The sequence below is a fragment of the Methanobrevibacter sp. genome (assembly GCF_017468685.1).
Lineage (GTDB): Archaea > Methanobacteriota > Methanobacteria > Methanobacteriales > Methanobacteriaceae > Methanocatella.
In genome coordinates this window covers 1-53648 of sequence record NZ_JAFUHT010000071.1, presented here as the reverse complement: position 1 = coordinate 53648, position 53648 = coordinate 1, and the positions used below count along the sequence as shown (strand labels likewise).

58 protein-coding genes, 3 tRNA genes and 2 pseudogenes are annotated in these 53648 nt (G+C 33.4%); 45 read left to right on the top strand and 18 right to left on the bottom strand.

Annotated elements, in window-relative coordinates:
- A pseudogene (locus IJ258_RS09095) lies at positions 1 to 682 on the top strand (hypothetical protein); the annotation flags it as partial.
- Between the two features lie 1027 nt (positions 683 to 1709).
- On the opposite strand, the gene IJ258_RS09090 reads toward IJ258_RS09095, so the two are convergent.
- Positions 1710 to 2105, bottom strand: a complete 396-nt coding sequence (locus IJ258_RS09090; protein ID WP_292806106.1) for a hypothetical protein — start codon at positions 2103 to 2105, stop codon at positions 1710 to 1712.
- The gene (locus IJ258_RS09085; RefSeq protein ID WP_292806102.1) at positions 2095 to 2598 is read right to left on the bottom strand and encodes a Panacea domain-containing protein; all 504 of its coding nucleotides are present in this window, start codon (positions 2596 to 2598) and stop codon (positions 2095 to 2097) included. The genes IJ258_RS09090 and IJ258_RS09085 overlap by 11 nt, the downstream gene beginning before the upstream one ends.
- Positions 2599 to 3073: 475 nt before the next feature.
- Here IJ258_RS09085 and IJ258_RS09080 point away from each other — a divergent pair, with 475 nt between their 5' ends.
- The gene (locus IJ258_RS09080; protein WP_292806099.1) at positions 3074 to 4087 is read left to right on the top strand and encodes an ArsA family ATPase; all 1014 of its coding nucleotides are present in this window, start codon (positions 3074 to 3076) and stop codon (positions 4085 to 4087) included.
- Positions 4088 to 4113: 26 nt separating this feature from the next.
- On the opposite strand, the gene IJ258_RS09075 is transcribed toward IJ258_RS09080, so the two are convergent.
- From IJ258_RS09075 to IJ258_RS09060, 4 genes are all read right to left on the bottom strand, one after another.
- Positions 4114 to 4455, bottom strand: a complete 342-nt coding sequence (locus IJ258_RS09075) for a hypothetical protein (protein WP_292806096.1) — start codon at positions 4453 to 4455, stop codon at positions 4114 to 4116.
- A 17-nt stretch (positions 4456 to 4472) separates the two neighbouring features.
- Positions 4473 to 7433, bottom strand: a complete 2961-nt coding sequence (locus IJ258_RS09070; RefSeq protein ID WP_292806093.1) for a collagen binding domain-containing protein — start codon at positions 7431 to 7433, stop codon at positions 4473 to 4475.
- Between the two features lie 123 nt (positions 7434 to 7556).
- On the bottom strand, positions 7557 to 8198 hold the full coding sequence (locus tag IJ258_RS09065) for a cobalt-precorrin-7 (C(5))-methyltransferase (protein ID WP_292806090.1): 642 nt from the start codon (positions 8196 to 8198) through the stop codon (positions 7557 to 7559).
- Position 8199: 1 nt separating this feature from the next.
- Positions 8200 to 8577 (bottom strand): helix-turn-helix domain-containing protein, encoded by a 378-nt coding sequence (locus IJ258_RS09060; RefSeq protein ID WP_292806087.1) that lies wholly within the window; start codon positions 8575 to 8577, stop codon positions 8200 to 8202.
- Between the two features lie 108 nt (positions 8578 to 8685).
- Here IJ258_RS09060 and IJ258_RS09055 point away from each other — a divergent pair, with 108 nt between their 5' ends.
- Together IJ258_RS09055 and IJ258_RS09050 are read left to right on the top strand one after the other, a co-directional pair.
- Entirely contained in the window at positions 8686 to 9486 is an 801-nt protein-coding gene (locus IJ258_RS09055) for a protein-ADP-ribose hydrolase (protein WP_366514578.1), read from the top strand.
- Positions 9487 to 9488: 2 nt separating this feature from the next.
- A complete protein-coding gene (locus tag IJ258_RS09050; RefSeq protein ID WP_292806084.1) occupies positions 9489 to 10334 on the top strand; it encodes a hypothetical protein in 846 nt (281 codons plus the stop codon).
- Here IJ258_RS09050 and IJ258_RS09045 read toward each other — a convergent pair.
- Both IJ258_RS09045 and IJ258_RS09040 read right to left on the bottom strand, forming a co-directional pair.
- Positions 10323 to 12452, bottom strand: coding sequence for a phage holin family protein (locus IJ258_RS09045; protein WP_292806081.1), 2130 nt, complete (start codon positions 12450 to 12452; stop codon positions 10323 to 10325). The two genes, IJ258_RS09050 and IJ258_RS09045, sit on opposite strands and share 12 nt — an antisense overlap.
- On the bottom strand, positions 12449 to 13318 hold the full coding sequence (locus tag IJ258_RS09040; protein ID WP_292806078.1) for a metallophosphoesterase: 870 nt from the start codon (positions 13316 to 13318) through the stop codon (positions 12449 to 12451). Before IJ258_RS09040 ends, IJ258_RS09045 begins: the two co-directional genes overlap by 4 nt.
- 232 nt (positions 13319 to 13550) lie before the next feature.
- Here IJ258_RS09040 and IJ258_RS09035 point away from each other — a divergent pair.
- The 7 genes and pseudogenes from IJ258_RS09035 to IJ258_RS09000 all read left to right on the top strand — a co-directional run.
- A pseudogene (locus IJ258_RS09035) lies at positions 13551 to 14638 on the top strand (RNA-guided endonuclease InsQ/TnpB family protein); the annotation flags it as partial.
- Between the two features lie 162 nt (positions 14639 to 14800).
- Positions 14801 to 15991: a redox-regulated ATPase YchF gene (locus IJ258_RS09025; protein ID WP_292806069.1), complete on the top strand. Its 1191-nt coding sequence runs from the start codon at positions 14801 to 14803 to the stop codon at positions 15989 to 15991.
- A 32-nt stretch (positions 15992 to 16023) separates the two neighbouring features.
- The gene (locus tag IJ258_RS09020; RefSeq protein WP_292806066.1) at positions 16024 to 16584 is read left to right on the top strand and encodes a DUF6434 domain-containing protein; all 561 of its coding nucleotides are present in this window, start codon (positions 16024 to 16026) and stop codon (positions 16582 to 16584) included.
- On the top strand, positions 16581 to 16895 hold the full coding sequence (locus tag IJ258_RS09015) for a TIGR04076 family protein (RefSeq protein ID WP_292806063.1): 315 nt from the start codon (positions 16581 to 16583) through the stop codon (positions 16893 to 16895). The genes IJ258_RS09020 and IJ258_RS09015 overlap by 4 nt, the downstream gene beginning before the upstream one ends.
- A gap of 2 nt (positions 16896 to 16897) precedes the next feature.
- Positions 16898 to 17893: an SLC13 family permease gene (locus tag IJ258_RS09010; RefSeq protein WP_292806060.1), complete on the top strand. Its 996-nt coding sequence runs from the start codon at positions 16898 to 16900 to the stop codon at positions 17891 to 17893.
- Between the two features lie 36 nt (positions 17894 to 17929).
- Positions 17930 to 18478 (top strand): DUF2115 domain-containing protein, encoded by a 549-nt coding sequence (locus IJ258_RS09005; protein ID WP_292806057.1) that lies wholly within the window; start codon positions 17930 to 17932, stop codon positions 18476 to 18478.
- Positions 18479 to 18658: 180 nt separating this feature from the next.
- Entirely contained in the window at positions 18659 to 20020 is a 1362-nt protein-coding gene (locus IJ258_RS09000) for an MATE family efflux transporter (RefSeq protein ID WP_292806054.1), read from the top strand.
- A 38-nt stretch (positions 20021 to 20058) separates the two neighbouring features.
- On the opposite strand, the gene IJ258_RS08995 is transcribed toward IJ258_RS09000, so the two are convergent.
- From IJ258_RS08995 to IJ258_RS08980, 4 genes are all read right to left on the bottom strand, one after another.
- Complete coding sequence (locus IJ258_RS08995; protein WP_292806051.1) at positions 20059 to 20334, bottom strand: hypothetical protein; 276 nt, start codon at positions 20332 to 20334, stop codon at positions 20059 to 20061.
- A gap of 94 nt (positions 20335 to 20428) precedes the next feature.
- Positions 20429 to 20758, bottom strand: coding sequence for a hypothetical protein (locus tag IJ258_RS08990; RefSeq protein WP_292806048.1), 330 nt, complete (start codon positions 20756 to 20758; stop codon positions 20429 to 20431).
- Between the two features lie 209 nt (positions 20759 to 20967).
- Entirely contained in the window at positions 20968 to 21438 is a 471-nt protein-coding gene (locus IJ258_RS08985) for a GNAT family N-acetyltransferase (RefSeq protein ID WP_292806045.1), read from the bottom strand.
- Positions 21439 to 21443: 5 nt separating this feature from the next.
- Positions 21444 to 21842, bottom strand: a complete 399-nt coding sequence (locus tag IJ258_RS08980; RefSeq protein ID WP_292806042.1) for a C-GCAxxG-C-C family protein — start codon at positions 21840 to 21842, stop codon at positions 21444 to 21446.
- Between the two features lie 79 nt (positions 21843 to 21921).
- On the opposite strand from IJ258_RS08980, the gene cfbD reads away from it, so the two are divergent.
- The 3 genes from cfbD to IJ258_RS08965 are packed head-to-tail and all read left to right on the top strand — an operon-like array spanning position 21922 to position 24956.
- Positions 21922 to 22995, top strand: coding sequence for a Ni-sirohydrochlorin a,c-diamide reductive cyclase catalytic subunit (gene cfbD / locus IJ258_RS08975; protein WP_292806112.1), 1074 nt, complete (start codon positions 21922 to 21924; stop codon positions 22993 to 22995).
- Positions 22992 to 23588: an imidazole glycerol phosphate synthase subunit HisH gene (gene hisH, locus IJ258_RS08970; RefSeq protein ID WP_292806039.1), complete on the top strand. Its 597-nt coding sequence runs from the start codon at positions 22992 to 22994 to the stop codon at positions 23586 to 23588. The genes cfbD and hisH overlap by 4 nt, the downstream gene beginning before the upstream one ends.
- A gap of 3 nt (positions 23589 to 23591) precedes the next feature.
- On the top strand, positions 23592 to 24956 hold the full coding sequence (locus IJ258_RS08965) for an AIR synthase-related protein (RefSeq protein WP_292806036.1): 1365 nt from the start codon (positions 23592 to 23594) through the stop codon (positions 24954 to 24956).
- Positions 24957 to 25024: 68 nt separating this feature from the next.
- On the opposite strand, the gene IJ258_RS08960 is transcribed toward IJ258_RS08965, so the two are convergent.
- Together IJ258_RS08960 and IJ258_RS08955 are read right to left on the bottom strand one after the other, a co-directional pair.
- Entirely contained in the window at positions 25025 to 25156 is a 132-nt protein-coding gene (locus tag IJ258_RS08960; RefSeq protein WP_292806034.1) for a hypothetical protein, read from the bottom strand.
- A 58-nt stretch (positions 25157 to 25214) separates the two neighbouring features.
- Positions 25215 to 26117 (bottom strand): S49 family peptidase, encoded by a 903-nt coding sequence (locus IJ258_RS08955; protein WP_292806031.1) that lies wholly within the window; start codon positions 26115 to 26117, stop codon positions 25215 to 25217.
- 158 nt (positions 26118 to 26275) lie between these two features.
- Here IJ258_RS08955 and IJ258_RS08950 point away from each other — a divergent pair, with 158 nt between their 5' ends.
- The 8 genes from IJ258_RS08950 to IJ258_RS08915 all read left to right on the top strand — a co-directional run bounded on the left by IJ258_RS08950 (position 26276) and on the right by IJ258_RS08915 (position 33628).
- Complete coding sequence (locus IJ258_RS08950) at positions 26276 to 26713, top strand: hypothetical protein (protein ID WP_292806029.1); 438 nt, start codon at positions 26276 to 26278, stop codon at positions 26711 to 26713.
- A gap of 51 nt (positions 26714 to 26764) precedes the next feature.
- A tRNA-Arg gene (locus tag IJ258_RS08945) sits at positions 26765 to 26838 on the top strand.
- Between the two features lie 20 nt (positions 26839 to 26858).
- A complete protein-coding gene (truD, locus tag IJ258_RS08940) occupies positions 26859 to 28115 on the top strand; it encodes a tRNA pseudouridine(13) synthase TruD (protein ID WP_292806026.1) in 1257 nt (418 codons plus the stop codon).
- A gap of 1 nt (position 28116) precedes the next feature.
- Positions 28117 to 28635 carry a zinc ribbon domain-containing protein gene (locus IJ258_RS08935; protein WP_292806023.1) on the top strand — a complete coding sequence of 173 codons (519 nt, stop codon included), beginning with the start codon at positions 28117 to 28119 and terminating at the stop codon, positions 28633 to 28635.
- Positions 28636 to 28644: 9 nt separating this feature from the next.
- Positions 28645 to 29034 carry a DUF126 domain-containing protein gene (locus IJ258_RS08930; RefSeq protein WP_292806020.1) on the top strand — a complete coding sequence of 130 codons (390 nt, stop codon included), beginning with the start codon at positions 28645 to 28647 and terminating at the stop codon, positions 29032 to 29034.
- An 8-nt stretch (positions 29035 to 29042) separates the two neighbouring features.
- A complete protein-coding gene (locus tag IJ258_RS08925; protein WP_292806017.1) occupies positions 29043 to 30248 on the top strand; it encodes an amidohydrolase family protein in 1206 nt (401 codons plus the stop codon).
- Positions 30245 to 31036, top strand: a complete 792-nt coding sequence (locus IJ258_RS08920) for a nitroreductase family protein (protein WP_292806014.1) — start codon at positions 30245 to 30247, stop codon at positions 31034 to 31036. The genes IJ258_RS08925 and IJ258_RS08920 overlap by 4 nt, the downstream gene beginning before the upstream one ends.
- A gap of 102 nt (positions 31037 to 31138) precedes the next feature.
- The gene (locus tag IJ258_RS08915) at positions 31139 to 33628 is read left to right on the top strand and encodes a heavy metal translocating P-type ATPase (RefSeq protein WP_292806011.1); all 2490 of its coding nucleotides are present in this window, start codon (positions 31139 to 31141) and stop codon (positions 33626 to 33628) included.
- 38 nt (positions 33629 to 33666) lie between these two features.
- Here the strand turns inward: IJ258_RS08915 and purB are convergent, their stop codons facing one another.
- Positions 33667 to 35019 carry an adenylosuccinate lyase gene (gene purB / locus IJ258_RS08910; protein ID WP_292806008.1) on the bottom strand — a complete coding sequence of 451 codons (1353 nt, stop codon included), beginning with the start codon at positions 35017 to 35019 and terminating at the stop codon, positions 33667 to 33669.
- A gap of 140 nt (positions 35020 to 35159) precedes the next feature.
- On the opposite strand from purB, the gene IJ258_RS08905 reads away from it, so the two are divergent.
- The 19 genes from IJ258_RS08905 to IJ258_RS08815 all read left to right on the top strand — a co-directional run bounded on the left by IJ258_RS08905 (position 35160) and on the right by IJ258_RS08815 (position 49052).
- Positions 35160 to 35363 (top strand): helix-turn-helix transcriptional regulator, encoded by a 204-nt coding sequence (locus IJ258_RS08905; protein ID WP_292806005.1) that lies wholly within the window; start codon positions 35160 to 35162, stop codon positions 35361 to 35363.
- Positions 35353 to 36204, top strand: a complete 852-nt coding sequence (locus IJ258_RS08900; RefSeq protein WP_292806109.1) for a CPBP family intramembrane glutamic endopeptidase — start codon at positions 35353 to 35355, stop codon at positions 36202 to 36204. The genes IJ258_RS08905 and IJ258_RS08900 overlap by 11 nt, the downstream gene beginning before the upstream one ends.
- A 1-nt stretch (position 36205) precedes the next feature.
- Positions 36206 to 36604: a hypothetical protein gene (locus tag IJ258_RS08895; RefSeq protein ID WP_292806002.1), complete on the top strand. Its 399-nt coding sequence runs from the start codon at positions 36206 to 36208 to the stop codon at positions 36602 to 36604.
- An 87-nt stretch (positions 36605 to 36691) separates the two neighbouring features.
- Positions 36692 to 38188 (top strand): anthranilate synthase component I, encoded by a 1497-nt coding sequence (gene trpE / locus IJ258_RS08890; protein ID WP_292805999.1) that lies wholly within the window; start codon positions 36692 to 36694, stop codon positions 38186 to 38188.
- Complete coding sequence (locus IJ258_RS08885) at positions 38185 to 38769, top strand: aminodeoxychorismate/anthranilate synthase component II (RefSeq protein WP_292805996.1); 585 nt, start codon at positions 38185 to 38187, stop codon at positions 38767 to 38769. Before trpE ends, IJ258_RS08885 begins: the two co-directional genes overlap by 4 nt.
- Positions 38766 to 39773, top strand: a complete 1008-nt coding sequence (trpD, locus tag IJ258_RS08880) for an anthranilate phosphoribosyltransferase (RefSeq protein WP_292805993.1) — start codon at positions 38766 to 38768, stop codon at positions 39771 to 39773. Before IJ258_RS08885 ends, trpD begins: the two co-directional genes overlap by 4 nt.
- A gap of 5 nt (positions 39774 to 39778) precedes the next feature.
- The gene (trpC, locus tag IJ258_RS08875) at positions 39779 to 40555 is read left to right on the top strand and encodes an indole-3-glycerol phosphate synthase TrpC (RefSeq protein WP_292805990.1); all 777 of its coding nucleotides are present in this window, start codon (positions 39779 to 39781) and stop codon (positions 40553 to 40555) included.
- On the top strand, positions 40548 to 41147 hold the full coding sequence (locus tag IJ258_RS08870) for a phosphoribosylanthranilate isomerase (RefSeq protein ID WP_292805987.1): 600 nt from the start codon (positions 40548 to 40550) through the stop codon (positions 41145 to 41147). Before trpC ends, IJ258_RS08870 begins: the two co-directional genes overlap by 8 nt.
- Positions 41144 to 42328, top strand: a complete 1185-nt coding sequence (gene trpB / locus IJ258_RS08865) for a tryptophan synthase subunit beta (RefSeq protein ID WP_292805984.1) — start codon at positions 41144 to 41146, stop codon at positions 42326 to 42328. The genes IJ258_RS08870 and trpB overlap by 4 nt, the downstream gene beginning before the upstream one ends.
- On the top strand, positions 42321 to 43094 hold the full coding sequence (trpA, locus tag IJ258_RS08860) for a tryptophan synthase subunit alpha (RefSeq protein WP_292805981.1): 774 nt from the start codon (positions 42321 to 42323) through the stop codon (positions 43092 to 43094). The genes trpB and trpA overlap by 8 nt, the downstream gene beginning before the upstream one ends.
- Positions 43095 to 43166: 72 nt before the next feature.
- On the top strand, positions 43167 to 43901 hold the full coding sequence (pcn, locus tag IJ258_RS08855; RefSeq protein ID WP_292805977.1) for a proliferating cell nuclear antigen (pcna): 735 nt from the start codon (positions 43167 to 43169) through the stop codon (positions 43899 to 43901).
- Between the two features lie 54 nt (positions 43902 to 43955).
- Positions 43956 to 44786 carry a hypothetical protein gene (locus IJ258_RS08850; RefSeq protein WP_292805974.1) on the top strand — a complete coding sequence of 277 codons (831 nt, stop codon included), beginning with the start codon at positions 43956 to 43958 and terminating at the stop codon, positions 44784 to 44786.
- A gap of 216 nt (positions 44787 to 45002) precedes the next feature.
- Entirely contained in the window at positions 45003 to 45281 is a 279-nt protein-coding gene (locus IJ258_RS08845) for a 50S ribosomal protein L44e (protein WP_116592620.1), read from the top strand.
- A gap of 10 nt (positions 45282 to 45291) precedes the next feature.
- A complete protein-coding gene (locus tag IJ258_RS08840; protein WP_067044971.1) occupies positions 45292 to 45471 on the top strand; it encodes a 30S ribosomal protein S27e in 180 nt (59 codons plus the stop codon).
- Between the two features lie 65 nt (positions 45472 to 45536).
- Positions 45537 to 46331 (top strand): translation initiation factor IF-2 subunit alpha, encoded by a 795-nt coding sequence (locus IJ258_RS08835; protein WP_292805969.1) that lies wholly within the window; start codon positions 45537 to 45539, stop codon positions 46329 to 46331.
- Positions 46332 to 46341: 10 nt separating this feature from the next.
- Positions 46342 to 46512: an RNA-protein complex protein Nop10 gene (locus IJ258_RS08830; protein WP_292805966.1), complete on the top strand. Its 171-nt coding sequence runs from the start codon at positions 46342 to 46344 to the stop codon at positions 46510 to 46512.
- A gap of 5 nt (positions 46513 to 46517) precedes the next feature.
- Positions 46518 to 47291, top strand: a complete 774-nt coding sequence (locus IJ258_RS08825; RefSeq protein ID WP_292805963.1) for a proteasome assembly chaperone family protein — start codon at positions 46518 to 46520, stop codon at positions 47289 to 47291.
- A 27-nt stretch (positions 47292 to 47318) separates the two neighbouring features.
- Complete coding sequence (locus IJ258_RS08820) at positions 47319 to 47864, top strand: DUF2112 family protein (RefSeq protein ID WP_292805960.1); 546 nt, start codon at positions 47319 to 47321, stop codon at positions 47862 to 47864.
- Positions 47865 to 47873: 9 nt separating this feature from the next.
- Complete coding sequence (locus IJ258_RS08815; RefSeq protein ID WP_292805957.1) at positions 47874 to 49052, top strand: TIGR00375 family protein; 1179 nt, start codon at positions 47874 to 47876, stop codon at positions 49050 to 49052.
- 3 nt (positions 49053 to 49055) lie between these two features.
- Here the strand turns inward: IJ258_RS08815 and IJ258_RS08810 are convergent.
- The 3 genes from IJ258_RS08810 to IJ258_RS08800 form a co-directional block, all read right to left on the bottom strand.
- Positions 49056 to 49129, bottom strand: a tRNA-Arg gene (locus IJ258_RS08810).
- Positions 49130 to 49177: 48 nt separating this feature from the next.
- Positions 49178 to 49251, bottom strand: a tRNA-Arg gene (locus IJ258_RS08805).
- Positions 49252 to 49338: 87 nt separating this feature from the next.
- A complete protein-coding gene (locus tag IJ258_RS08800; protein ID WP_292805954.1) occupies positions 49339 to 49896 on the bottom strand; it encodes an endoglucanase in 558 nt (185 codons plus the stop codon).
- A gap of 157 nt (positions 49897 to 50053) precedes the next feature.
- Here IJ258_RS08800 and frhA point away from each other — a divergent pair, with 157 nt between their 5' ends.
- Genes frhA through frhB form a run of 4 tightly spaced genes read left to right on the top strand, consistent with a single transcriptional unit; the run spans position 50054 to position 53580 of the window.
- Complete coding sequence (frhA, locus tag IJ258_RS08795) at positions 50054 to 51280, top strand: coenzyme F420 hydrogenase subunit alpha (RefSeq protein WP_292805951.1); 1227 nt, start codon at positions 50054 to 50056, stop codon at positions 51278 to 51280.
- A 19-nt stretch (positions 51281 to 51299) separates the two neighbouring features.
- Positions 51300 to 51869, top strand: a complete 570-nt coding sequence (frhD, locus tag IJ258_RS08790; RefSeq protein ID WP_292805948.1) for a coenzyme F420-reducing hydrogenase, FrhD protein — start codon at positions 51300 to 51302, stop codon at positions 51867 to 51869.
- Positions 51869 to 52717, top strand: a complete 849-nt coding sequence (gene frhG / locus IJ258_RS08785) for a coenzyme F420 hydrogenase subunit gamma (protein ID WP_292805945.1) — start codon at positions 51869 to 51871, stop codon at positions 52715 to 52717. Before frhD ends, frhG begins: the two co-directional genes overlap by 1 nt.
- A gap of 11 nt (positions 52718 to 52728) precedes the next feature.
- Positions 52729 to 53580, top strand: coding sequence for a coenzyme F420 hydrogenase subunit beta (gene frhB / locus IJ258_RS08780; RefSeq protein ID WP_292805942.1), 852 nt, complete (start codon positions 52729 to 52731; stop codon positions 53578 to 53580).
- The last annotated feature ends 68 nt before the right edge of the window (positions 53581 to 53648 follow it).

Below are 53648 nucleotides of genomic sequence, written 5' to 3'. Positions count from 1 at the left end.
TAACAATGACTTTTCAGGAAACCGTGTAATCACAATATTCGAGTATGGTCTGGAGCATCAAAGTGATGAGGTTGACGGCGGTGATCCGTTTGTATATGTTCCGCCTGAAAACGTAAACGGCAGAACCAATGTAATCAACGGAAGCGGCATTGCACCTCAAAGGCCGGGATTTCCTGGTGGTAATCCTTTGATTCCGGGAAACAATGGCGGTGGCTCAATAAACACCGGGGGCAATAGTCCTGGCGGATTCAATAGTCCGGATGCGGCTGATGGTGACAATGGATATAACGGTTTTCCGGACCTGAGCGGTGACAATGGTGAGAGCCTGTCACGCAAAACAAATCAGGGCAATAATGTTAAAACCGTGAATTCATTCAACAACGAAGGTAGTGCCGATAATTCTTATAATAATCTTGTGGCAACATCAAATTCAACTTCTAGTGATGCTCCAAGTGTTGATGGTGTGACTGTCAGTGGCAGGTCTTCCAGTGCTGGTTCATCTGCCGGTGCTGCCGGAAGCAGCGGTGCATCACAGGATGTAAGCAAGGCTTATGAGATTACCAAGAATATTGTGGAAAACGGTCCTGATGATATTTTGAAGTTCATCGCACTTGCAGTTGTTTGTGAGATATTGCTTGTTGTCGGATACAGGAGAAAGGAAAGTGAAGACATTACAGATTAACTGCCATTGCAGTTGATCTCTTTTTTTATATTTTTCAAAAGCATCGAATAATTGATTATACGATTAATCAAATACTTACTTTTATTATAAACTGTTATTTTTATCAACACTTTGTTTTATTATTTTGTTTGTCATTTTCAGGTTACATGTTTTCAGGGGTGTTGATGTAGATGTCTGTGTGTAAAATTAAAAAAATCATATGATTGGATTTTCATAATGTTTTTTTACTCAAAATATAGATATTTGAAATTATCATAATCTTGCCAAAAATTACCTTATGAAAATTCATAAGGTTACCTGAAATTACTAATTGGAAAATCATTTACTTACCACTTTTTTAAAACAAATCTTCCGAATCAATAAAATTATCGCATATCATTAAAGCTTGATTAATGAATATAATTAAATTTTAGGGCTTTAAAAAGTATTTTTAATAAAATTAATGACCCAGTTTATGATTCTTTGAAAATGGAGGGGTTTTCTTTAAATTTAGTGTTTGCAATAATGTGGTGATGAGTAAATTTATATACTATAAAACATTAAATTTTTAGTAAATAAAAGTAGATAATCGGATTTTCGATTACTTACCACTTTTTTGAGGACAAATTACAAAAATACTGTATGTTCATCACCGGTAATAAAATTTGCTTTTTTGTTTTCAAGACAAGCTCTGATTTTCATAAAACATAAAGATTATAAAAAATTTTCATGTTTCTTATGTTTTTAAAAATCATGGAGATTTTCATGACTAATTTCTTAACGGAAATTATTGTTAATGTAAACACCCGCAGAATCATTGATTTCATTAATGATAACTATTTTTGAAGTGGGACTTTTATTGCAAAACTAATCGCCAAAACCCCTCCTTTAGAAGTTGGAGATGCATTTTTGAAAAAAATGTAGGAACTGCCTACAGAAAAAGATAAGAAGTTTGTAAGATAAATAAGAAATCAAAGAGTTGCCTTATTCTGAATTGTCAATCCTAATTAATTAACTCTGATATAAAACATTGATGAAAAGCAATACTTCATCTGAAGTAAATTTCATAGTTTGAGCAAATCTGCTGTATTCTCTGTCTGTTTTCAACTTCATGTTTTGATTTGTAGTAAACTTCTGTGAAATAGATAATCTTGTGTTTTCTGCTTAATATGAAAATAAATCTGAATTTGGATCTGTTTCCTTCAGGAATTGATTTGCAACGGAATTTTTTAATTTTGAAAACTGGAAATTTGACTTGAGAACCCAATCCTGGGATTTGCAGGTATCTGTCTTGAGTTAATCTGTGGTCTCCTCTTTCTAAATCTAGGAGCAATACTTTTTTCAACCTTTCAAAGTCCTCTTCAAGCGTGGAGCATTTTTTGGCAAGTTTCTTCAATTCCTTATCGAATTTAGGATAAGTTTTAATGGTGTATTCAGTTGTCATATTCTCTAACGGTGTATTCCGGGTCTCTGTAGAAGACATATTCGTAGTCCAACTCTTCATTGTCTTCTGCAATCATCCATGGCATGTCCCCATGAGAGTATGCACTGACTTCTTTTGCAGACATGTCACTTATTTTATCAATGACTTCGTTAATGACGCCGAGCTCTTTAGTGTTTAGCAGGGACAAGTCTGGAACTTCCTGCAGGTAATGTTTGTGAATTGTTGTTCCAAAGTATGGTTTTTTTTCAATTTTAAGTAATCCTTCATCAAGCATTTCATCAATTACTTCATCAATATGGTGTGGATACGGACCTCTTTCATATTTGATGTAGGTTTCATTGGTTATTGCAGTTTCATATTTTTCATAGTAATTGAAATCTGAAAAATATAATAATTTGCAGATTAATGTTTTTCCTACATTGGCCTTATTTTCGCATCGGTTGATGACATATGAAAGAACTGTTTTGAATTTTTCTTTATCGAATTCCATCATGAATCATCTCTAAAATATTATTTGTAATGTAGTGTTTATCTAAATTTCTATTGACAGTTACTCTTTTGTCTGTTATGATTTAAATGTTTATGCTTTTACAAAGTTAAAACAATTTTTATGGGGTGTTGTAAATCAATTCAAGTTCGGCAGGGTTATGTGGAGGGTTTGTAGGTTTCACCAATTATTTTTTGATAGTACTTCACTGATTAAACTGGTTATCATCATCTTTTTGAAAAAATTAATAATTTTCCTCATAAAATCAAAATATTAAATAAATAACTTATCATACAAACTAAATTCTCATATTTTGAGATTTAATGAAAGTATTTCTAATTTTAACAGTAATGTGCAGGATTCATTTAAAATAACTTATTCATATTCAAAATTGGTGATTGGGGCAATAAGTAAATTTATATACTATAAAACATTAAATTTTAGTAACTAAAAGTAACTTTATTTTAAGGAGGTAATTTAGTTGGCATTTAGAGATTATTTCAGATTTAACAAAGACAAAACAACATTTATTTTTATAGGTGGAAAAGGAGGAGTTGGAAAAACTTCAGTATCTTCTGCAACTGCATTGTGGCTAGCAGAACAAGGTAAAAAAACATTGATTGTATCAACTGACCCTGCTCATTCTCTATCTGACTCTTTAGAAGTTCCAATCGGAAGTTATCCACGTGAAATAAAAACCAATTTATTTGCTGTAGAAATTGATCCTGATGTTGCAATGGCTCAAAAGCAAGCTCAATTGGAAGCTGAAAAAGCAGCAAACCCTGATGATAACGGAGGATTATTAGGAATGGATTTCTTATCTGATCAGCTAGACATGGCATCATCTTCTCCGGGAGCTGATGAGGCAGCAGCTTTTGAAATGTTCATGGCTGTAATGAATTCCGAAGAATATGATGTAGTAGTATTTGATACAGCACCAACAGGTCACACTTTAAGATTATTGTCCTTCCCGGAAGTAATGGATTCATGGGTTGGAAAAATGATGATGCTTAAGGCAAAACTGGGAACTGCAACTAATGCTCTTAAAAAAATCATGCCGTTTATGGATGCAGTGGATGATCCACAAACTTCAGAAGACTTGAAAAGAACCAAAGAACAAATCGACAAGGCAAAAGAAGTATTGTCTGATCCGGACAGAACAACTTTCAAGATGGTTGTCATTCCAGAAGAGATGTCAATTTATGAATCAGAAAGGGCTTTGGAAGCACTTGGTAAATATGACATCACTGTTGACAGCGTTATCGTAAACCAGGTAATGCCTGATATCTGTGACTGTGATTTCTGTCACTCAAGACATAAATTACAGCAAAAAAGATTGGCGTTAATCGACCAGAAATTTCCAAACCAACACATTGCTGAAGTGCCATTATTCAAGGATGAAGTCAAAGGTCAGGAAAAACTTTTAAACCTTGCTCATATATTGTATGATGGTGAAGACAACGATGAGGTTGTCCAAGAAGCTATACAATTATAAAAAATTAAAAGTTAAAAAATTAACTTTTAATCATTTTTTTTACCGAAAAACCATCTACAACCAAATAAAATAAAAATCAATATCAAAGTGAATGTTGAATCTATGATTAATATTTTGTCGTAGAAGACTTCACAGATTATGCTTGCAAAATAAAAGATTGAAAATACAATCAGCAATACATTCAGTATTTTGCATATCTTTTCATTTTCATATTTTTGCTGATATTTGAGTAGGATTCCACCTATTAAAACAATCAATATGCAAACTATGAATAATATGTGAATGAACAGCGGAATGTCCAATGTTAATGCACATAAGAAATATGCTAAAACAATTATAACAAAAAATATTATTTCATTTTTTTCCATAATCTTGCTCCTGTCTTTTATTTACTTTTCCAATACTTCGGAGGCATTGAATATAATGAATAGTAATCATCATCGAAATATTTGTAGGTTTCTTTTTTAGTTAATTTTTTAACATTGCCCTTACTTATATATAGCGCATTTTCCCTATCAAGTGAAAAATCTTTTTTGATAGGAACTTCAACATAATCATATCCTCCTTTACCGTTTGGAATATTGTATACCTTTTTTTGCTGGAATAATCCTGGACGAGTGAAAGTTATGGTGTCCATCAGACCATGCCAATCGCTTTTATCTTGTTGGGATCTATAACTGGTTCCAATGTCTTGCATTTTAAGTGCAAATCCTAAAAGGCCATAAGCCAAACCACCGGCTCCTTGTGCAGAAGCGCCTGCTGCACTTAATATATATGGGAGTGTTTTATGTGCCAATAATCCAAGTTCATATCCTGCATTTTTAAAATAAGGATATGTTAAAGGATTTGTTATGAAAAGTCTGAAAGCGGTATCACTCAATTTATTCACGATATTATTTCCAATCTGATTACATGAACAGCAGTCGTTTGTTGTTTTTACAGTTGCACCTTTATAGTAAAATCCATTCTCTTTCATTATAACATTTACAACGCCTGTTGTTTGATTTAGGATAATATTTGTTGTTGAATTTTCCATTTGTATTAAAGCTAAATCCTCATTAAAAATTAAGCTGTAACTGTTAAAATTCTGGAAAATATTTTCCAAAGAATTGGTACTATTTTCAATGAATAATTCTTCTACAGGGGATAATGCTATATTTTCTAGTTCAGGCAGTCCTAAAGAGTTAACTAATTTAAACAATTTAATTTTGTTGCTGTCCTTTCCATTAACTTTCATGCCCATGTCCGCATTTAATATGTGTATGTAGGTATTGTCAAGATTGATTCCTCCCAATATAGTGGTAGTTCTATCTCTGTCCCAAGTTACATCATATTCTTTTGAATAAGCATTAGCAATCTCATCAGCCATCCATGCTGTACCCAAACTTGCCAAATACATTCCATAAACATTCATTATACCAATTCTTGATAAATATCCGGAATTTACTTTTAACCATTTATCAACTGTTTCCTGTTTTACTTTTTTATTGATTATTGCAAATGATTGAAGTACTTCAAAGCCTCTTAAAGGTTGATATAGTTCACTATTTCCATAACTTATATATTCTCTTTTTTCAAGCTCTTCAACACCATTGACTATAAGTTTGGTGTTGATGTCCTCTTTTGATATGGAAGGCATAATCTGATTTTTGGAGGCACTGTATTCAACGGTCTTTCCTGTATTTGTGAATTTGATTTTATCTGCATTGTTCATTGTTAATTGATCGTAGTTGTTATAGTTAATTTCATAAGTGTTCTTATCATATAATTTTCCCAAATTTGTTCTAAGGCCCGTTTCATCAAAATAATTCGTATAAAACATTATTCTTGCTTTTATCATGTCATTTTGTATATATGTGAAGATTTCAATATCGTCCTGGTATTTATTCATCAGCAAGCCAAACATGTCCGAATCCAATTGTGTTGTACTTCTGAATTCAATTTGGGTGTAATCTGATATTTTTGAAATTAAAATCCCGTCTCCTTTCAGATTGTCTTTATTATAATCACTTTTGATAGCGCTTCCATCAAAAGGTACTAAATATGTTTTATAGCCAAGAACATTTGAATCAATATTTGGCAGCGGAGTTTTTGAGAACAAATAATGTTTTGTTTCACTGATGTGTATTGCAAAAACATCATTTTTAGGAAGTTTTATTATGCCGTCAGTTCCTTTTTTTACTGTATAAGCGGAATTGTGAAATGCATAGGGTACTGTAACATTGACATAATCCGGAATCATTGAGATATGACTGAAGGAGCCATGTTTTTCCCCTTCATTTACAGTAAGTCTATTGGTATTTTGAAGCCCTTCATATTCAGTAGTAATGGAGTATTTTCCTTGAGGTAAATCTATTATCTGTGTTGCAATACCGTTTGAATCACTTTTTGGTGTGTAAGTTTTACCATTCACTTTTAAAATGACAATTTTATTGGGTGAAGCTTTTCCATTGCTGTTTAATACCTTAACAGTAAATTTACTCCCATCTCCTTCTTTCATTGTCAAATCACTAGTTTGAAGAATTGAATAAATCAATATGGTATTTGACGCTGTTTCTGAAGTTTTTGAATTTATTGAACTAATACTGTACATTCCAGGTTTTAAATCTATGTCTAGCTTTGCAACACCTTTTTTATTTGTTTTTACGGTGTATTGTTTACCGTTCAATTTGAATTTAACTGCACTATTTTTTAATAGCTTCCCTTTTTTATCATAAAAAGTTGAGTAGTATGCAGCCTTATTTTTATAGTATTTAACTAAATTTCCACTTTTTATGGTACTTTTGACTGTAATCGTATTTTTAACAAATGTGGCATAATATTTGTTTGATCCAGAAAAGCTAGTCACTATGCTATACTTTCCATTATTTAAATTTAGGGTCAGTGAAGCTTTACCTTTTGAATCGGTTGTTTTTGTATAGGTTTTTCCATTAATTCCAAAAGTAACTTTAATTTTTTTAACTGCTTTTTTTGAAGAATCCTTTACTGTGACTGTAAACTTACTTCCATCTTTATAGTGTATCTTCATATCAGAAGCTTTGATGCTGATTTTGGATTTGGCTGATTTAATAGTACCTGCGACATTTTTACTTTTTCCAACTTTCGCATTATTTGTGAGACTTTTCTCAAGTATTTCTGTATTGTTGATATGCAGTTCTAATTTTTCATTATTCTTATCACTTGCCTTTAAAGTATTGTGATTATTAACACTTATCTGACAAATGTCATCATCTGGTTGTTCAATTGTTTTTTCTAATGTTTCATTATTGTTATCGGTCGCTGATACGACACCAATAAGTAAAAATAGTAATATAATGAAACATATGGTGTTTATTTTAATGTTCATGATATCTACCTATTCATCATTTTTTGTCTAAACGACGATTAAAGTATGATATCTAGAACATATAAACTTTAATTTTAAAATTAAATAGTAAATGACTTTTAAAATGAATTTTTGACATCAATTTTACGGATATATGACAATTATACACATATAAGTAAATTCACTATTGGCAATGTCATTTAATGTGGCTTCAACAATTTTCTCATCAGGGTAACTTAAGCGTTCACAAACCACAACTTTTCTGTTAGCTTCAACACCATTATCCAGTAAAAACTGTGCCATGTCCTTCACTTTTCTTGAAGGAAGTGCAATTGTTATTTTTCCATTGTTGATAACTGGTAAAATCTCTTCAATATTTTCTCTACCATGAAATGTCATTACATTTGCATTGTCCCATTGAATATGACATTTGGCGGCAGCAAGCTGCAGAGAACTTATTCCTGGTATCACTTCAATATTTTCTTTAGGGAAATTCTTCTCATCGGATAATCTTAAGACAGTATTTAAAACACCTGAAAAACCAGGATCTCCTGTTGATAGTACTGAAACAGTTTTTCCACCAACAGCTAATTCAACACCTTCTTCTAATTTGTCAAGCAAATCCTTAACATTGAATGCAATTTTATTTTGAACACTATCAAATAATTCAATGGCTCTTATGCTTCCAACAGTATAATCGCTCATCTCAACTGTATCGATGGCTTTTTTAGTCAGATACTCACTGGAACCAGGACCAATTCCCACAATATAAATTTTACCTGTCATTTCAATCATCAATTTCCAATGTTTTTCTGAAAGTCTCTTTTAACTCATTTCTTGTTTCTTCTGTGTAACTGTCCTCGGCGCTTAATGTGAACATTGCAAGCTCATAAACAATCCTGTTCATTGAACGCCCATATTCAGTTAAATAATACTCGGTTGTCACTGGAGTAGTGTTTAAGACTTTCTTTTCAATAAGACCATTTTCCTCAAGGTCTTTAAGACAGCTTGACAGTACTTTATTGCTTAGTTTAGGCTTGTCTTCTTTAAATTCCTTGAAGTGCTTTTTGCCGAAAAACATGTCTCGAATTATTTGAATGCTCCATTTCTTGTTGATTAAACTTAAGGTCCGGTCAACTGGACAAATTATCTTTTCAGTGTTCATACTGTTTAATATATCAAATTTATTTTAAATAGGTTACTTTTTTCTTACCTGGTTTCCTTAAAGTTACGAAAATCATTTAAATACTGTAATTTAAATTATTATTAACAAATTCAAGGAGGGATTGAAATTAACACTGCTGAACAATTAGATTACTTAATCAACTACCTGCTGGATGAAAGAAATGAGAAAATTAATGTCCCAACTGATTATCAATCAAAAAGAGCATTGCTCAGATCATTGATGAATGTAAGATTGCCTAATGAGATATCTAATGAATTTTTAAAAGTTCAGGATGAATTCTTAACTGCTGAAACATTAACTAAAAATTTGACTTCACCATCTGACATCGATGAAGTGAAAGGAAAAATCATGCTTTGGCAGGGAGATATTACGACTTTAAAAGTAGATGCAATTGTCAATGCGGCCAATTCCAAATTATTGGGCTGTTTTATACCACAACACAACTGCATTGATAATGTAATCCACTCAGCGGCTGGTTTGCAGTTAAGGGATGAATGCAATACCATAATGAAAATCCAGAATGTCGATGAGGAAGTTGGAAAGGCAAAAATCACTGGAGCATATAATCTGCCTTCAAAATATGTGATTCACACAGTAGGGCCTCAAATCCCTCAGGGATTCAAACCTTCAGATAGAGACATTGATGCACTTGCAAGCTGTTATAAATCATGTCTGGATATAGCAACTTATAATGAATTGGATTCCATTGCATTCTGCTGCATTTCAACAGGAGTATTTAACTTTCCACAGGATTTGGCGGCTGAAATTGCAATAAGAACAGTTGAAGAATATTTAAGTTCAACAGAAACCACATTGAAACATGTGATTTTTAATGTATTTACAGATAAGGATTATTTAATATATAAAAAATTATTGTTCGGAGAGTAAAAATGGAAAAATTTGTACAAAGATTAGATCAGGCAAAAAAAGCAATAGATGATGCTGACTATGTTATCATTGGAGCAGGAGCAGGATTGTCAACAGCTGCGGGCGTTGAATACACTGGTCAGCGTTTCAGGGACAATTTCCAGGATTTCATTGAAAAATATGGAGTTCAGGATATGTATTCGGCGACATTCTATCCATATGCTACTCAGGAAGAAAAATGGGCTCATTGGATACGTCATGTTAATCTAAACAGATATTCTGTAGGAAAAACAAAAATATATCAGCAATTGCTGGAACTTGTAAAGGACAAGGAATACTTTGTTCTTACAACAAATGTGGAGCATCAGTTCTGGATTAACGGTTTTGAGGATGAAAGAATATTTGCAACCCAAGGGGATTACGGACTGATGCAATGTGAAAAGGCATGCCACAAGAAACTGTATTCAAACGAAGAACTTGTCCATGAGGCATTGGATAAGATTGAAGACTGTAAAATCCCATCAGAACTTGTTCCAGTATGTCCTGTCTGCGGAGGCAATATGGAGATAAATGTGAGAAAGGATGCTTATTTTGTTGAAGATGGAAAATGGCATCAGATGAGTGAAAACTACTCCAAATTCTTACGAAAAGTCGATGGTAAGGTTGTATTTTTGGAAATTGGTGTTGGATTCAACACTCCTACAATTATAAGATATCCATTTGAACAGATGACTTACAATACTCCTGAAGCAACACTAATCAGATTAAATTTAGACTATCCTCAGGCAATATCAGAAAATAAGGATAAAACAATCAGCTTTGATGAGGATGTTGGTGAAATTTTAGATTATTGGCTTTCAAGAATCTAAACTTTCTATTTCTTTTTTTAAGAATTTATAAATCGATTCAGCACCAACCAATTCACCGGGATCGTCCCATTTGGAAGGATATAAAATAAATGGTTTTGTTTGATTTCCGCCAAGTCCACCATGGCTTCCAATCAACTCTTCAAATGCACAGACTTCATCATTCACGCTATCATAAAAACTGTTAACCATAATATCGGGCATGTTTTTGAAGCTATTTTGCCTTTTCAGGTGTCTGTGAGCATTCACACCAAAGTCCTTGAGGGGATTTTCACCAACTATCTTATCACTGTCAAGGTAATAAATTCCTCTCTTGCCGATAACCATTCCTCCATTAGCTATTGAATTGACAAGAATGAATCCAATTCCAGAATGGTTGACAAGTCCTGGAATTAATTCGGGGAACAACATTACTATTTCCTCATAATTTAGGCGTTGGCTCCATTGTGTCAAATAAATCAGACCAAGATTTCCAGAACCCAAGACAATCAGTTCGGAATCCTTTGCCTTTTCAGTACTTAATTGTCTGGTTTCATGAGAAGTAATGTATTCTAAGCTGTTGGAGTATTTTTCACGAAGATTTATGAACTGTTCGTTTTCAAAAATAATCTTAGGTTTGTGTTCTCCAATTTCTTTTCGGATGTTTTGAACGCGTCCTTCTTCTTTGTCAAATAAGTCGTCACGGATGTTTTCAACATGTTCCTTAATGTTTTGCAATTGTCTGTTTTCAGGAATTACTGCATCTCTAAAGTGATCAATATTGTACTCATTTTTAAAAAACTTCAAATCCTCAGGAAGAAGACGTCTGACATAATTTCCAAGTGTCAAACCATATCTCTGTTTAAAAGTGGCTCCCTTGCTTTGTCCATGGTCTGATAATACTATTAATTCATAATCTCTGTCGCCCATTTCAATTGCTGATGTTAATCTGGAAAACTGCAGGTCGATCTGTTTTAGAACACCCCAAACATCATCATCCTCAACACCAGAATGGTGTGCTATTTCATCATATCCCATGAATGTTGCATAGGCGGTATCGATTTCTCCTCTGAATATTTCACTGGTTAAAATTTCAGTGGTTGCTTCTCTTAAAACAACATTAGCGCCTGCTCTGATTGCAGCATAAACAATTGTTCTTCTAAGTCGTGGTTTAATATTTTTTATATCATGCATTAACTGTGATTTTAACTCCATTAGAATGTCCCATAGGAACAATACAAATATTCTTTGGAAATTATATGAGTCTAAAAACACAGAATGCAGTGTTTTATTATATATTCTTGTGATTGATTCTAGTTTTGATGAGGTTAAGGCAGATATTTTACTATCTCCTGAAAACATGTTTGCAATGCTCATTCCATTTACAAGTAGACCTTCGCCATTGCTAATTCTTTTTTCAATTTCCGGAGCATGGCTTAATTTTCCTGAAACCATGATTTTATTATCATTTTCCTTTTCAACCCATCTGTAAGCCACGATGTCTTCATTGTTTCCATGTAAGATTCCTGCTTGACTTGATCCAGTCTGTGATGATAAATCGGTTTCCCATTCTTTTAATGTGTGTGTTTTCTCATTTAACCATTTTTTAAGTGTTGGCATATAATCATTGTCAATTGCCTTTTTCAGGGTATTAATTGATAACCCATCTATTTCAAGCATTATGACTCCAGAGTATCTTTTATTATATGGTGATTTTTGTTTAAGGGCATATTTTAAAATGCTTTTAATGTATGAATCATAATAGTTTGTGTTTGTTATGTTGGTTATGAATGTTGTAGCTATTGCCATGACAATTGGCACCTGCCAAAAACCATAAAAGCCGACATGAACACCAGGAATAAAATATGTTGCAATATAAAAGATAACTGAGTTAATGACAAGTGCTCCAATCCCAAATGTCAAAATGATGAATTTCATCAAAAAACGCCTGAAAATCGGCCAAAGTACAGAATTTGCAACTGCAACTGCAATAACAATAACCAATGCATTATACAATGGACCAACAGTAAAATCATTGCTGATGTAATCCACTCCAACAACAGCTGCAATATTGGCTAATATCAGAAGAACTGTTGTTATCAGTGTTTTCAGTGAGGAAATTACAGCGTTTTTAAAACTCATTCTATCTCAATTTTCCGTTTATTCTTATTTTTCAAAGTAATAATTGTTATTTCAGGCTTGCAATTAATCCTAATTCTAAATGAATTGGTGCCCAATCCTTTGCTTGTGTATTGAATCATGTCTTTAACCTTGTATAGTCCAACCGGATATTTGGTTGAGTTAGGTCCTCTGAAGGGGGTTGTTTCAAATTTAGGAATGATGAACTGGCCTCCATGTGAATGGCCGGAAATCTGCAAATCAATTCTGCCGGTTTGTGAAGATTCCTGTGCAAAGTCCGGTTCATGGGCAAGCAATATTGTGGATATGCCATTCTTTAATTTAGCTAAAACTTTATCTAAATTATCTGCACAAACAGTGCAGGAATCAACACCTGCAAGATTCAATTCATCATCATTCTTTTTTAATACATAAACATCATTGCTCAAATCAACAATATTTGCTTCTTTAAATATTTCTCTGATTTTTTCAGAACCCATCCAATGGTCATGATTTCCTAAAACACCAAACTTACCATCAGGAGACTTTAATTTTTTCAAGGATTTTGATAATGCAGCATCATAACCGTCAATAACGTATGATACATAGTCTCCGGTCAGTGTGACAATATCATAATTCAAGGTGTTTACATAATCAATCAAATCATCCAGATACTCGGGATTTATCCATTGTCCCAAATGGATATCAGTTAGGTTTAAAATCCTATAATTATGAAAATTCCAACCTAAATTGTCCAGTTCAATATCTATTTCCACCAAATCAATGTTTTTAGGACTGAATTTCTTGTCCGGAAGGGAATATGTCATTGCATCCTGAATGCCCTGGCGGATTTTCATGGCCTGTGGACGGTCAATATCTTCATCTTTCATTGTATACTATTTAAATTATGAAACTATTTATCTTTAATGTGAAAGAATACTCCGACCTCTGCAGGTAGGAGATGAATTTCACAAAAAATGAATCATATTAAATACTGATATATATTTTTTAAAGTTTAGTTTTCAAATGCTCTCTCGCGGTTATTTGTTATATTAAATAGTATTATACTATGTATTATAAAAAAAGTTTTTAGTAATGAGGGAGTATTTTATGGTTTATCGGTCTTGTAGGCATCGTGTTTATCCTAATCAAAAACAAGAAAACTTGTTTAAACAATATTTGGGACATTCACGATTCATTAACAATAACATAATTGGTGAAATAGAGTACAACAGACGTATAGCCAATCTATTCAATTATCGTGCACCATATGTCAACACCAATTATGTGGAATCCATATTTAAGTATTTAAGAGAATGGTATCCTTTTATTAATGATTTGGATATTAATACTATGCAGGCATGCTATGAACCAGTACTTCAAGCTTATGATAACTTTTTTAAACGAGGATTCGGACATCCTAAGTTCAAAAAAAAGTACCAATCCTCACAATCAGTAAAAATCAACAACATAAACAATAGAATACGTGTCCGAAAAGGTAAATTATACTGGAAGCCATTGGGATGGATTAATCTCAAAGGATACAGATCAGAAATAACTGGAAAAATCAAACACATACGAATACAATTAAAAAACAGCCAATGGTTTATTATAGTCGTGTATGATACTGTGCTGCTGGAAGCTTTTCCTAAAACCGGTAAAGAAGTCGGAATAGATTTAGGTGTTAAAACATTAGCCACACTTTCAGATTGTAAAGCAAAAGCCAAGCTAAAACTAAATGAAATAGAAGCTAAAATCAAAAAAACACAAAAAGAACTCAAAAGAAAAGAACATGGCAGCGAAAACTACAAAAAAACACTAAAAACCCTACACAAACACACAAACAAAAAGAACAATATTAAAAGAGAATATTATCATAAAATAAGCAAAGACATAGTCAAAGAATATGATGTAATCAAAATGGAAAACTTAAACCTAAAGAAATGATACTTGACCACGATTACAGCAGAGGATTACACAGGGCAAGTCTAGGGATGCTAAAAAACATGATAAAATACAAATGCGAATTATACGGTAAAAAATTCGTTGAAGTGCCTAGATATTATGCATCCTCACAATATTGTCATGTCTGCGGCTTTAAAAACACAGAATTAACCATAGAAGAACGAGAATGGCAATGTCCAAACTGCGGAACAATACTGGACCGGGACTTGAACGCATCCATAAACATTTTAAACTACGGAAAATAAAATAATAATAAACAATATGAACTCTGAGACCCAGAGGGATAGCTCGGTAATCCTAAGACTCACAAGAGACTTACGGCCCGAGAATCCCCTCCCTATTAGGGAGAGGAGGTTCAAAATTTTATTGACAAATAATAAGATGTTATTAAAGATTAAGTGATTATTATGCTTCAAATTGCAGTTTGTGGAAAACCAAATGTTGGAAAATCATCTTTTTTCAATTCAGCAACTGCATCCGGTGTGGAAATGGCAAATTATCCATTCACAACAATTGATGCAAACAAAGCAGTTGCTCATGTTATTAAAGATTGTCCATGTCAGGAACTTGGTGTGACATGTAATCCTCACAATTCAATATGTGTAGATGGAAAAAGATTGCTTCCAATTGAAATGATAGATGTTGCAGGACTTGTTCCTGGGGCACATGAAGGAAAAGGATTAGGTAATAAATTTTTAGACGATTTAATGCAGGCTAAAGTATTCATTAATGTTATCGATGCTTCAGGATCAACAGACCTTGAAGGAAATCCTGTTGACCCTGGAAGCCATGACCCGTTGGATGATTTGGACTTTTTGGAAAATGAAATCGTAATGTGGATGTATGGAATATTATCTAAAAATTGGGTCAGGCTCATAAGAAAAGTCGGTGCTGAACACTTGGACATTTCAAAAGTATTGTATGATCAATTGTCCGGTACTGGAATAGCTATCGAAGATATAATTGAAGCTAAAAGAACAATTGAACCTGATTACAATAAATGGGAAGAGCAAGACTTAATAGATTTGACCCGTAACTTATTGCATATTGCAAAACCGATGATGATTATTGCAAACAAGGCCGACTTGCCGACTTCTGCTGAAAACATTAAAAGAATCAAGGAAAAATATCCGAATGTAATACCAACATCAGCAGGTTCAGAATTGGCACTTGTAAAGGCAGCTGAAAGTGGACTCATTAGTTATTTGTCAGGTGAAAATCATTTTGAAATATTAAAACCTGAAGAGCTGTCTGAGGCACAACGCAAAGGTCTTGAATATATTCAAACAAATATTCTGGATGTTTATGGAAGCACTGGTGTCCAGGATGCATTGAATTATGCTGTTTTTGAATTGCTTGACCGTATTGTTGTATATCCTGTTCAGGATGAAAACAAATACACTGACCAAAAAGGCAATGTATTACCTGATGGATTCTTGGTTCCAAAAGGTGCTACACCTAAGGAATTGGCTTACATTGTCCACACAGACATTGGGGATAAGTTCATGCATGCAGTTGATGCAAGAAAGAAAATGCGTGTGGCCAGTGACTATGAACTTCAGGATGGAGACATTATAAGTATTATAACAAGAGGTTAAATCCTCTATTTTTTTAATTTTAAGGATTTTTTATGCCAAAATTGACTCGGAATCTAAAACCAGAAGAATTCAAAAATTACTACTTTTTAAAGGAGGACTTAAAGGATTTCTTAAGATCAGAAGGTCTGAAGGTTAGTGGCTCCAAATCTGATTTGGAAAATAGAATAATTCATTATTTGGAAACGGGTGAAGAGTTAAAGGATGATGGTGTTAAAAAAATACAAAATGATTCAGTATCGCAAATAACGCTGGATTCGAGGCTGGGTGAAAACTTCAAATGTAGTGAAGACAAAAGGATGTTTTTTGAGCGTGAAATAGGCAGGGGATTCAAGTTCAAGGTAAAATTTCAAAAATGGTTGAAAGCCAATCCTGAAAAAACATATGCTGATGCAATTGAAGCTTATTTTGAAATTATAAATTCAGATGAAAAAACTGAAATTGGTAGTCAATTTCAGTACAATCAGTATATAAGAGATTTCTTTGAAAATAATGATGATAAGTCATTGAATGATGCAATTAAATGTTGGAAATACAAAAGGTCCATTAAAGGTCATAATACATATGAAGAAAGTGATTTAGAGGTATTACGATGAAAAAAGTTAAGATTACTGTCATGAGAAAGGTCAGACACGATGATTTAATCCAGGAGTATGAAAATCCTCTTGAACATGAATGTGATGTGGAAGAGGGTCAGGTTTTCATTGCCAACGGCTGGGCTAAACCCGATAACTTCTGTGACAGTGCATGGGAAAGTTTATCTCCATTCGTATTGGGATTGGCCAATGGTGCCAGTGATTTTTATGACGGATGGATGAAGAATAAAAAATCTGCAATGATATCATGTAATGACGGTTTTCGACCTGTCAGTTTTCTTTTAGAAACAATGGATGAAGATGCTGATTAGTTATGGTTAAAATAATTGATTTTTTTAAAAATGAAACAGTTTTTTCCATTTCTTTAATTTTAGCTGTTATCTCTTGTTTTTTTGCAAAACCAAGCATCGATTACATCAATTGGGATACAATTATTTTGCTTTTGGTAATAATGATTGTTGTGGAGATTTTAAAGAATTTAGCTATTTTTGAGGTTCTTGTTCGCAAATTATTAACTAAAATTGCCAGTGCTCGAGGACTTGTTTTTGTATTGGTTTTCACTTGTTTTTTTAGCTCGATATTCATTACCAATGATGTTTCTCTAATCATTTTTGTTCCATTTTCAATATTGGCCTTAAAAAAGGTCAATAGATTGGATTTAGCTATAATTACAGTATCTTTACAGACTATTGCTGCTAATGTCGGATGTATGGTGCTTCCAATTGGTGCTCCTCACAATATTGTAATGTATACCGTATCTCATATTCCGTTTGAATCATTTTTCATGATTCTATTTCCATATATTTTAGTATCATTAGTATTTCTAATCGTAATATTGTTATTTGTTCCAAATGAGAAAATTATTTTGCCTAAATTCAATAAAATAGAATTTAAAACGGAAAATTTCATTAAAAGGGTTTTAATGGGTGTTGATTACTTCTTGCTTTTGACATTCATTGCTCTTTTTATACTGATTGGAAATCTTGAAAACATTCCATTTTTCAATGCACTTTTTAGCAAATGGATTTTGGGAAATGAGGTGTTGTGGGGAGTTTTGTCATCACAAGTAATATCTAATGTTCCGGCCGCAATGCTTTTAAGTGGATTCAGCAGTAATTATGAAGCAATAATTGTTGGAATCAATATTGGCGGTTTTGGTACACTTATTGCTTCCATGGCCAATCTGATATCATATAAAATTTTTGCGCGTGAATTTAGAGATTTAAAAATCAGATATTTGGCAATATTTTCCGTATTGAATATTATTCTGCTAATTGTTCTTTTAATTGCTAATATTTTGATTAATTAGAAAATATTTTATATTTATTTGTTCAAATTTACTTGTATGAATGATTCATTGCAGATGTATGATGATTTTTCCAATGTTGTTTCAAATGAGGAAAGTATTTCAACAGAATCTGTTTTAGACATTTTAAGGCAGTATTCCGGAACAGTTTCGGTATTTGATTTGATGGCTGTTAATGCTGAGATGATTGAAGAAAGCAAATATGTTCAGGAAAACTATAAGCATAAAAGCCATGAAGTCTATGTCAAGTACTTCTTGGGACGTTTAAAGGATGTTCACAGTAATCATAACACTTATGACCATGATATTGACAAGGAAGAGTTCATAGATGCGATTGCAACTTTGAAATCATACCATATCAATGAATCTGTAACTTCTAAAACCAAATTCCCTTTGATTTATGGGATAATTTCCATTTACACTACTTTTATTTTGCATGAGCCTATTCATCCAGTGGGTACTCCGTTTCCAGGGTCACTTTATGTTGAAGAACATGACGGGAAATTTTTCTGTCCGGTTAAGGATGCAAATCTTGAATCTCCAAATGCAGTCTGCAAGATGTGCATTGCCGAACAATTGGATTTTTAGCATTGAATACATATCTCACTTTTAAATAATTCAAACTTTTTATATTCATTAATTATAATGCAAATTACTTTAAAATATATTCTATTTTTAATCAAATATTTCATTTTAATCAATCGTTTTTTCAATTATTAGCTAAATTAATATTCTATGAAAATCAGATAGTTAATGGGAGATATTAAGATGGCTAATAAAAATGTTGAATTGATGAGGGGAGAGCCTGAAATAGCCGTTCGAAAGCTTGCAATTCCAATAATGATATCAATGCTTCTAACAGCATCCTATAATATTGTTGATGGAATATGGGTTGCAGGATTGGGTCAGGCAGCTATTGCAGGAATAGGTTTTGTAACACCGATATTCATGATTTTAAATGGTGTAAGTGTAGGGCTTGGAAATGGTGCAACAAGCAGTATTGCACGTGCCGTTGGAGCAAAAAACCATGAAAATGCCAGCAAGTCAGCAGCACACTCTCTTTTGATATTTTTAATAGCATCAATAATATTAACTGTACTTTTACTCATAATTCAGGAGCCTTTGCTTAGGACATATGGTGCAAGCGGTCAGTCATTGACTGAAGGAATCAAATATGGTACTCCATTGTTTTTAGGTTTGTTTGCCTTTATTTTTGCTAACGGAGGAAGTGGTGTTCTTCGTGGCGAAGGTGATATGAAAAGAGCTATGTATGCAATGATTGTTTCAGTTGTGCTCAACTTTATATTGGATCCGTTGTTTATTTATATTTTGAATTTAGGTTCTGCTGGAGCTTCCCTTGCAACAATTGTAAGTTCTGTTGGATCAGCAGTAGTTATAATGTACTGGATTTTAATTAAAAGAGACACTTATGTTGAGGTGTCATTTAAAAACTTTAAATTTGAATCAGATATTGCTAAAGACATTTTAAAAGTTGGTATTCCCTCTTCACTGGATATGCTCATGATGTCAATTGCAATGAGTTTGTATTTGATATTTATTTCATCAATTGGTGGTGAATATGGTATTGCTGCATTCACTTCAGGTCAAAGGTTATATCTCTTTGGTATTATGCCTTTATCAGCTATCGGTAGTGCCGTTGCGGCAGTAAGTGGAAGTGCATTCGGTGCTAAAAACTGGGATTATCTTAAAAGGACACATACTTACGGAACTAAATTTGCATCTGCAATTGCATTGGCTATAATGCTTATTTTGGTAATATTTGCACCGCAATTGTCATTGATATTTGCATACACTCCACAAACTGCTCCACTGATTCCTGAGATTACTAGTTTCTTGAGAATTGCTTCATTCGGTTTATTGCTGGTTGGTATCGGAATGCCGTCAAACTTTTTCTATCAGGGAATCGGACGTGGAACAACAAGTCTTTGCTGGACAATTATAAGAGAAGTAATATTTACTGTAAGCTGCACTTATCTGTTTGGTATTATTTTAAATTGGGGTTTAATAGGTATTTGGGCGGGTTTGGCTGTTGGTCGTATATTGGCATCTATATTGAACTTCACATATGCCAGATACACAATTAGAAAATTGAAAAATACTTTAAATTAAAAAACAAGTTCAGGTTTGTTTTTAGTTTGATAAGAATACTATGTACTGTTTTCAATTAGAAATTCACGAGCTAGTGTGGGGATTAACTCTTCACTTTCCCCATTTTCTAAAATGTTTTCTTCAGCCTTTGTGTATAATGCAATCATTCTTTTGTGATCCTCAATTGTATTTGACAATGACATTTTTCCGTAATAGCTGCTTGTAAACAATGTGATTGCAGACATGGTTCCAACAACTATTTTTAAGATTGTACGAATCACATTGGCATCGATGCTTTGGGACGATGTGCTGTAGATAAATATTTCAAATAACAATGTGACAATATAGGCGATTATTGTTATGACTATCACAATTTTTGTAGTTCTTTCATCTCTTATTTTCCTGTTTTGAGCTTTTAGGAGTGCACCTTCATGTTATTCTTTGGTTTTTAATCCAGCAGTCTAAAATAGGCTCCTTTTTTGAATTCACTATAAGTAATGTTAAAAGTATTTCTTCAATCCATGGAAGGGTCTTTTTAATAAACCATGGTAAAAGTTCGCTGACCTGTCTTTTAATGCCAGTAGTTGATAGGAAAAATTGCAAACGAAGTGTCTCGGCCAGTACTCTATATTCGATATATTTTCTGTGACAATCAAGTCTATCTGCAATTTTTTGAGTAAAAAATAAAAAAATAATCATTATGATGCAGGCAAGAATCAATCCATGAAGTTCTGCTTCATCATAAAGAAGAAATGCCATTGTGATTATGGTTCCGATAACTGACAGTAGCAGCAGGATTTTATTGTGCTTTTGTGCATTTTTAATGCTTAAAACATCTGCTGCACCTAGAGATCATCTATCTCGGCAAATTCCGAACTGATAATTCCGGAGCTTATGTGAGTAAATGAACTGTTGCAGTTCTTTTTGTCTTCATAAAAAATTTCTTTTTTATCCATTCTTATCTTAAATTATTCTTTGCCTAATTTGTCTAGAGTAGCTCCACTTATTCTAAATCCTAACCATTCGTCCATAGCTTCAGCACCAAGGGATAAATAAAAGTCTATACTCGGTTTGTTCCAGTCAAGGCAGGACCATTCCAATCTGCCACAGTTTCTTTCAACTGCAATCGAAGCTAATTTTTTAATTAGGCCTTTTCCATAGCCTTTGCCACGGTATTCAGGCTTAACATATAAATCTTCCAGATGGATACCTGCCTTTCCAAGAAATGTTGAATAGTTATGGAAAAAGAGTGCAAATCCAACTTCATTTTCATCTTCAAGGGCAAATATGACTTCAGCTATTTTTTTATCAAAAATCCACTCCTTCAGCAGCTCTTCAGTTGCGACAACTTCATCAAGCATTTTTTCATATACTGCTAATTGCCTGATGAAATCCAAAATCAATGTTAAGTCATTTTCTGTTGCATACCTAAAATTCATGTTAATCATTTGTCTAAAATATCAGCAACTTTATTTGCAATAAATACGCAACAGTCAACACAGGGAGACTTGTCTTCTCCATTTTTACTGATTATATCACAGCGGACAGTTCCGTATTCCTCTTTAAATGCATTAAAAATCTCTTTTGCATTGGCTTTAATTTCACTTGGATCGTTATTTAACAGTCCGTTAGCTATCAATGCACCGGTAACAGCTCCACAGGTTCCCTCATCAAATGTTCCACCCATTCCACCTGCAAATCCGCAAGCCAACTTGCACATGTCTGACTGTGAAATGGGATATTCTGCAGTTTCACAAAGTCCCATCAATGTTGATTCGGAGCAACTTTTGAATATTCTGTAGTCACGAATTTTTTCTTCAAGTATTTCTTTGTCAAGTTTCATGATGCAATCTCCTTAAATAATTATATTAACTAATAATTTTAAATATTTATTCATTAAAAATTGTGAGTTGATAAAAATTATACATCCAAGACCAAGTCCGATTGCTGCGACTCTTTACACTTTAAGAGACATGAACGTTGATGTAATCATTATGCATGGCCCTACAGGGTGCTGTTTTAGAACAGCCAGACTTTTGGAGGGTGATGGAGTTCGTGTTGTAACTACAGGAATGTCTGAAAACGATTTTATATTAGGTGCCGGTGAAAAGCTGGTTGAAACTTTGACTGAAGCTTATGAGGAATTTGAACCTGAACTGATGGGAATTGCAGGTACCTGTGCCAGCATGATTATTGGAGAGGATTTAAAGGATGCTATTGAAACTGCAGGTCTTCCATGCACAGTTATACCGGTAGAATCCCATGGAGGCTCTGGTGAAGGAGACAACACAGTTGGGGCTATAATGGCATTGGATGCTGCAGTTGAAGCAGGTGTGATACCTCTCGAAGAATCAGAAAGGCAAATTGAAATGCTTGAAAAGGCAACAGAAGTTGAAAAGACAAGAGGTATGGCTCAGGGAAAATACATCAAGCCGAACTTTGGAGACTCCAAAGAGGCAGTTGCAAAGACTGTTGTGAATGCTTTAAAAGAAAACAAAAAAGTGGCTTTTGTGTTAAATGTTAAAAAGGAAACATCTTATTTATTTGCAGACATTGTCAATTTCGATTATTCAAAAATCAACCCTGACAATAGACCTATTTTTGTGGCCAACTTGGATGAAAACATTGGTCTTCCAAGAATCAGACAGCATGCAGTAAACATTAAAGAGCAACTGGACATCGAACCTGATTACATTACTGGAGGGCTTGATGAATATCCGATAACAGGTAATGTTGCAGCAGAATACCTAAAAGATAAGGATTTGGACTTGATAGTAGTATTCGGGGTTCCTCATGCATTTCCGATTGAAGAGTTTGATGTAGAATCCGTTGCAGTAACTGATGGGCCACGTCTTGTGGAACCACTTAAAAACTTAGGATATGTCCATGTTGTAGCGGAACTTGACGCACACTCAAAAACATTGGGAACAGAGAAAATTGTATTTTCAGATTTCGGGGGTATGATTAGAGCAGCTATTGGGTGGTTAAACGAATGATAACAATAATTGATTATAAAAGCGGCAACTTAAAAAGCATATCAAACGGATTTAAAAAAATAGGTGTTGAATATCAGATAACTGATGACAAGCAAATACTTGCAGACAGCGATTATCTGGTATTGCCTGGAGTTGGGGCATTCGGAAGTGCAATGGAAAACCTTGAACCATTTAAAGATGTAATTTATGAGCATGTAAGTGACGATAAGCCATTTTTGGGAATCTGTCTTGGCCAGCAGGTGCTTATGAGTTCAAGTGAGGAAACCCCTGGCGTTAAAGGGCTTGACTTGTTCAAGGGACATGCTGAAAAATTGCCGGAAGGTGTTAAAATTCCACATATGGGCTGGAATAAATTGAAAGTCACAAATAATTCACCAATACTTGAAGGAATCGATGGTGAATATTTTTATTTTGTTCATTCTTATCATGTAATTCCTGATGATGAATCAATCATCGCAGGAACTTGTGAATATGGAAACCGTGTTGTTGCAAGCTTAAACCAGAACAATCTGTTTTCAACACAGTTCCATCCAGAAAAAAGCGGTAAAGCAGGATTGAAAATCCTAAAAAATTTCACTAACTTGGAGATATAAACTATGGATATAGAAGGATTTGTAAGAGCAAGAATTGATGATTACTCATATGATGATTTAGCAGAAATTCTCGCAGTGCGCATAAGAGAATACAAAAAGATATCTGAAGACAATTCAGTAGAAATGGCAAAGGCAGTAATTGATGAAGTCTCAACAACCCTAAAACTGCAGGATTCAGATGACGAATTTTTAAAGGAAATCGCCAGCGTAAACAAGGCTAATGTGCTGATGGGCGAGATGGGAGTAGGATCCCGTGGAGCAGGTGACTTTTTTGTTCACAGAAAAATCGCAGAAATTGTTGCATCCACAGACACAGCATCACTTGTAAATCCATCAGAACAGGACGATGGTGGAGTGGTAAAGGCACCGGTTAAAAATGATGAGGTATACATTACAACAGCTGTCGATGGGATACATTCTCGTTTAAGTGAATATCCATTTTTAGGTGGTTTTCACGTAACTCGTGCAACACTTAGGGATGTATGTGTGATGGGAGCAGATCCTGTAGCAATTTTAAGTGATGTCCACTTGGCTGATGATGGGGATGTTGCAAAAATATTCGATTTCACTGCGGGTGTGGCAGCGGTATCTGAGCTTGTTGATGTTCCGATTGTTGCTGGAAGCACATTGCGTGTCGGTGGAGACATGGTTTTAGGTGACAGATTCGTTTCCGCTGTTGGAAGTGTGGGAGTTTCACCATATCCTCCAACTGCTAGAAAAGGAGCTACAGAAGGTGATGTAATCCTTTTGACTGAAGGTTCAGGAGGAGGAACAATTACAACCACTGCTTTGTACAACGGTTTTTTTGATGTTGTATGGGATACAATGAACGTTAACTTTGTACAGGCATCACATGCATTATTTGAAGCTGACCTGGTCAAGGACATTCACGCAATGACTGACGTGACTAATGGAGGATTAAGGGGAGATGCTCATGAAATATCCAACACAACAGGTGTGGGATTGGAATTCTATGAGGAAAACATCCGAAAAATGGTTGCTCCAAATGTTTTAAACATGCTTGAAACATTAAACATCGACCCATTAGGTGTATCAACAGATTCATTAATGTTAATAGTTCCTCCTGAAATTGCTGAAGATGTTAAAAATGCTGTCGGCAAATATAATGTTGCAATATCTGAAATTGGTGAAGTAAACACTTCAGCCGAACCGATTTTAATTAAAGAGGACGGTTCTAATGAGAAGTTGGTGCCTTTATTTAGAGAAGCAGCATATACCAAAATTAAAAAATTGGTTGGTGAAACAACTCCTGAAGACTTTGAATTAATGAAAGAAAAAGTTCAAAAGGCTTCAGATTTGGCGATTGCTAAAAAAGATAAAGTAATCGATTATATTAATAATAAATGATTTATTTTTAAATTATTTTTTTTATTGTTTGAAGAATAATAATATAGATTAAAACAGTTTAATCTATATTACAATTTTCCGCACTCAATAGTAACTTTACGGTTTCTATTAATTAAACCAGGTCTGAATTGGGATCTTCTTATACCTTTTCGCTCTTGTTCTTCTAACATTTTTAGTGCATGTCTTTCAAAGGGTATCATTTTTATCACCTGTGATATATAATCTAGTATATCAATTTTCAATATAAATATTTTTTTATTATTCAGTTTTAATAGCTAAATATTCTCCATTTTGGTTAACAAAAAGTTTATCTTTGTTTTTATGGATAAAATAGCTGATACAAGCATGATGAATTGATAAAATTAAATCTTGTAGTTCTTTATCATCTTCAAGATATTTAATTTTTAATCCGATTTCTTTACATTTTTTAGCAGATAAATTCTGTGAATGATTTTTTGTTGTTGAACCACTTATTAAATCGTATTTAATTTTATCAATTTTTTTCTGATTTCCATCTTTAAACATAGAATACCTCAAAGATTTTTCAAGTATATATTCTGACCATTTTATGGCGTTTTCACATTCTATCAACATATTTTCTGGATATTTGTCTAATAATATTGTCCAAAATGGAATTGTTTCAGGTTGTTCGGTAATTTCTTTTTTTGCTAATTCAAATTCTTTTATAATATTTTGAGCTGAAAATATTCCTATTTGTGGATCTACTGGTCCTAAACTAGAATGTTTTCCCATTATTATTTCTTTACATGAACATGCTATCATTGTTCCTCCAGACATTGATATTTGAGGTACAATTGCTCTAATGTTGTCTCCGAATACTGCATGTAAATAATCAATAATAGATTCGGTTGCATCAATAGATCCTCCAGGAGTATGTAATATTAAATCAAGTCCAATTGTTTTGTCTAAATCTTTAATCATAGTCATAAATCCGTTTTTATCAAAATCATCAATGTAAATTTCTTCATTTTCTTTTGTCAGAAAACTTGAGCTATATACTATTACATTTCTTCCGGTTTTTTCATGATATTCTTTTAAATATTTAATTATTGTATTTTTTGGATTATTTTCGTTTTCAATTTCTTTAAATGATGGCATATTTATCATCTCTCTGGTATTTTTAGAATTATTTGATTTCATTGAAATTACTTCTTAAATTCTTTGATTTTAATAATTCTAATAGTAAAAAAAATTTTTGTCATAGTATTTATATACAAATTTTTGAAGTGCGACTTTGCACAAAATCACACTTGTGCACTTTGAAATTTTTTTAATATTAAAAGCTACTATCTTATTTTATGTTAGATAATAAAGGATCATTTTACATTATGGATGCGATATTGGCTGTTGTTTTACTTCTAATTGTATTTTTGGTTGTAAACACTGCAATTACGATGCCGGCTCATGACTATTCATATGAGTCTAAAGATATTAAGGATGCTCAGGATATCATGGAACTGTTGAGTGGTAAGATTGATTTCAATGACAACACATTCCTTGGAGTTATATCTGATATTTTAAAGAATGGCAAAAATTCAAAGGAATCCGTTAGCAGAGTTTCTGAAATTTCAAAAGACAAATTAAATTCATATAATCTTAAAAATTATATGCTGACGGAAAACAATATCCTTAAAGGGAAAGTATTGGCTTCAAAAGGAGATTATAAAAAGGCAACAAATGTTGATGTTGCAACAAGAACATATGGCGATTATTCATATACATTATCACTATGGTAAACATTAAATAGAATAAAAATTATATAATTATTTGTTATCTTATTTTGTTTAGCCCTGGTGGTGTAGTTTGGATAACACATGGGACTGCGGATCCCATTCCCCGGGTTCAAATCCCGGCCAGGGCATTTATAATTTCCGTGATATTATGTTAAATGCTAATACTTATGTTACTTCCCAAAAAGGAATTGGGGGAACAATTAGAAATAGATATGAAGATTTTTACGTTGAAGAAATTCCTGAAATCATTCCGTCCGGTGAAGGACCGAACATTTACATTTGGATTGAAAAGCTTGGAAGAACCACTCTTGATGTTGTTTTAGACATTTCCCGTGACCTGCACATTTCAAGAAAAAGAATGGGATTTGCTGGAATGAAAGACAAGAAAGCCTTAACTCGCCAGTGGATTTGCATTGCAAATATGGATTCAGAAGAGCAGATGAAGCAGGTTCAGGATTTGGATATTTATAAAACTGATTTTTTAAAGGTGGTCCGTGGCCGCAAAAAGCTCAGAATGGGACAATTGAAAGGAAACAAATTCAAAATACTAATCAAGGATTTGGATGATATTCAGGAATCTGCAGATATTGCTAATGAAGTGTTAAAGGAATTGGAAACTACTGGTGTTCCTAACTACTTTGGCTGGCAGAGATTCGGAAAGCCAAGAACCAACACTCATTTGGTTGGTGAAGCCTTAATTGAAAATGATTTAAAAAAGGCTGTCAGTAGATATATTGGAAATCCTTCAGAAGACGAACATGAGGAAAACCAGAAGGCAAGGCAGGCTTATGATGATGGTAACCTTGAAGAATCTCTAGAATTGATGGGTAAAGGCATGAGGTATGAAAAGATGATGATTCGTGAGTTAATCAGAGATTCCAAAAAAGGTGCCTTGACTGATAAATCATATAAAAATGCATTACATGCACTTCCAAAGCCACTGCAAAGGATGTTTGTTCATGCGTATCAATCTTATTTATTTAATGAAGCCGTAAGCAATCGTGTTGCAATGGGAATCGATAAATACATTGAAGGAGATATTATCATTGACACAGAAGAACACATTGTCTATGACAAGACTCCTGAGCAATATCAGGAACTGATGGATAATTTTGAGGTAAATCCGACCTGTCCTTTATATGGAACAAAAGTGCCATATGCTGGAGGAGAAGTCGGTGTGATGGAAGAAAATGTTTTAAAAGGTTATAACTTAACAAAACAAGATTTTGAAGTACCAAAAATGCCTCGTTTGGGAAGTCATGGTCTTAGAAGATCAATGAGGTTTCAGGTATGGGATGCATCAGCAACTCCAACTGATGAAGGAGTACTGTGTGAGTTTTCGATAAATAAGGGGTCTTATGCTACAGCAGTTTTAAGGGAAATCATGAAAGTAGATGTGATTTAGTATGGTAATCTGTCCGGATTGTGGAAAGGAATCTTCGAATGAAAAATTCTGCAAAAATTGTGGAGCATATTTGGCAGATATTGAAGAAGTTGATGTTATTGAAAGCCAATCTAATGATTTTATTGGTGAAAACATATCATCGAATCATGATTATAATGTAAAATTCTGTTATAATTGTGGGGCCAAATTATCTGACAATTTTAAATTCTGCCCTTCATGTGGACAAAATTTAAGTTCTGATATAATTAAAACCAAAACCGCGCATGTTTCATCTAAAGAAAAAAATACTCTTTTAGCAGTTATTTTAAGTGTATTGTTGCCAGGTCTTGGACAAATCTATTTGGGCCTTGACAATAAGGGAGCTGTATTTTTAATCGGATATGTGATATCTGCAATTTTGATTTTGCTGATTATAGGATTTTTATTAGTTATTATCATATGGATTTGGGCATTGATTGATACAATAATATCAGCCAATGCATTAAATCGTGGAGAAGAAGTTAGTGATAAGTTATTTTAAGTGATTATTATGATTGAATGTAGAAAAGTTGCAAAAGGAAAAGGAAAAGGGGAATTGATTGTTTCATCAGAACCTATCAGCTTTTTAGGGGGAGTAAACCCTGAAACTGGTGAAATAATTGATCCTAATCATGAATTGAAAGGGGAAATAATTAAGGATAAGGTATTGTTCATTCCTGGCGGAAAAGGTTCCACTGTAGGGTCTTATGTGATTTTCCAGATGATGAAAAACAATACTGCTCCAAAGGCTATAATATGTCTGTCAGCAGAGCCAATTATAGCAACAGGTGCAATAATGTCAGATATTCCGTTAGTTGACTCACCGGCAGAAACTAAAGACTTAACCAATGGAACTTTAGTTGAAGTTGATGGAACTAACGGTACAATAGAAATATTATAAGTGATAATATGCAAACTCTAATTGAAAATGTAAACATTGTAAATCCATTTGAGGAAGTCAAAAGCAGTCAGAATGTTTTGATTGAAGATAATTTGATTAAGGAGATTTCATCAAAAAAATTTGATGCAGATATTGTAATTGACGGTGAAGATAATTATTTACTTCCGGGGTTTATTGACTGTCACACTCATATTTTTGCTAAAGGTTTTCACAAGGAAGAGAATATGGCAAATCCTTTGGGAATTCATTTTTATAATGCTGTTCCTCATGCATTGCAAACAATCAATGCAGGTGTTACAACAATTAGAGATTGCGGTTCAGCAGATTTAAGCTTTAAATTGGCTCAGCAGAGAAAACTATTCACTGCTCCTAAAATTCACTTGTCAATAACTCCCTTGGTGATGACTGGTGGGCACTTTGATTTGCTTTTACCTTCAGGTTGGGATATGGAGATAATTTATCCGGGATTTCCAAAAGGAAGATGTGATGGTGTAGAGGAAGTTCTTAAAAAGACTCGTGAAGTGAAAAGAGCCGGAGCAGATTTTATCAAAGTAATGGCTAGTGGAGGAGTATTGACAACCAACACTTCACCCGAATTTGCACAGTTCAACAAGAAAGAATTGAAAACAATTGTAAATGAGGCAAAAGCCAATGATATGAAAGTGTCAGCTCATTGTCATAGTCTTAAAGGTATGAACAACTGTATTGATGCAGGTTTTTCCTCAATCGAACATGGAACATTTATTGATAAAAAGACATCAAAAAGAATGGTGGAAAATGGTGTCAGTTTAGTTCCAACACTTCTTGTTCATCAATTCCTGTACAAAAATGGTTTTCCTCAATGGGATAGCTATGCAGCAGAAAAAACAGAAAAACTTAAAGAAATAGTAAAAGTCCACAAAGAAAACATCCAAATAGCTTACGAACAGGGTGTAAACATATTGATGGGTACAGACAGTGGAGTAATTCCTCACGGACATAATCTTGAGGAATTGATTCATTTGACAGATATCGGAATGTCCTCAGACGAGGCAATTGCTTCAGGAACTGTTAAAGCGGCAGAATTTTTAGGTTTTGACAATTTAGGGCTTGTTAATGAGAATTATGTTGCTGATTTAATTTTAGTCAATTCAAACCCTTTAGAAGATGTTTCCATATTAAGTGATAATGATAATATCTTGAAGGTTATTCAGGACGGAGTTATTGTAAAATGAAATTAATGATTGATGCTGAAAAATGTATTGCATGTGGGCAATGCAAATCAGTTTGTATACGTGATAATATTGAAATAGATGAAGTTGCATATGAAACTGGAAGCAACTGCTTTGAATGTGGACACTGTATGGCAATTTGCCCTAGTGATGCTGTTACTCTTAAAATATTCAAGGGTCATGAGGATAGGATTGAAAAGTATAATCCTAAGGAATTGCCCGTTAATTATCATGATTTACTGCAATTTTTAAAACAAAGAAGATCAATTCGCTGGTTTAAAAAGAAAAAAATTGATAAAGACACGTTTGATAAATTAATTGAAGGGGCTTATTATTCTCCTTCAGCCCAAAACGAGCAGGATGTTGAGTTTGTAATTTTGGATAAGAAATTAAATGATTTCATGAAACATGTCTATGACATTATTAAGGTTGAGGAAGAGGAATTTTTCAGAATAAAGGAATTTGGGGACTATGTCCGTGACAATTCAACAAAAAAATATCACCCGTTATTGTGGACAGGTCATCAATTGATTTTAACTTTTTCAACTGATAAGACAAGTGCAGTAATAGCTAATACTCGTATGGAATTGTTGGCATACACTTTGGGCCTTGGAGGGTTTTATTCACTGTTTATTTTAAAATCTGATGAAATTGACCATGAAAAATTAATGGAATTTTTCCCTGGAATTGATAAAAACAAACATATGTATTCCGCATTTATAATTGGATATCCTAAAAAGAGATTCAAGAAAACAATACCTCATAAGGAAATTAAAGTTAATTATATGTGAATATACTCATTTTTTTTTAATTTTTAAGTAAGTTTAGTGTAACCTAAACATTTATTTATATATAAAATATAATAATTGTTATAAAAAGATGGTTGTGATAAGATGGTAAAACATAAACATATGGATTTACCAATTGAAGGAATGCACTGCGCTTCATGTGTTTTAAGTGTAAACAAAACCTTTGGAAAAGTTGAAGGTGTCGAAGACGTTGATGCAGACCTTGCTTCAAATAAATTACATATTACAGTTGACACTAAAAAAATTTCCTATGAGGAAATGGAAAGGCTAGTTAAAAACTTAGGTTTTGAGCTTCATTCAGATGAAATGACCATAAGAATTCAGGGAATGCACTGTGCATCATGTACAATGAATGTTGAGAATTTCCTAATCAGACTGGATGGCATTTTTGATGTTAAGGCTGATTTAACTGCACAAAATGCAAAAATCAGATATGACTCTTCAAAAGTCTCATTGGATGAAATTGAAAAAGTAATCGAATCACTAGGCTTTGAACTGTTAGGAGTTGAAGGTCAGACAGAAATCGATGAAGAGGCGATTTATCAACAGGACTTAAAGGATAAACGTAACAGAATCATTGTAGGATTAATATTCTCAGCAATTTTGATGATACTGATGTTTAGCGGATGGGACCCTCTAATGAGTTTCACTCATCATTTAAAGGAATCCACAGGAATCCACATATCATCAATGGGATTATTATCATTAATTGTTAGTATTATACCATTTTTATATGTTTCTCTACCAATTTTAAAAGCCGGAATCAATGGTTTAATGCATAAAAACTTGAATATGGATGTAATGTATTCCATGGGTATTCTAGTGGCTTATGTTTCAAGTATTTTTGGAACATTCCACATTGTTTTAGATCACACTTTTATGTTTTATGACTCAGCAGTTATGCTTCCTTCATTTTTAATGATTGGAAGATATCTTGAAGCAAGAGCCAAAAAACACACTTCAGATTCAATTCGTGAATTGATTGGTCTCCAACCAACCGTTGCAACCGCTATTGAAGTGGATGAAAACGGTGAGATAACCTCACAAAGGGAAGTTTCCATAGCAGACATTGTACTTGATGATTTGCTTTTGGTAAGACCTGGTGAAAAAATCCCTGTTGACGGTGATGTTGTTGGTGGAGAATCATATGTGGATGAATCAATGATTAATGGTGAACCGATACCTAAAGTTAAAAAGGATGGTGAAGAAGTATTTGCAGGAACTATTAATCAGGATGGAGTCTTGCATATTAAGGCTAAAAAAATAGGTAAGGAAACAGTATTGTCAAATATTATTCGTTTAGTTGAGAAGGCACAATCTTCCAGACCTCCAGTTCAGAAATTTGCAAATACAATCGTTTCATACTTTATTCCAGTTATTCTGACAATTGCAATTATTGTATTCTTAATCTGGTATTTTGTACTTGGAGCAACATTGCTATTTTCTCTAACATGTCTGATTTCTATTTTGGTGGTTGCATGTCCATGTGCACTGGGACTAGCCACTCCAACAGCAGTAACCGTTGGTGTTGGAAGAGCAGCAGAATACGGTATATTGATTAAAAATGGGGGTACCTTGGAAAATGCTGGCCAGATAGATGTGGCTGCATTTGACAAAACTGGTACAATAACAGAGGGAAAACCTGAAGTTGATGATATTATACCTTATGGATGCAGTGAAGATGAATTAATTAAGCTGGCTGCAAGTATTGAACAAAATTCAACTCATCCGATTGCTAAAGCTATTGTAAACAAGTCAAAGGAATTGAACTTGGAATTGGATCAAACCACTGAATTTGAAAATATCACTGGTAAAGGTTTAAAGGCCGAATTGAATGGCATGGAAGTGCTTGCCGGTAATTTGGCTTTAATGGAAACTTTTGATGTGGATGTTTCTAATGAGTTGGTTGATAAATATCATGAACTTGAAAGCTTAAGTAAAACAATTATCTTTTTAGCTGAAAATAAAATAGTTAAAGGTATTTTAAGCTTATCTGATAAAATCAAATCCACTTCTAAAAGAACAATTGATGAATTGCACAATATGGGTGTTGAAACATACATGCTGACCGGTGACAACGAAGCTACTGCACTTAATGTTGCTCGTGAAGTTGGAATAGATAATGTCCAGGCAGGTGTATTGCCTGAAAACAAACTGGACATTGTCAAAAAGGCTCAATCCAACAATACTCGCAAGGTTTTATTTGTTGGAGACGGTATCAACGATGCACCAGCATTAACACAGGCTGACATCGGTGTTGCAATGGGTAACGGTACTGATATTGCAATGGAAAGCGGTGACATTGTTGTTATGGAAGGGGACTTGGAAAATGTTGTAGCTGCAGTGCAATTCTCCAAAAAGGTAATGCGCAGAATCAAGGAAAATATTTTCTGGGCATTTGCTTATAATGCTATTTTAATTCCAATTGCAGCTGGTGTTTTGTATCCTGCATTCGGCATAACATTTGAGCCGGCTCTTGCAGGTCTTGCAATGGCATTAAGTTCAGTAACAGTTATAACTCTTTCTTTAATGCTTAAGAGATATGTTCCTGAAATAAAAAGAGTTAAAAATTAATTGATTTTAAAATCAATTAATTATATTATTTTTTTTAACTATTCAAACCAACTTTCTGATTTTTCTAATAATTCATCAATGATTGTTGGAATTGAACCGGTGTATGTGTGCGGATCCATGATTTTATCCACATCTTCCTGTGTCAGGTATTTTTGAACTTCTTCATCTTCTAAAATCAGTTCACCAAGTAATAATTTTTCCTTGTTTGCTTTTATTGCATTTTTCCTGACAATGCCGTATGCGGTTTGTTTACCCATTCCAGCACGGGTTAATTCAGCCATTAATCTTTCAGCCATGATTAAACCGTTGGTCAGGTTTAAATTTCTTTCAATATTTTCATCATAAAATACAAGATTATTCATTAATTTGATGGTTAAGTTTAGGATGTAATCGGTTAAAATACAGCTTTCTGGAAACATTATCCTTTCACAGGAGGAATTTGTCAGGTCTCTTTCATGCCATAATGGATTGTTGTCAAGTGCTGCGTTAATGAATGATTTTACAATTCTTGCAACACCACAAATCCTTTCAGCAGTGATCGGATTCATTTTATGAGGCATTGTACTGCTTCCAACCTGTTTTTCAGGATCGAAATATTCTCCAACTTCCATTATTTCTGTTCTTTGCAGGCTTCTGATTTCAAGTGCGATTTTGTCTAGGGTACTTGCAATGTTTGCTAAAACACTGATGAATTCGACATGGTTGTCTCTTTGAACAACTTGGTTTGTTATGGTTGCAGCAGGCAATCCTAAAATTTCTGCAACGGTTTTGTGGATTTCCCATCCTTGTTCGCCTAGTGCAGCAGTTGTTCCTACTGCTCCATCCATCATTCCAATACAAACATTTGCCTTAGCATTTTGCAATCTGATATATTGTCTGTGAAGTTCGTCTGCCCATATACCGAATTTCATTCCATATGTGGTTGGAAGAGCATGCTGTCCGTGTGTACGTCCGATGCATACTTTCATTTTATTTTCACTTGTAAGCTTTAGCATTATTTTTGTCAATCTTTCAAGTTTTTCTTCAAGAACATCAATTGAGTCTCTGATAAGCAATGAATTGGAGCTGTCTACGATATCGTTGGAGGTAGCACCAAAGTGGACATATTCTCCTGCACCGTTTTCACATACTTCAGTAATTGATTTTGACAATGCAGCGATATCATGGTTTGTTTCGGCTTCAATTTCTTTCATTCTTTCTAATTTGACATAATCAGTATTTGCTTTTGCTGCAATTTCATCAGCAACTTCTTGAGGAATTATTCCCAGTTTTCCTTCAGCAAGAGCTAGTGCAGCTTCCACATCAAGCATTCTTTGTAGTTTGTTTTCTTCTTCCCAAATATTTTTCATTTCAGGAGTACCATACCTAAATTCAATAGGGTGTATAGCCATTTTTTATCAACTCACATAATTATTATAAACAATATTTATTTTTGTTGTTTAAAGTATTATATTTTAGCAAACATTTATATTGTTTTATATAAAGATTAATATGTACTATTATATTGAATTCATATATAATAGGTGATAATTTGGAAACAAAAATACGACAATTTCGCCAAGAAAAAGGCATAACTCAACAAGAATTAGCGGATTTAGCTGGTGTAACACGCCAAACTGTTAACGCTTTGGAAAATGCTCGCTACAATCCTTCCTTAATATTGGCCTATAAAATAACAAAAATATTAGGCAAAGACGCAATAGAAGATGTGTTTTTGCTTAGTGATGAAGAGTAGTTGTAATATTTTATTAGAGGAAAGAATAAAATTTGGTTATCTATTTAGATTAGGGTATATTCGCATTACTAATCAATATTTGATTGATAAAATGTCTTATTTTAACGATAAACTTAAAAATATTACTTTAAAAGAGGTACTATCTTTAATAATTATTTTGTTTGTAATTCAATATATGTTAAATGTTTTAAATATTGTTTATATGGATTCTGTATGGATTTATATCGTCATTATTTTTTACTTTATATTTAAGCTTAGAAATGAAATTTTTACAATTAAAAAAGATATTTTTGAAGTCTTTGAATACAATACGGTTAAATTGACGATATCATTAGTTGTTTTGAATATATTTTTTTCATATGGAATGTTATATTTTTCGGATTATATTTTAAATATAATGCCATCTTTTAATCTTTCCAATTCTTTTTTAGCTTCTGGACTGTTTGCAACTATTATTGTTTCTCCGATTTCTGAAGAGCTCATATTTAGGGGTGTTTTTTTTAACAGATTGCAGCTAATCATTCCTACAGTTTTTGCAATTTTAATCTCCTCACTGTTGTTTGCGTCGCTTCATGGTTTCGGAAGTATATTTTCCGCTTTTGTTTTTGCGTTATGTGTTGCGATTTTATATTTTAAAACTGAAAATATTTTTGTAGCAATTTTTGCCCATTTTTTAAATAATGTTATTGCTGAGATAATAGTTTTTGCCGATTCGGGTAAAATATTATTTACAAATTATGCGGTGATTGGATTAATGTCAATTTTGGCCATTGGTTCTTTTATCATAATTTCATATTTCGTTATTAAAGAATTAAATACTATTAATTATAATAATTCTTAATATGGATTTAAGAAAAATTGGTATTGTATTAATTTTTATTGGAATTGTTCTGACTATTGTTTTCATTGACAATCAGCAGATTTTTGTTCCTGCTTTAACTGTTACTGTTTTAGGTTTTTTCATTACAATTGTAGGTTTCATCAGTGAAATCAGAAAAAGAAAAATCATTAATGATCAGTTGGATAAGGATATCGGAACAATTTTGCAGCCTTTAATCACCAAATATTCTAACTTAAATAAGCAATATAGGGCTGAATTTGAGGGTGATGAATATGTTGCTAAAAGATTACAGTTAAACAGCGATTTGGAACGTGAAATAACTGAAAAACTTCCTTATTTGGAAAGTAGGGAAATAAAAAAGATTGTTATTCAATTTAGTCAGGAACAGGATAAACTTTAAAATTTTTTTTAAAATAAATTTTAATGTACATTTTATTACAACAAGGTTTTAAATAGTACATTGGATATAATATTTATAGTGATAAAAATGTTTTCCCCAAGTTTAGATGAAGTAAAAAAATTAGCAAAAAACAAGGAGTATAAAAGAATACCTATATCTTATGAGCTATTTTCAGATATAGCAACTCCTATAGAAGTATTAAGGATTTTAAAAGGAATAAGTAAACATACGTACATGCTTGAAAGTGTTGAAGATTCACAAAAATGGGGAAGATATTCATTTTTAGGCTTTGACCCTCTTTTAGAAATCACATGTCAAAATTCTGTTGTAAATATTAAGGGAGATAAGGATTTCAATGAATTGACCGATGATGAAACCACTATTGAGACCAATAATCCTGGTGAAATTCTAAAAGAATTGATTAAAAAGAACAAATCTCCAAAATTAGATTACCTTCCATCATTTACAGGAGGATTTGTAGGTTATTTTGCATATGATTATATCAAATATGCTGAACCAAGTCTTAATCTTGATGCTGAAAACCAAGATCAGTTTAAAGATATGGATTTAATGATGTTCGACAAAGTCATAGCTTTTGATAATTTTAAGCAAAAAATAATCCTAATAGTTAACATAAAAACTGATGATTTGGAAAAAAATTATGATGAAGCATGTAAGCAGTTAATTGAAATTGCAGATTTAATAAAAAACGGTAAAAAAATTGATATCGAACCATTAAAATTAAAATCCGATTTTAAACCAGCATTTTCTCGTGAAAAATATTGTGACATGGTCAATAAAGCTAAAAATTATATTTATGAAGGAGATATATTCCAGGTTGTTCTTTCCAACAGAATTGAAGCAGATATTTCAGGAAGTCTTTTTGATACTTACAGGGTTTTAAGAACTACCAATCCGTCCCCATACATGTTTTATTTCTCCAGTGATGATATAGAAATTGCCGGTGCGTCTCCTGAAACTTTAGTTAAATTGAACAACAATACATTATACACATTTCCTCTTGCCGGTACAAGACCTCGTGGAAAAACAGATGATGAAGACTTAAAACTGGAGCAGGAATTACTTGCTGATGAAAAAGAGTTGGCTGAACACAATATGTTGGTTGATCTTGGACGAAATGACATTGGTAGGATTTCGGAAATAGGTTCTGTTAAAGTTGAAAAATACCTTTCAATCGAAAGGTTTTCACATGTGATGCACATTGGTTCAACAGTAACTGGAAAACTGAGAAAGGATTTGGATTCACTTGCAGCAATTGACTCAATTTTGCCGGCAGGAACATTATCCGGAGCTCCAAAAATAAGGGCATGTGAAATCATAAATGAGCTTGAAGACAATAAGAGGGGAATTTATGGTGGAGCAATTGGATATGTTGATTTGAGCGGAAATATTGATACCTGTATCTCTATAAGAATAGCTTTTGCAAGAAATAACAAGGTATTTATCCGTTCAGGAGCAGGTATTGTGGCAGACAGCGTACCTGAAAAGGAATTTGAAGAATGCTTAAACAAAGCAGCAGCAGTAATTGATGCTTTAGAAATTGCAAATGGAGGGTTACAATGATTCTTTTAATTGACAATTACGACAGTTTTTCATATAATCTCTATCAGCTAATTGGTGAGGTAAACTCAGATATTAAGGTTTCAAGAAATGATAAAATAACAATTGAGGAAGTTAATGATTTAAATCCGGATTGTATTATATTGTCACCTGGGCCTGGAAAGCCTGAAAATGCGGGAATCTGTGTTGGTTTAGTAAAAGAATTTCATGATAAAATTCCTATTTTGGGAGTTTGTTTAGGTCATCAGGCAATTTGCACTGCATTTGGCGGTGAAGTTTCTCATGCAAAAAGATTAATGCATGGTAAGTCATCAAATATTTCTCTTGATTATGATTTTATTTTCAAAGGGCTTCCAAGTGAAATAACTGTGGGAAGATATCATTCTTTAAGTTTAGTTGAAGAGTCTCTTCCGGATTGTTTGGAAATTATTTCTAAAGCCAAAGATGACAGAGAGGTAATGGCGGTAAAACACAAGGATTATAATGTTTACGGATTACAGTTCCATCCAGAATCAATTTTAACATCTGATGGATTAACAATTATGCAAAATTTCTTACAAAAAGTTGAAAGAGGTATATTATGATTAAAGAAGCAATCTTAAAAGTTTATCAACATCAGGATCTGACTTATGATGAAGCATACCAGACAATGGATGAAATCATGAGTGGCGAAGCAAGCGAAGTTCAAATGAGTGCTTATTTAACAGCGATGTCTATGAAAGGTGAAACAATTGAAGAAATCACTGCATCTGCTGAAGCTATGAGAGCGCATTGTGTAAGATTGTTAAACGATAAAGATGTTTTAGAGATAGTTGGAACTGGTGGTGACGGTTCAAATACATTCAATATTTCAACCACTTCTTCAATAGTAATTTCAGCAGCTGGAGTTCCTGTAGCTAAACATGGAAACCGCTCTGCATCCAGTAAATGTGGTGCAGCTGATGTATTGGAGGCATTAGGTGTAAATATTAATATCGAACCTGAAAAAAGTTTAAAATGCCTTGAAGAGAATAATATATGTTTTTTATTTGCTCAGAATTATCATTTGTCAATGAAATATGTTGCAAATGTTCGTAAAGAATTGTCTATTAGGACAATATTCAATATTCTAGGACCATTGACAAATCCTGCAGGAGCCACAATGCAGGTTCTTGGAGTTTATGAAAAGGATTTGGTGGAACCATTAGTCGATGTTTTAAATAATTTGGGTGTAAAATCAGCATTGTCTGTCTATGGAATGGACGGTATGGATGAAATTTCAGCAAGCGATAAAACTTTTGTTTGTGAACTTAAGGATGGAAAAACCATGTCTTATGAAGTATCTCCGGAATATTTTGGAATGGAATTGGCATCTAAAGAGGACCTTGTTGGTGGAGATGCAAATGAAAATGCCCAAATAACTTTATCAATTTTAAATGGTGAAAAAGGTCCTAAAAGAAATGCAGTTTTACTAAATTCTGCTGCTGGATTATATGTTGCGGGTGTAGTTGATTCTTTAAGAGATGGAGTTGATCTTGCAGCTGAAATTATTGATTCTGGAAAGGCATTAAAACAACTTGAAAACTTTATAGAATTTACAAACAGCTGATTATTATGTTAGATGAAATTGTTGAAAAAACTAAACAGAGAGTGGAAGAGGCAAAAAATATCATTTCATTAGATGATTTAAAAAATGAAGTTGCACTAATGGATATTGATAATGAATTCCCATTTAAAAAGGCTTTGAGTAGTGATGATATATCAATCATCGCAGAGGTTAAAAAAGCTTCTCCCTCAAAAGGTTTAATTGCACAAAATTTTGATTATTTGAATATTGCAAAGGATTATGAAGAGGCTGGTGCTTCTGCAATTTCAGTTTTAACTGAACCTTATTTTTTCCAAGGCTCTAATGATTATCTATCTGAAATTGCTAAAACTGTTAGTATTCCAGTTTTGAGAAAGGATTTTGTTGTTGATGAGTATATGATTTGGGAAGCAAAAGCATTAGGGGCTTCAGCAATTTTATTGATCGTTTCTATTTTGGATACTGTTCAGTTAAAGAAATATTTGGATTTAACTCATCAATTAGGTCTTTCAGCTATTGTGGAAACACACGATGGTGATGAAATCATGCGTGCGTTAACAGTTGGTGCTGAAATAATAGGTGTGAATAATAGAAATTTAAAAGATTTCACTGTTGACATTGAAAATAGTATCAACTTACGTAGATGTGTTAGTGGAGATGTTTTATTTATTTCTGAAAGTGGAATTAAAACACCTGAAGATGTTGCCAGATTAAAAGAAAATAATGTTGATGCAGTTTTAATAGGCGAAACTTTAATGAAATGTGATGATAAAAAATCTATGATTTCGGAGTTGAAAAATGGTTAAAATCAAAATCTGCGGACTCAAACGGTTGGAAGATATAGAAATTGTAAATAAATATAAACCTGATTATATAGGTTTTGTTTTTGCTGATTCAAAAAGAAAAGTTTCACACAAAACAGCTAAGCTATTAAAAGATTATTTGAGCTCAGATATTCTTTCAGTAGGTGTTTTTGTAGATTCACCTGAAAACGAAATATTGGAATTGTATGATGAAGGAATTGTAGATGTTGTTCAACTTCACGGCAATGAAAGTGAAGAATTTATATTGAATCTAAAAGAAAAAACTAATTATAAAATAAAAATAATTAATGCAATTGAAATGTATGATGGAATTGATGTAAAAAAATATGACAATTCTAAAGCTGATTATTTACTTTTTGATAGTGGAAAAGGCAGTGGAAAAACTTTTGATTGGAATTTAATAAGAAATGATTTGAAAAAGGACTTTTTCTTGGCAGGAGGATTATCAATTTCTAATGTTTGTGATGCAATTAAAGAGTTTAATCCTTATGCAGTTGATTTAAGTTCAAGTCTTGAAACTGACGGATTTAAAGATGAAAATAAAATTAAAAAAATTATGGAGGTTATAAATTGAGTAGAGGACGATATGGAGAATATGGTGGGCAATATATCTCTGAAACATTAATGAATGAATTGCTTTACTTGGAAGAACAGTACAATCATTATATGAATGATCCCGATTTTGTTGAAGAGCTTAATACATTGTTGAAAGAATATGCTGGAAGGCCATCATTATTATATTATGCTAAAAGAATGACTGAAGACCTTGGTGGAGCCAAAATATATTTAAAACGTGAGGATTTAAATCACACTGGTGCTCATAAGATTAACAATGTTTTAGGACAGGTACTTCTCGCTAAAAGAATGGGTAAAAGTAGGGTGATTGCAGAAACTGGTGCAGGTCAACATGGAGTTGCAACAGCTACAGCGGCAGCATTGCTTGATATGGAATGTGAAGTATTTATGGGTGAAGTGGATACAAAAAGACAAGCTTTAAATGTTTATAGGATGGAATTGTTGGGCGCTAAAGTTCATTCGGTCAAATCAGGAACTAAAACTTTAAAAGATGCAGTAAATGATGCATTTCGTGATTGGATTGCAAGAGTTCATGATACTAATTATGTAATAGGTTCAACAATGGGTCCACATCCGTTCCCAATGATGGTTCGTGATTTTCAAGCTGTAATAAGTGCTGAAGCACGTGAACAATTCCTTGAAAAAGAAGGAAAACTTCCAAATGCAGTAATTGCGTGTGTAGGTGGTGGAAGTAATGCAATGGGTGCATTTTATAATTTCATAGATGATGAAGACGTTAGATTAATCGGTTGTGAAGCAGGTGGAAAAGGAATTGACACTCCATATAATGCTGCTGCGCTAACAAAAGGAAAAATTGGAATATTTCATGGAATGAAATCAATTTTCAATCAAAGCAATTATGGACAAATTGCACCGGTATACTCAGTGTCTGCGGGTCTTGATTATCCGGGTGTTGGACCTGAACATGCTTATTTAAGAGATTCTGGAAGAGCAGAGTATGTTCCAGTTACAGATGAAGAGGCTGTTAATGCATTTGAATACTTATCAAGAATGGAAGGAATAATTCCAGCTATTGAAAGCGCTCATGCAGTGGCATATGCAATGAAAATAGCTCCTAAAATGGATAAAGATGATATTATTATGATTTGTTTATCTGGAAGAGGAGATAAAGATGTCAGATCAATTGCAGAGTATAGGGGAGTTGAGTTAAATGAGTAAAATAGCTAACGCATTTAAAAATGGAACTGCATTCATAGGATTTTTAACTGCAGGCGATCCTACAGTCGAAAAAACAGTTGAATTTATTTTGGCAATGGAAGAGGCAGGATGTGACTTGGTTGAAATAGGAATTCCATTTTCTGATCCTATGGCTGAGGGTGTAGTCATTCAAGAAGCTAATGTAAGAGCATTAAAGCATAACACAACAACTGATGATGTTTTTGAAATCGTTAGGAAAGTGCGTGAAAAAACTGATATTCCATTGGTATTTTTAACATATATTAATCCTGTTTTCTTTTATGGTTATGAAAAATTCTTTGAAAAATGTAATGAATTAGGCATTGACGGTATAATTTCTCCGGATTTGCCATATGAAGAAAAAGGTGAAATTTTAGACATTGCTCGCAGGAATGATGTTGATGTAATTTCATTAATCGCACCTACTTCAAAGCAAAGAATTCAGATGATTGCAAATGATGCAAGTGGTTTTATCTATGTTGTATCCTCATTGGGAGTTACTGGAATGAGATCTGAAATCAAAACAGATTTAAATTCAATTTTACAAGACATTCGTGAGGTAACTGATTTACCATTGGCAGTTGGTTTTGGTATTAATACTCCTGAACAGGCTAAAAATATAGGTGGCATTGCCGATGGTGTAATTGTAGGTAGTGCAATCGTTAAAATCATTGAAGAGTATGGTGAAGATGCAACTGAACATTTGAAGAATTATGTTTCAAGCATGAAAAAAGCATCTAATGAATGATTTTTCCAAAAACATAAACTTATTATATGTAAAAAAATAAATATAAATATATTATTAATAAGAGGATTATTTATGTTTAAAGCAGAATTAAGTGATTCTAGTATATTAAAAACCAGTTTTGATGCTATTTCATCAATTGTTGATGAAGTACAAATTCAAACTGATAGTGAAGGCATGAGATTAGATGCCTTAGACCGTAGTCACATAACTTTCGTACATTTAGAACTAAAAGCTAGTTTATTTGACGAATATATTTGTGATGTTCCTGAAAAGATTAATATTGACACTGATGAATTTATGAGAGTACTTAAACGTGCTAAATCTCAGGATAGAGTATTAATGTCTTTGGATGAAGGTAATTTCATCATTACTTTTGAAGGAGATGCAACAAGAACATTCAAAATCAGATTAATTGATATTGAATATGATAATCCAACTCCTCCACAAATTTCACATCCAACAACATTCAAAGTACGTTTCTCAATTCTAAAAGATTGTATTAACGATATTGATATATTCTCTGATAAAATTGCTTTACAAGTTGATGAAGACTACTTCATTGCATCTGCAGACGGTGAATTCGGTGATGCAAGTATCAAGTACCTTCACGGAGAAAATATTCAATCACATGAAAAAGCATTATTCTCTTTAGATAAAATCAGAGAAATGCTCAAAGCAGATAAATTTTCAGAGGAAGCAGAAATTAGTTTAGGTACTGACATGCCATTAAGTTTAACCCTTAATATGGTAACCGGTGATGGTAAACTAAGTTTCTTACTTGCTCCTAGATTAGAACAAGATGATTAATTTCATTTGTTCATCTTTTTTTATTTTTAAAATTAATTTTAGAGATGGTATTAAGTGGATCAATTTTATCAAGTCCTACGTAAAGTTCAGAAAAAAGAACGTAATAATGGTACATTAGCTCGTGTAGAAGAAACTTTTTACAATGACATGCATGAGTATATGGACATGTTAAAACAGCAGGCAATGAGTGATCCATTTTCCAAAGCACCTGCAATTCTTAAAGAAGCTCAAATTATCGCTACAGATATTTGTCAAAGAAGAGAAACTAAAATAACCAATTCTGCGGTGCTTAATATTCATAGGTCTTATCATTTATTCACTGGAAAGCCTCAGTTTGATTTAGTTGACACCACTCCTTTGAATCTAACTCCTGAGGAGGAGAAGTTTTATTATTCATTAATAGATACTTTAAAAAATCATAGAAATAATATTTCTCTTGAGGACTTTTCTGATGATAAAGAAAAAACTGAGCATACAACAATAATTAAACCTATTGAAACTCAAACCAATACTTTAACTTCTGATACAGTACAAAAATCAACAGAAGAGATAAAACCAAAACCTATTGTAAAAGAGGTTAAACAACAAGATGAAACTCCAATTGTAAAAGAAGTTAGACCTCCTCAAAAACCTAACCCTGTTGAAGATATTGAGGATAATCCTAATGCTTTTGATGAGCAGGATGAATTTTATGATTTTGAATCTAAAAAAGTTGCTAAGGATACGGAATTAGTTACAATGTTGGTTTTTGATGATATTGGAGCGATTGTTGGTGTTGATGAGAAAGTTTATGGACCTTTCAGACCACAGGATATAGTGACCTTGCCATTAATTAATGCAAAAATATTTTTCAAAAACAGAAAAGGTCGTCAAGTTAAAATTTAGCACTTTTTCCATTACCTTTAAATAACTTAATAAATATATATTTTATCATATCTATTTGTGATAGTAAAAAATTATATTTTTTATAATTTGGATTTCTGCTGTATGTAGACTTGATGCGTTACAATGCAGTTTTGATCTCTACGTTTTTTAATAGAAATTGGATTTAGATAAATTCACAACTAGATTTATCATAACTTATTAATTTACGGTGAAATAATGAAAATACCAAAAGAAAAAAGAACATACTGTCCTCACTGTAAAAGACACACAGTGCATGAAGTTCACACTGCAAAAAGAAGAAAAGCTAGTGAATTAACCTGGGGACAAAGACAATTCAGACGTGTGACTGCTGGTTATAGAGGTTACCCAAGGCCTTTACCTGCTGGAAACAAACCAGTTAAAAAATTAGATTTAAGACTTAAATGTAAAGAATGTGGTAAATCTCACATCAAACAATCTTTCAGAACAGGTAAACCTGAATTCGTAGCTAAATAAGGTGGTTAACATGGTTAGTAAAGGTAGAGGAAACTTTTTAAAAGTTAAATGTTTAGATTGTGATAATGAACAAGTAATTTTTGATCGTGCTGCATCTGATGTAAAATGTATTATTTGTGGTAAAACCCTTGTTAAATCTCGTGGAGCTAAAGCAAAAATTACTGCACACATCGAAAAAGTTTTAAACTAGATTCCTAGTTTTTAACTTATTTTTTTACTATTTTTTTATAATTTTTATTTGATGTTGGTGAGAATATGGTAAGAAAAAGTCAAGAATGGCCTGATGAAGGAGAACTTATTGTCGGTACTGTTTACAAAGTTCTTAATTATGGGGCTTTTGCTAAATTAGAAGAATATCAGGGCAAAGAAGCTTTTATTCATATTTCTGAAGTATCTTCTGGTTGGGTTAAAAATATCCGTGACCACGTTAGAGAAAATCAAAAAATCGTTTGTCGTGTTTTAAGAGTAAACCCTAAAAAAGGGCATGTCGATGCTTCTTTAAAAAGAATCCGTGAAGATCAAAGAACTAAAAAAATCCAACATTGGAAAATTGAACAAAAAGCTGAAAAATTCTTAGAATTATCTGCTAAATCTTTAGATAAAAACTTGGATGAAGCATACGATGAAGTAGGTTATGAGCTTATGGACATCTTCGGTGATGTTTATGGTGCTTTTGAAACTGCTTCTGATGAAGGTGCTGAATCCTTAACTGAAGAAGGAATCCCTCAGGATTGGGCTGATGCTATAACTGAAGTAGCTAAGAAAAATATTACTCCTCCTGAAGTTCACATTAACGGTTATGTTGATATTGAAACATTTGTACCTGATGGTGTTGAAGTTATTATTTCAGCTCTTAAGGCTGCTGAAGATAATGGGGATGAAGAGGAAGAAATTAAAGTCCAATGTGTTGGTGCACCAAGATACAGAATTACTGTAAAATCTACTGATTATATTTTAGCAGAAAAAACTCTTAAAGCTGCAGCTGAAAGATGCATTGCAGTTGTTGAAGAATCAGGCGGAAATGGTTCATTTTTAAGAGAGTTAGATTAATTAGATTCGCATGAATATGAAAATGAATAAATGTCCTGATTGTGGGATTTATACTTTAAAAGATGCTTGCCCTAAATGTGGTGGGCAACTTAAAGTAATTTATCCTCCTAAATTTTCTATTGAGGATAAATATGGTAAATATCGACGTATTTTAAAAAAGGAAGCTTTAAATAAGGAGTAATGCAGATGAATACTACTGAAATTAATGTTTTAGAAGAAATTGAGCTAGAAAATCCTATTTTCATAGAAGCATTACCTGGTCTTGGACATGTAGGTAAATTGGCGGCGGATCATATAATTGATGAATTAGGAGCTACTAAATTTGCTGAAATTTATTCTCCAACTTTTCCACCTCAAGTCGTTGTAAAAGATGAGGGAATAATAGAAAATATGCTTAATGAGTTATATTATCTAAAGGATGTTGGTGAAGATAATTTGGATTTAATTATTCTTGTAGGTAATACTCAAGCTTTGTCTCCAGAAGGACAATATTTAGTTTGCAAGGAAATTTTAGAATTTGTTTGTAATTTCAATATTGATAGAATTTTTACTTTAGGAGGAATGGTTACTTCTCCTCAACCGGTTGAAAATCCTAAAGTATTTGGAGCAGCTACTAATGAGGCAAATATTGAACTGTTAAAAGAAGCTGAAGTTGAAATAAGATCTAATGATGGTGGTATTGTTGGAGCTTCTGGATTATTCTTGGGATTGGGTGTCCGTCAAGGAATTGAAGGAACTTGTCTTATGGGTGAAACTCCAGGTTATTTCATTGATGCTGAGGCTGCTGAAGCTTTATTAAAGAAATTATCACATTTGCTTAATTTTGAAATCAATACTGATAAATTAGATGAAAGAGCTGAAGAAACTAGACAAATGATTGCTAAAGCTCAACAAATGGAACAGGATTTAATTAATAAGGCAAATGCTGGAAATGCTGATGATTTAAGATATATTGGATAATTAATCCAATATTTATTTACTTTTTTTATGAATGTTATTGTTATTCCTGATGCTTCGATGATTGTTATTCCATTAATTGAAAAGAATGGACATAATTATATCTCTCCCAGTAATTTTTCCAAATATGATAATATGGACATTTGCGAGGGAAATTTGGAATTCACTAATCTGATTACTAAATATTCGTCTAGTGAACTTCCGTCAGGTGTTAAATCAAGACTATTTTTATTTTCTAAAATTATTGATAAGGTTGATGCAGCTATAATTATAGGCAAACGTCCTAAAAACTATAAAAGAATGTATAATGCATTAAATGAATTGATTTTGTTTGGTGGAAATTCCTGTAATAATGCACATAGTTTGATTGTTAAAATTGTCACTGATTTGAACATTCCTACATTAAGGCTTGCATATCCAACCACACAAGAGGAAATCATTGATTTAATCGATAAAACAAACTATTTTTTAAGAAATCTCGAATCGAAATCTGAAATTGATGTGGATTTAATGTTAAAAAAGGATAAGCATCCTCTTTTGGAAGTTAAAAAAATATTAAATAATAAAAATTTCTAACATTTAATTATGTTGGTAAATGCGGATTTTCACATTCACAGTTGTTTTTCGATGGCATCGTCAAAAGACATGCTAATTGAAAATATTGCTTCAAAATCCAAACTGAAGGGTTTGCAGCTTTTAGGAACTGGAGATGGACTCCATCCAAAATGGCTGAATATTGTCCGTGAAAGTACTGAATATATGGGCGATGGCATATATTCTTGTGATGGAATGCACTTTGTTTTAACCACTGAAGTTGAGGCAAAACATAGGATTCATCATGTTATAATAATGCCTGATATTGATATTGCAAGCGAGTTGTCGGATAAATTACCTTCCAAAAACAAATCAATTGATGGCAGACCTAAAACTAATCTTGATGGTGGGGAACTATTGGATTTAGCTCATGATTATGATTGTTTGATTGGTCCTGCTCATGCATTTACTCCATGGACTGGAATGTATAAGTTTTATGATAGCATTTATGACTGTTATGATGCCAAACCGGATTTTGTAGAATTGGGATTGTCTGCTGATACAGATATGGCGGATAGAGTATCTGAACTGAAGGATTTTGTATTTTTATCAAATTCTGATGCTCACTCACCATGGCCTCATAGATTGGGTCGTGAATTTAATCAAATAGAGCTTGAAGATATTTCATACTCTTCAATTAAAAAGGCTTTTAAAAACAAAGATGTTAAAGCAAATTATGGTCTTGTCCCTAATTTGGGGAAATATCACATGACTGCATGTACCAAATGCCATAAATTAATTGATCCCTGTGTTTCTCGAGAAAATAAAATGAAATGTTCCTGTGGAGGAACAATTAAAAAAGGAGTAGATTTCAGAATATCTGAAATTGCAGATTTGAATGAACCTATTCATCCAAGTTTCAGACCAGATTACATACATCTTATGCCTTTAGCTGAAATAATATCTTCAGTTCATGATAAAGGTGTTACCACAAAATTTGTACAGGGAATCTGGCAAAAGTTAATTGATAATTTTCGCACTGAAATCAATGTCTTAATAAACGCTGACTTAAATGACATTGAAAAAATCGATGTTGATATTGCTTCTGCAATCGAATCTTTTAGAAATGGTACAGTTGATATCATTCCTGGCGGTGGTGGTCAATATGGTCAGATTCTATTTGAAAAAGAAGTTAAAAAACCTAAATTAGTCACTTTAGATAATTTTTAAAAGCGGACTTGGAGGGATTTGAACCCTCGATCTTAAGATTAGGAGTCTTACGCCCTTCCAGACTAGGCTACAAGCCCTTAAATAATTATATGATGAAAATATTTTAAAAAAAGAAATTATAAGGACGGACCCGCCGGGATTTGAACCCGGGGTCTTCGGATTAGAAGTCCGACGCCCTATCCAGCTAGGCTACGGGCCCTTACATACAACAATAATAAATATATTTTTTGTATTATATATAGTTATCTATTTTAAAAATAAAAAAATAAAGGATTAAAATTAATCCTTATGCTCTTTCTGTATTTCCAGTTGCATCATTTACAGCAATGCTGTCTACAGCATTTCCATCTGCATCATATACAGTGAAGTACCAGTATCCATCGGAATAATATCCTCCTCCAGCGTAACATCCTTCTTCTAAAATTGCATCACTTGCAATAGCTTTTGCAGATGAATAAGATAATTGTGAGCTACTTGAACTTGAACTTGAGCTTCCACTTCCGCTTCCGCTGCTGCTACTTGAACTTGAGCTTCCACTACTTGAAGATGTTCCACTTGAAGAACTACCTGAGGAGGAACCTCCAGAAGAACTGCCAGAGCTACTTGATCCAGATCCTGATCCTGATTCTGTAGAACTTGGGCTTCCAGTTGTAGTGGCTACAGATGAAGATCCATTATCTAAACTTGTAGTGTTCCCAATTCCATTTCCAGTATCATCATTTGCTCCCATACTGGATAAATCTGAGAATATTGGGTTGTCACTATTGGTTATGCCGTATGCTGTAACCGCTGCTGCGATACATAATACAATAATTATTGAAATGATAATATTTGCTTTATCCAATTTTTCCCCTCCTTTCAAGCTAATTTAATTATAATAAATTAATTTAGTTTTTTATCTTTTATATATATTTCTATTTGGAATTTTTGAAGTTACTTATTAATAATAATAACTATATATAATTAATGTTAGTTTCTAATTTATAATTGAGGTGACATATTTGAAAGATAGAGTAGTTATATCCCCTACAACTCGTCAAGAGGGCCATGCCGAACTCGTCATGGAAGTAGACGACGAAGGGATTGTTACAAAAGGTATGTATTTAAGTATAACTCCTGTAAGGGGTTTAGAAAAGATGGTTCTTAACAAAGCACCTGAAACCGCTCCAGTTTTATGTCAAAGAATCTGTGGAGTATGTCCTATTCCACATACTTTAGCATCTGCTGAAGCAATCGATCAAGCATTAGGTATTGAAATTCCTAAAGCAGCTAGATTGTTAAGAGAAGCTACCTTATCAGCACACAACATTAACAGTGCAGCTATCCACCACTTTTTAGTAGCACCAGATTTCGTTCCTGACGAATTATTTGCTACTGCTGTAGATAGTGTAAGTAACATTAGAAAAAATGCACAATATGTTGTTGACATGATTGCTGGTGAAGGTATTCACCCATCTGATATCAGAGTAGGAGGAATGGCAAGAAACATTACTCCATTTGCAAAAGAAAGATTAATAGAAAGAATGACTGCACTCAGATCAGATCTTGAAGCACACATTGAATTAATCAAAAACTGTGTAGCTGAAAGCGCTGAAAAATTAGGTATTCCTGAAGATTTAGGTGTAGTAAATCAACCATTACTCGCTGTACACGAAACTTACGGTGTAAACGAATTTGATATGGATGCATTCTCAGAAGTATTACCAGAAGCATGGTATGATGACCCTGAAATCGGTAAAAAAGCATGTTCCGTAATTCCATTAATCAACGGTACCAATGTTGAAACCGGTCCTAGAGCAAGAATGGAAAAATACCAAGGATTCAAAGGCAAAGGTGTTATTGCTCAACACGTTGCTCGTGCTGACGAAATGTTGAAAAACTACGACGCATGTCTTGAAGCATTAGATGCAATTGACACAGCTGCATCTGCAAGAGCAGATTATGATCCTAGAGGTACTGGAGAACTTGGTTTCGGTATTATTGAAGGTCCTAGAGGAACCAATGCTCACATGGCACAAGTTAAAGATGGAAAAACCCAATTCTATTCTGCAATTGTACCTACAACTTGGAACATTCCAACTATGGGTCCAGCTACAGAAGGATTCCATCATGAATTTGGTCCACACGTAATCAGAGCATACGACCCATGTTTATCCTGTGCTACTCACGTGATGGTAGTTGACGATGAAGACAAATCCATTCTCAAAAACGAAATGGTGAGAATCTAAGTAGTGGAGGAAAAATTAAATGCCTTATGATTCGGAGATTATTGTTATTGGATGTGGAAATGTCCTATTTAAGGATGATGGATTCGGTCCAGTAGTCATAAACATTTTACAAAAATATTGTAATGATAAAAATGATTATTATGATCCTGCTGTTACAGCTTATGTAGAAGATGAATTTGATAAAGATATTTTAGCTGAAATTAAACAGAAATTTGAAGATATCAAATTACCTGACAGTATTCAGTTCATCGATGGCGGGACTGCAGCTCCAACAAACTTTTTCCCATTATATGAAGAATATGATTGGAAAAAACTGATTGTCATTGATGTTGTTGAGTTTGATGCAGAACCGGGAACAGTTGATGCATTTGATCCAAATATAATGAAAATAGGAAAATACGATAATCCTCATGGTATGACTGTTGAAGAACCTCTTCAAAAAATTTCTGAAAAATGTGAAGTTGTTGTTGTAGGTTGTAAACCAGAGTCAATTCCAACTCCGGATGTAGATATGGGTTTAACTGAACCTGTTGTAAAGGCTATTCCAAAAACTATTGATCTTATTTTAAATGAAATCGGGGTAAAATAATGTTTGATAAATTGAAAAAAGCTTTTGGCGGTTCTAAAGAAGAAATCGCTCCAAAAGTAGAAGAAAAAGTTGAAGCTGCTCCTGAAACACCTGTTGAAACTGCACCTGCAGAAGAAACCAAAGCTGCTTCAGCAAAACCACGTATCGGTTACATACACTTAAGTGGTTGTACTGGTGATGCAATGTCCTTAACCGAAAATTACGACATTTTATCAACAGTTTTAACTGATATGGTTGATATTGTATACGGACAAACTTTAGTTGACAAATGGGTTCACGGTACTTTCGCTGAAGAAATGCCTGAAATGGACTTATGTTTAATTGAAGGATCTGTATGTTTACAAGATGAACACAGTGTCCAAGAACTTTTAATGGCAAGAGAAAAATCAGGTTTAATCTGTGCATTCGGTTCCTGTGCTATGACAGGTTGTTTCACAACCTTCGCACGTGGAGGTCAACAAGCACAACCTAAACACGAATCATTTGCACCAATTAGTCAATTAGTTAAAGTTGATTGCGCACTTCCTGGTTGTCCTGTAGCTCCTGAAATGATTGCAAAAGTTGTTGTAGCATTATGTAACGGAGACATGGAATACTTACAACCTGCAATCGATAAAGCTGCTTGCAACACTGGATGTGGCTGTGACGTATTAACTAATGTAATCCGTAACGGATTATGTACTGGATGTGGAACTTGTGCTCTAGCTTGTCCTACAAGAGCTATGGGCTTTTCTGAAGGTAGACCTAGCTGTGACAGAGATAGATGTATTAAATGTGGATCTTGTTATGCAATGTGTCCAAGAGCATGGTTACCTATAAAAAGAATTAAAGAGGAAACTGGATTATAGGAGGATTGAACATGCCATTAGGTACTTATAAAGAAGCATTATCTGCAAGATCTACTGATAAAAAAATCTTAGATGTATCACAAGACGGAGGAATCGTTTCAGCATTACTCTGTTACGCACTCGATGAAGGAATCATTGAAGGTGCAGTTGTTGCTGGAACTCCTGATGAAGATTGGAGACCTATCCCTACTGTAGTAACTTCCTCTGACGAAGTTATCGCTGCAGCAGGTACAAAATACTCAATGTCCCCAACCTTATCTGCATTAAAAGAAGCAACCCGTCAATACGGTTTAGAAAAAGTTGGTGTAGTCTCAACTCCATGTCAAACCCAAGGTTTAAGAAAAGCACAAGCTTATCCATTCACTAGATTTGTCGTTGACAAAATCAAATTAATCATCGGTATCTACTGTATGGAAAACTTCCCTATGGCTTCTCTTGATACCTTTGCTACCGCAAAATTAGGATTTGACAGCTTACAAGATGCTAGTAAAATGGACATCGGTAAAGGTAAATTCTGGTTAACCAAAGATGGTGAAGACAGTGGTTTAGCTATCAAAGAAACTCACGGTTACGAACAAGCTGGATGTAACATCTGTCAAGATTACGTAGCTGAATGGGCTGACGTATCAACTGGTTCTGTAGGATCTCCTGATGGATGGTCTACTGTTTTAACCAGAACTGATGATGGTGACTCCATATTCAAAGCTGCTGTTGACGCTGGTTTAATCGAAACCAAACCAATGGACGATGTAAAACCAGGTCTTCCTTTACTTGAAAAATTAGCTAAAGGTAAAAAAGACAAAAACACTGCAGAACGTGAAAGAAGAGCTAAAATGGGAGTTAAAATCCCTGCTATATACTAATCTTCTTTCTTTTTTTCTTTTTTTTAGTGCGACAAGCAATTGTCTTTTAAATTTTGTTATATGAACTC

Coding starts and splice junctions, on each gene's coding strand:
- IJ258_RS08935 (WP_292806023.1), top strand. CDS start 28,117: ATGGTAATCTGTCCGGATTGTGGAAAGGAATCTTCGAATGAAAAATTC.
- IJ258_RS08915 (WP_292806011.1), top strand. CDS start 31,139: ATGGTAAAACATAAACATATGGATTTACCAATTGAAGGAATGCACTGC.
- IJ258_RS08840 (WP_067044971.1), top strand. CDS start 45,292: ATGGTTAGTAAAGGTAGAGGAAACTTTTTAAAAGTTAAATGTTTAGAT.
- IJ258_RS08820 (WP_292805960.1), top strand. CDS start 47,319: ATGAATGTTATTGTTATTCCTGATGCTTCGATGATTGTTATTCCATTA.
- pcn (WP_292805977.1), top strand. CDS start 43,167: ATGTTTAAAGCAGAATTAAGTGATTCTAGTATATTAAAAACCAGTTTT.
- IJ258_RS08895 (WP_292806002.1), top strand. CDS start 36,206: ATGGATTTAAGAAAAATTGGTATTGTATTAATTTTTATTGGAATTGTT.
- IJ258_RS08870 (WP_292805987.1), top strand. CDS start 40,548: ATGGTTAAAATCAAAATCTGCGGACTCAAACGGTTGGAAGATATAGAA.
- IJ258_RS09065 (WP_292806090.1), bottom strand. CDS start 8,198: ATGACAGGTAAAATTTATATTGTGGGAATTGGTCCTGGTTCCAGTGAG.
- IJ258_RS09060 (WP_292806087.1), bottom strand. CDS start 8,577: ATGAACACTGAAAAGATAATTTGTCCAGTTGACCGGACCTTAAGTTTA.
- IJ258_RS09040 (WP_292806078.1), bottom strand. CDS start 13,318: ATGAAAGATGAAGATATTGACCGTCCACAGGCCATGAAAATCCGCCAG.
- IJ258_RS08965 (WP_292806036.1), top strand. CDS start 23,592: ATGGATATAGAAGGATTTGTAAGAGCAAGAATTGATGATTACTCATAT.
- hisH (WP_292806039.1), top strand. CDS start 22,992: ATGATAACAATAATTGATTATAAAAGCGGCAACTTAAAAAGCATATCA.
- IJ258_RS08835 (WP_292805969.1), top strand. CDS start 45,537: ATGGTAAGAAAAAGTCAAGAATGGCCTGATGAAGGAGAACTTATTGTC.
- purB (WP_292806008.1), bottom strand. CDS start 35,019: ATGGCTATACACCCTATTGAATTTAGGTATGGTACTCCTGAAATGAAA.
- IJ258_RS08985 (WP_292806045.1), bottom strand. CDS start 21,438: ATGAATTTTAGGTATGCAACAGAAAATGACTTAACATTGATTTTGGAT.
- IJ258_RS08900 (WP_292806109.1), top strand. CDS start 35,353: ATGAAGAGTAGTTGTAATATTTTATTAGAGGAAAGAATAAAATTTGGT.
- trpD (WP_292805993.1), top strand. CDS start 38,766: ATGATTAAAGAAGCAATCTTAAAAGTTTATCAACATCAGGATCTGACT.
- frhG (WP_292805945.1), top strand. CDS start 51,869: ATGTTTGATAAATTGAAAAAAGCTTTTGGCGGTTCTAAAGAAGAAATC.
- IJ258_RS09010 (WP_292806060.1), top strand. CDS start 16,898: ATGGTTAAAATAATTGATTTTTTTAAAAATGAAACAGTTTTTTCCATT.
- IJ258_RS09020 (WP_292806066.1), top strand. CDS start 16,024: ATGCCAAAATTGACTCGGAATCTAAAACCAGAAGAATTCAAAAATTAC.
- IJ258_RS09000 (WP_292806054.1), top strand. CDS start 18,659: ATGGCTAATAAAAATGTTGAATTGATGAGGGGAGAGCCTGAAATAGCC.
- IJ258_RS08950 (WP_292806029.1), top strand. CDS start 26,276: ATGTTAGATAATAAAGGATCATTTTACATTATGGATGCGATATTGGCT.
- IJ258_RS08925 (WP_292806017.1), top strand. CDS start 29,043: ATGCAAACTCTAATTGAAAATGTAAACATTGTAAATCCATTTGAGGAA.
- trpA (WP_292805981.1), top strand. CDS start 42,321: ATGAGTAAAATAGCTAACGCATTTAAAAATGGAACTGCATTCATAGGA.
- IJ258_RS08960 (WP_292806034.1), bottom strand. CDS start 25,156: ATGATACCCTTTGAAAGACATGCACTAAAAATGTTAGAAGAACAAGAG.
- IJ258_RS08990 (WP_292806048.1), bottom strand. CDS start 20,758: ATGGCATTTCTTCTTTATGATGAAGCAGAACTTCATGGATTGATTCTT.
- IJ258_RS09085 (WP_292806102.1), bottom strand. CDS start 2,598: ATGATGGAATTCGATAAAGAAAAATTCAAAACAGTTCTTTCATATGTC.
- IJ258_RS08815 (WP_292805957.1), top strand. CDS start 47,874: ATGTTGGTAAATGCGGATTTTCACATTCACAGTTGTTTTTCGATGGCA.
- IJ258_RS09075 (WP_292806096.1), bottom strand. CDS start 4,455: ATGGAAAAAAATGAAATAATATTTTTTGTTATAATTGTTTTAGCATAT.
- frhD (WP_292805948.1), top strand. CDS start 51,300: ATGCCTTATGATTCGGAGATTATTGTTATTGGATGTGGAAATGTCCTA.
- trpC (WP_292805990.1), top strand. CDS start 39,779: ATGTTAGATGAAATTGTTGAAAAAACTAAACAGAGAGTGGAAGAGGCA.
- IJ258_RS09015 (WP_292806063.1), top strand. CDS start 16,581: ATGAAAAAAGTTAAGATTACTGTCATGAGAAAGGTCAGACACGATGAT.
- IJ258_RS08980 (WP_292806042.1), bottom strand. CDS start 21,842: ATGAAACTTGACAAAGAAATACTTGAAGAAAAAATTCGTGACTACAGA.
- IJ258_RS09050 (WP_292806084.1), top strand. CDS start 9,489: ATGGAAAAATTTGTACAAAGATTAGATCAGGCAAAAAAAGCAATAGAT.
- IJ258_RS08885 (WP_292805996.1), top strand. CDS start 38,185: ATGATTCTTTTAATTGACAATTACGACAGTTTTTCATATAATCTCTAT.
- IJ258_RS08930 (WP_292806020.1), top strand. CDS start 28,645: ATGATTGAATGTAGAAAAGTTGCAAAAGGAAAAGGAAAAGGGGAATTG.
- IJ258_RS08830 (WP_292805966.1), top strand. CDS start 46,342: ATGAATATGAAAATGAATAAATGTCCTGATTGTGGGATTTATACTTTA.
- truD (WP_292806026.1), top strand. CDS start 26,859: ATGTTAAATGCTAATACTTATGTTACTTCCCAAAAAGGAATTGGGGGA.
- IJ258_RS09045 (WP_292806081.1), bottom strand. CDS start 12,452: ATGAGTTTTAAAAACGCTGTAATTTCCTCACTGAAAACACTGATAACA.
- IJ258_RS08920 (WP_292806014.1), top strand. CDS start 30,245: ATGAAATTAATGATTGATGCTGAAAAATGTATTGCATGTGGGCAATGC.
- frhB (WP_292805942.1), top strand. CDS start 52,729: ATGCCATTAGGTACTTATAAAGAAGCATTATCTGCAAGATCTACTGAT.
- IJ258_RS09090 (WP_292806106.1), bottom strand. CDS start 2,105: ATGACAACTGAATACACCATTAAAACTTATCCTAAATTCGATAAGGAA.
- IJ258_RS08955 (WP_292806031.1), bottom strand. CDS start 26,117: ATGAAATCAAATAATTCTAAAAATACCAGAGAGATGATAAATATGCCA.
- IJ258_RS09025 (WP_292806069.1), top strand. CDS start 14,801: ATGCTTCAAATTGCAGTTTGTGGAAAACCAAATGTTGGAAAATCATCT.
- IJ258_RS09070 (WP_292806093.1), bottom strand. CDS start 7,433: ATGAACATTAAAATAAACACCATATGTTTCATTATATTACTATTTTTA.
- trpE (WP_292805999.1), top strand. CDS start 36,692: ATGTTTTCCCCAAGTTTAGATGAAGTAAAAAAATTAGCAAAAAACAAG.
- IJ258_RS08845 (WP_116592620.1), top strand. CDS start 45,003: ATGAAAATACCAAAAGAAAAAAGAACATACTGTCCTCACTGTAAAAGA.
- IJ258_RS08825 (WP_292805963.1), top strand. CDS start 46,518: ATGAATACTACTGAAATTAATGTTTTAGAAGAAATTGAGCTAGAAAAT.
- IJ258_RS09005 (WP_292806057.1), top strand. CDS start 17,930: ATGAATGATTCATTGCAGATGTATGATGATTTTTCCAATGTTGTTTCA.